The sequence below is a fragment of the Cupriavidus sp. 01L45 genome, assembly GCF_056399885.1.
On the sequence record NZ_JBFTSG010000059.1, the window covers coordinates 1 to 56104 of the forward strand.

General features: G+C 63.1%; 53 protein-coding genes (1 of these 53 cut by a window edge). 19 read left to right on the plus strand and 34 right to left on the minus strand.

All coding sequences use genetic code 11. From position 1 onward, the window contains the following. Positions 1-270: 270 nt before the first annotated feature. Positions 271-1224 (minus strand): TetR/AcrR family transcriptional regulator, encoded by a 954-nt coding sequence (locus AC1DT6_RS32075; protein ID WP_477115245.1) that lies wholly within the window; start codon positions 1222-1224, stop codon positions 271-273. Between the two features lie 322 nt (positions 1225-1546). On the opposite strand from AC1DT6_RS32075, the gene AC1DT6_RS32080 reads away from it, so the two are divergent. Continuing rightward, positions 1547-2476: a LysR family transcriptional regulator gene (locus tag AC1DT6_RS32080; protein WP_477115206.1), complete on the plus strand. Its 930-nt coding sequence runs from the start codon at positions 1547-1549 to the stop codon at positions 2474-2476. 36 nt (positions 2477-2512) lie between these two features. On the opposite strand, the gene AC1DT6_RS32085 is transcribed toward AC1DT6_RS32080, so the two are convergent. After that, positions 2513-3139 (minus strand): LysE family translocator, encoded by a 627-nt coding sequence (locus AC1DT6_RS32085; RefSeq protein ID WP_477115207.1) that lies wholly within the window; start codon positions 3137-3139, stop codon positions 2513-2515. Positions 3140-3373: 234 nt separating this feature from the next. On the opposite strand from AC1DT6_RS32085, the gene AC1DT6_RS32090 reads away from it, so the two are divergent. Continuing rightward, on the plus strand, positions 3374-4342 hold the full coding sequence (locus tag AC1DT6_RS32090) for a Bug family tripartite tricarboxylate transporter substrate binding protein (RefSeq protein ID WP_441630265.1): 969 nt from the start codon (positions 3374-3376) through the stop codon (positions 4340-4342). A gap of 122 nt (positions 4343-4464) precedes the next feature. Further along, the gene (locus tag AC1DT6_RS32095; RefSeq protein WP_447435685.1) at positions 4465-5436 is read left to right on the plus strand and encodes a M14 family metallopeptidase; all 972 of its coding nucleotides are present in this window, start codon (positions 4465-4467) and stop codon (positions 5434-5436) included. Positions 5437-5466: 30 nt separating this feature from the next. On the opposite strand, the gene AC1DT6_RS32100 is transcribed toward AC1DT6_RS32095, so the two are convergent. The 5 genes from AC1DT6_RS32100 to AC1DT6_RS32120 all read right to left on the minus strand — a co-directional run bounded on the left by AC1DT6_RS32100 (position 5467) and on the right by AC1DT6_RS32120 (position 8337). Further along, on the minus strand, positions 5467-5994 hold the full coding sequence (locus AC1DT6_RS32100) for an Sbal_3080 family lipoprotein (RefSeq protein ID WP_441630261.1): 528 nt from the start codon (positions 5992-5994) through the stop codon (positions 5467-5469). 316 nt (positions 5995-6310) lie between these two features. Continuing rightward, positions 6311-6544: a hypothetical protein gene (locus AC1DT6_RS32105; RefSeq protein WP_441630259.1), complete on the minus strand. Its 234-nt coding sequence runs from the start codon at positions 6542-6544 to the stop codon at positions 6311-6313. Positions 6545-6776: 232 nt separating this feature from the next. Further along, complete coding sequence (locus tag AC1DT6_RS32110; RefSeq protein ID WP_441630257.1) at positions 6777-6980, minus strand: hypothetical protein; 204 nt, start codon at positions 6978-6980, stop codon at positions 6777-6779. Positions 6981-7034: 54 nt separating this feature from the next. Further along, positions 7035-7655, minus strand: coding sequence for an OB-fold putative lipoprotein (locus tag AC1DT6_RS32115; protein WP_477115208.1), 621 nt, complete (start codon positions 7653-7655; stop codon positions 7035-7037). A gap of 274 nt (positions 7656-7929) precedes the next feature. Next, entirely contained in the window at positions 7930-8337 is a 408-nt protein-coding gene (locus tag AC1DT6_RS32120) for a hypothetical protein (RefSeq protein WP_035863698.1), read from the minus strand. Positions 8338-8554: 217 nt separating this feature from the next. Between AC1DT6_RS32120 and AC1DT6_RS32125 the strand changes: the two genes are divergently transcribed. Continuing rightward, complete coding sequence (locus AC1DT6_RS32125; RefSeq protein ID WP_477115209.1) at positions 8555-9232, plus strand: methyltransferase family protein; 678 nt, start codon at positions 8555-8557, stop codon at positions 9230-9232. 46 nt (positions 9233-9278) lie between these two features. Here AC1DT6_RS32125 and AC1DT6_RS32130 read toward each other — a convergent pair whose 3' ends face one another. Then, a complete protein-coding gene (locus AC1DT6_RS32130; RefSeq protein ID WP_276290527.1) occupies positions 9279-9731 on the minus strand; it encodes a PA2169 family four-helix-bundle protein in 453 nt (150 codons plus the stop codon). A 580-nt stretch (positions 9732-10311) separates the two neighbouring features. On the opposite strand from AC1DT6_RS32130, the gene AC1DT6_RS32135 reads away from it, so the two are divergent. Continuing rightward, positions 10312-10884, plus strand: coding sequence for a phosphatase PAP2 family protein (locus AC1DT6_RS32135; protein ID WP_477104476.1), 573 nt, complete (start codon positions 10312-10314; stop codon positions 10882-10884). Between the two features lie 96 nt (positions 10885-10980). Here AC1DT6_RS32135 and AC1DT6_RS32140 read toward each other — a convergent pair whose 3' ends face one another. Then, the gene (locus tag AC1DT6_RS32140) at positions 10981-12303 is read right to left on the minus strand and encodes an SGNH/GDSL hydrolase family protein (RefSeq protein ID WP_441630250.1); all 1323 of its coding nucleotides are present in this window, start codon (positions 12301-12303) and stop codon (positions 10981-10983) included. A 1498-nt stretch (positions 12304-13801) separates the two neighbouring features. Beyond that, positions 13802-14989, minus strand: coding sequence for a Fic family protein (locus AC1DT6_RS32145; RefSeq protein ID WP_477115210.1), 1188 nt, complete (start codon positions 14987-14989; stop codon positions 13802-13804). Between the two features lie 591 nt (positions 14990-15580). Between AC1DT6_RS32145 and AC1DT6_RS32150 the strand changes: the two genes are divergently transcribed. From AC1DT6_RS32150 to AC1DT6_RS32165, 4 genes are all read left to right on the plus strand, one after another. Beyond that, positions 15581-18370: a class I SAM-dependent DNA methyltransferase gene (locus AC1DT6_RS32150; RefSeq protein ID WP_477115211.1), complete on the plus strand. Its 2790-nt coding sequence runs from the start codon at positions 15581-15583 to the stop codon at positions 18368-18370. Next, positions 18367-20490, plus strand: a complete 2124-nt coding sequence (locus tag AC1DT6_RS32155) for a DEAD/DEAH box helicase (RefSeq protein ID WP_477115212.1) — start codon at positions 18367-18369, stop codon at positions 20488-20490. Before AC1DT6_RS32150 ends, AC1DT6_RS32155 begins: the two co-directional genes overlap by 4 nt. Further along, positions 20483-21715, plus strand: a complete 1233-nt coding sequence (locus tag AC1DT6_RS32160; protein WP_477115213.1) for a GIY-YIG nuclease family protein — start codon at positions 20483-20485, stop codon at positions 21713-21715. Before AC1DT6_RS32155 ends, AC1DT6_RS32160 begins: the two co-directional genes overlap by 8 nt. Positions 21716-22232: 517 nt before the next feature. Beyond that, positions 22233-22823 carry a recombinase family protein gene (locus AC1DT6_RS32165; RefSeq protein ID WP_477115214.1) on the plus strand — a complete coding sequence of 197 codons (591 nt, stop codon included), beginning with the start codon at positions 22233-22235 and terminating at the stop codon, positions 22821-22823. A 24-nt stretch (positions 22824-22847) separates the two neighbouring features. On the opposite strand, the gene AC1DT6_RS32170 is transcribed toward AC1DT6_RS32165, so the two are convergent. The 7 genes from AC1DT6_RS32170 to AC1DT6_RS32200 all read right to left on the minus strand — a co-directional run bounded on the left by AC1DT6_RS32170 (position 22848) and on the right by AC1DT6_RS32200 (position 31564). Then, complete coding sequence (locus AC1DT6_RS32170; RefSeq protein WP_477115215.1) at positions 22848-24020, minus strand: NUDIX hydrolase; 1173 nt, start codon at positions 24018-24020, stop codon at positions 22848-22850. A gap of 706 nt (positions 24021-24726) precedes the next feature. Beyond that, positions 24727-25152 carry a type II toxin-antitoxin system VapC family toxin gene (locus AC1DT6_RS32175; protein ID WP_477115216.1) on the minus strand — a complete coding sequence of 142 codons (426 nt, stop codon included), beginning with the start codon at positions 25150-25152 and terminating at the stop codon, positions 24727-24729. After that, positions 25149-25685, minus strand: a complete 537-nt coding sequence (locus AC1DT6_RS32180) for a hypothetical protein (protein WP_477115217.1) — start codon at positions 25683-25685, stop codon at positions 25149-25151. The genes AC1DT6_RS32175 and AC1DT6_RS32180 overlap by 4 nt, the downstream gene beginning before the upstream one ends. A gap of 523 nt (positions 25686-26208) precedes the next feature. Next, on the minus strand, positions 26209-26481 hold the full coding sequence (locus AC1DT6_RS32185; RefSeq protein WP_477115218.1) for a hypothetical protein: 273 nt from the start codon (positions 26479-26481) through the stop codon (positions 26209-26211). Between the two features lie 349 nt (positions 26482-26830). After that, positions 26831-28312: a hypothetical protein gene (locus tag AC1DT6_RS32190; RefSeq protein ID WP_477115219.1), complete on the minus strand. Its 1482-nt coding sequence runs from the start codon at positions 28310-28312 to the stop codon at positions 26831-26833. A gap of 78 nt (positions 28313-28390) precedes the next feature. Further along, the gene (locus AC1DT6_RS32195; RefSeq protein WP_477115220.1) at positions 28391-29269 is read right to left on the minus strand and encodes a hypothetical protein; all 879 of its coding nucleotides are present in this window, start codon (positions 29267-29269) and stop codon (positions 28391-28393) included. An 876-nt stretch (positions 29270-30145) separates the two neighbouring features. Beyond that, on the minus strand, positions 30146-31564 hold the full coding sequence (locus AC1DT6_RS32200; RefSeq protein ID WP_477115221.1) for a J domain-containing protein: 1419 nt from the start codon (positions 31562-31564) through the stop codon (positions 30146-30148). Between the two features lie 346 nt (positions 31565-31910). On the opposite strand from AC1DT6_RS32200, the gene AC1DT6_RS32205 reads away from it, so the two are divergent. The 5 genes from AC1DT6_RS32205 (at position 31911) to AC1DT6_RS32225 (ending at position 37815) form a co-directional block, all read left to right on the plus strand. Further along, positions 31911-32807 carry a PIN domain-containing protein gene (locus AC1DT6_RS32205; protein ID WP_477115222.1) on the plus strand — a complete coding sequence of 299 codons (897 nt, stop codon included), beginning with the start codon at positions 31911-31913 and terminating at the stop codon, positions 32805-32807. A gap of 237 nt (positions 32808-33044) precedes the next feature. Then, on the plus strand, positions 33045-34313 hold the full coding sequence (locus AC1DT6_RS32210; RefSeq protein ID WP_477115223.1) for a hypothetical protein: 1269 nt from the start codon (positions 33045-33047) through the stop codon (positions 34311-34313). A 265-nt stretch (positions 34314-34578) separates the two neighbouring features. Then, the gene (locus AC1DT6_RS32215) at positions 34579-35835 is read left to right on the plus strand and encodes a site-specific integrase (protein WP_477115224.1); all 1257 of its coding nucleotides are present in this window, start codon (positions 34579-34581) and stop codon (positions 35833-35835) included. Continuing rightward, entirely contained in the window at positions 35832-36809 is a 978-nt protein-coding gene (locus AC1DT6_RS32220; RefSeq protein ID WP_477115225.1) for a tyrosine-type recombinase/integrase, read from the plus strand. The genes AC1DT6_RS32215 and AC1DT6_RS32220 overlap by 4 nt, the downstream gene beginning before the upstream one ends. Next, positions 36802-37815 (plus strand): tyrosine-type recombinase/integrase, encoded by a 1014-nt coding sequence (locus AC1DT6_RS32225; RefSeq protein WP_477115226.1) that lies wholly within the window; start codon positions 36802-36804, stop codon positions 37813-37815. The genes AC1DT6_RS32220 and AC1DT6_RS32225 overlap by 8 nt, the downstream gene beginning before the upstream one ends. 373 nt (positions 37816-38188) lie before the next feature. Here the strand turns inward: AC1DT6_RS32225 and AC1DT6_RS32230 are convergent, their stop codons facing one another. Continuing rightward, complete coding sequence (locus AC1DT6_RS32230; RefSeq protein ID WP_477115227.1) at positions 38189-38722, minus strand: hypothetical protein; 534 nt, start codon at positions 38720-38722, stop codon at positions 38189-38191. Beyond that, on the minus strand, positions 38722-39000 hold the full coding sequence (locus AC1DT6_RS32235; protein ID WP_477115228.1) for a hypothetical protein: 279 nt from the start codon (positions 38998-39000) through the stop codon (positions 38722-38724). Before AC1DT6_RS32235 ends, AC1DT6_RS32230 begins: the two co-directional genes overlap by 1 nt. Before the next feature lie 783 nt (positions 39001-39783). Between AC1DT6_RS32235 and AC1DT6_RS32240 the strand changes: the two genes are divergently transcribed. Then, complete coding sequence (locus AC1DT6_RS32240; protein WP_477115246.1) at positions 39784-40122, plus strand: lysozyme inhibitor LprI family protein; 339 nt, start codon at positions 39784-39786, stop codon at positions 40120-40122. Here AC1DT6_RS32240 and AC1DT6_RS32245 read toward each other — a convergent pair. From AC1DT6_RS32245 to AC1DT6_RS32280, 8 genes are all read right to left on the minus strand, one after another. Beyond that, complete coding sequence (locus tag AC1DT6_RS32245) at positions 40067-40528, minus strand: hypothetical protein (protein WP_477115229.1); 462 nt, start codon at positions 40526-40528, stop codon at positions 40067-40069. The genes AC1DT6_RS32240 and AC1DT6_RS32245 overlap by 56 nt on opposite strands. After that, positions 40525-41712, minus strand: a complete 1188-nt coding sequence (locus tag AC1DT6_RS32250) for a DUF1376 domain-containing protein (RefSeq protein WP_477115230.1) — start codon at positions 41710-41712, stop codon at positions 40525-40527. The genes AC1DT6_RS32245 and AC1DT6_RS32250 overlap by 4 nt, the downstream gene beginning before the upstream one ends. Continuing rightward, entirely contained in the window at positions 41709-42089 is a 381-nt protein-coding gene (locus AC1DT6_RS32255; protein WP_477115231.1) for a hypothetical protein, read from the minus strand. Before AC1DT6_RS32255 ends, AC1DT6_RS32250 begins: the two co-directional genes overlap by 4 nt. A 296-nt stretch (positions 42090-42385) precedes the next feature. Continuing rightward, positions 42386-43192 (minus strand): Rha family transcriptional regulator, encoded by an 807-nt coding sequence (locus tag AC1DT6_RS32260; protein WP_477115232.1) that lies wholly within the window; start codon positions 43190-43192, stop codon positions 42386-42388. Then, on the minus strand, positions 43189-43440 hold the full coding sequence (locus AC1DT6_RS32265) for a helix-turn-helix transcriptional regulator (RefSeq protein ID WP_477115233.1): 252 nt from the start codon (positions 43438-43440) through the stop codon (positions 43189-43191). The genes AC1DT6_RS32260 and AC1DT6_RS32265 overlap by 4 nt, the downstream gene beginning before the upstream one ends. Positions 43441-44025: 585 nt before the next feature. Continuing rightward, complete coding sequence (locus AC1DT6_RS32270) at positions 44026-45255, minus strand: tyrosine-type recombinase/integrase (protein WP_477115234.1); 1230 nt, start codon at positions 45253-45255, stop codon at positions 44026-44028. Positions 45256-45421: 166 nt separating this feature from the next. Next, complete coding sequence (gene mnmE, locus AC1DT6_RS32275) at positions 45422-46885, minus strand: tRNA uridine-5-carboxymethylaminomethyl(34) synthesis GTPase MnmE (protein ID WP_477115235.1); 1464 nt, start codon at positions 46883-46885, stop codon at positions 45422-45424. Further along, on the minus strand, positions 46882-47757 hold the full coding sequence (locus AC1DT6_RS32280; protein ID WP_477115236.1) for a CHAD domain-containing protein: 876 nt from the start codon (positions 47755-47757) through the stop codon (positions 46882-46884). The genes mnmE and AC1DT6_RS32280 overlap by 4 nt, the downstream gene beginning before the upstream one ends. Before the next feature lie 185 nt (positions 47758-47942). On the opposite strand from AC1DT6_RS32280, the gene AC1DT6_RS32285 reads away from it, so the two are divergent. After that, complete coding sequence (locus tag AC1DT6_RS32285; RefSeq protein ID WP_441630244.1) at positions 47943-48380, plus strand: PaaI family thioesterase; 438 nt, start codon at positions 47943-47945, stop codon at positions 48378-48380. Positions 48381-48418: 38 nt separating this feature from the next. Next, positions 48419-48805, plus strand: coding sequence for a VOC family protein (locus AC1DT6_RS32290; RefSeq protein ID WP_477115237.1), 387 nt, complete (start codon positions 48419-48421; stop codon positions 48803-48805). Positions 48806-48856: 51 nt separating this feature from the next. On the opposite strand, the gene AC1DT6_RS32295 is transcribed toward AC1DT6_RS32290, so the two are convergent. Beyond that, entirely contained in the window at positions 48857-49810 is a 954-nt protein-coding gene (locus tag AC1DT6_RS32295) for a LysR family transcriptional regulator (RefSeq protein ID WP_477115238.1), read from the minus strand. Positions 49811-50064: 254 nt separating this feature from the next. On the opposite strand from AC1DT6_RS32295, the gene AC1DT6_RS32300 reads away from it, so the two are divergent. Beyond that, entirely contained in the window at positions 50065-51186 is a 1122-nt protein-coding gene (locus AC1DT6_RS32300) for a M20 aminoacylase family protein (protein WP_477115247.1), read from the plus strand. Between the two features lie 64 nt (positions 51187-51250). After that, on the plus strand, positions 51251-52570 hold the full coding sequence (locus tag AC1DT6_RS32305; RefSeq protein WP_477115239.1) for an MFS transporter: 1320 nt from the start codon (positions 51251-51253) through the stop codon (positions 52568-52570). Between the two features lie 63 nt (positions 52571-52633). Here the strand turns inward: AC1DT6_RS32305 and AC1DT6_RS32310 are convergent, their stop codons facing one another. From AC1DT6_RS32310 to rpmH, 6 genes are all read right to left on the minus strand, one after another. Next, a complete protein-coding gene (locus AC1DT6_RS32310) occupies positions 52634-52969 on the minus strand; it encodes a type II toxin-antitoxin system RelE/ParE family toxin (protein ID WP_477115240.1) in 336 nt (111 codons plus the stop codon). Beyond that, entirely contained in the window at positions 52966-53202 is a 237-nt protein-coding gene (locus tag AC1DT6_RS32315) for a type II toxin-antitoxin system ParD family antitoxin (RefSeq protein WP_441630234.1), read from the minus strand. The genes AC1DT6_RS32310 and AC1DT6_RS32315 overlap by 4 nt, the downstream gene beginning before the upstream one ends. 220 nt (positions 53203-53422) lie before the next feature. Then, a complete protein-coding gene (gene yidC / locus AC1DT6_RS32320) occupies positions 53423-55093 on the minus strand; it encodes a membrane protein insertase YidC (RefSeq protein WP_477115241.1) in 1671 nt (556 codons plus the stop codon). A 22-nt stretch (positions 55094-55115) separates the two neighbouring features. Next, positions 55116-55403, minus strand: a complete 288-nt coding sequence (gene yidD / locus AC1DT6_RS32325) for a membrane protein insertion efficiency factor YidD (protein WP_441630230.1) — start codon at positions 55401-55403, stop codon at positions 55116-55118. Positions 55404-55416: 13 nt separating this feature from the next. After that, positions 55417-55878 (minus strand): ribonuclease P protein component, encoded by a 462-nt coding sequence (gene rnpA, locus AC1DT6_RS32330; RefSeq protein WP_477115242.1) that lies wholly within the window; start codon positions 55876-55878, stop codon positions 55417-55419. Between the two features lie 118 nt (positions 55879-55996). Then, positions 55997-56104, minus strand: partial view of a 50S ribosomal protein L34 gene (gene rpmH, locus AC1DT6_RS32335; RefSeq protein WP_017229861.1) — the 3' portion only. It continues 27 nt past the right edge of the window; the window shows 108 of its 135 coding nt (coding positions 28-135); its start codon lies beyond the right edge, outside the window — the gene reads right to left on this strand; the stop codon is at positions 55997-55999.

Here is a 56104-nt window from a genome sequence, read left to right on the forward strand (position 1 = left end):
GCCGGGGGCCAAACTCACATCGCCTTAAGGCGATGCTCAAACATGGCCCCCTCTTTTCCGCTCTTTTTGCCTGCCGACGAGAACGCCCCATACGGCCTGGTGCACCTTGACGGCTCGCTTCGCATCGCGCTGGGGTGTGGCCCGCCCTTGAGGGCGCTCCACACGGCTACGCCGAATCGTGGTTCTGGCGATATCGCTTTTTTCTGCAGCTCTTCGCTTACTCGATCCTTCGATCTTCGGACTTTGACGGGGCCGCAGTTGTATGCCGCGCTAGGTCCTGGAGCGCATGCGCATCCAGTCGTCGAGCGGATTGCTGGGAAAGATGATGGGCTGCTCGCGTGCGCCGGGCACCGCCAGGCTGGCGATGGCGGCGCGCGCGGCGCCTTCGCTGCGTGTCGTGCGGCGTGGCTTGCGCGGGGCGGTGGGCAAGGTGTCGGCGCGTTGCGCCTGTTGTGCCTGTCTTGCCTGTTCTGCCGCCAGGGCATTCGACGCGATTTGCCCGGCGCGTTCTTCGGCGTGCTGGGTCTCGCCGATCAGGAACACGTCCTGGAGCGCGGACAGTTGCTGGCCGGCCGGCACGGGGGCCTTCAGCGCGGCCACCACCAGCGCGCTCAATTGGGCGAGCACGTGCGCGTCGCTCTGGTCCTGGCCCTGCGCGAATGCCGGCAGCAGGTCGCCGGGCGCATCGCCGGCCAGCACGCCTGCCAGTGCCTTGAGCGCGAAGTTCAGGCGCCAGCCGAGTTCACGCCGCGGGATCTGGGGCAGCGCGCGGGCGAAGGCGTCGGAGAAGCGGCCGAGTACCGGCGCGTAGTGGCCGAGCAGGTAGGACTGGATAAAGGGAGAGGTATCCGAATACACGCGCCCCAGCAGCCGCAGGAACGACGGGCCGCCCACCTCGGGCTCGCGCGCCATCTGCAGCGCGGGCACGAACAGTGCGCCCATCACGTGTTCGCATCGCAACTGCTCGCCCGGCCAGCGTGTCTCGCAGGCGTCGAGCAGCGCCAGGCGGCGTGCATTGAGCGGATCGAGCCGGCGGCCCAGCACCGCCTGCATCATGATGTCTTTACTGCGGAAGTGGTAGTTGACCGCGGCGAGGTTGACGATGGCGCGCGATGTCACTTGCCGTAGCGAGGTGGCCTCGTAGCCCACCTCGATAAACAGGCGCTCGGTGGCGTCAAGAATGCGCGCCTTGGTGTCTCCTGCCGTGCCTTTTACGGTCTTCATATTGGGCGTGTCTCGTATTGTCATGCGGTGGATCCCCGGCGAAACTCCACGCACCGCGACAGCTTCCTGCTCTGACGGCAAACGGATGCTTGAAACGGCTGTACGGAGCCTAGCGAGCGCGGCGAGTGTTTCACAAGTGCAATATTGGAGTGTTGCCTCTAATCTTCCCGGGATCCGCCTGAGGATCCGCTTGCCGCGCGTGCGTGATCCGGGCCCCGCGCGCGGGGGTGCCAGGCGCGGACAGCTACAATATTCGCAGCGCCGCGCATGCGATGGCGCCTCTCTCCCTACCACTTCTGCACGCGCGTTGGCGCGAGTCCTTATGCATATCCGCTGGCTCGAGGATTTTGTGTGCCTGGCCCAGGCCGGCAGCCTCGCGCGCGCGGCGGAGCTGCGCAACGTCACCCCGCCCGCGTTCGGGCGCCGCATGCAGGCGCTGGAAGTCTGGGCGGGCGCGCCGCTGATCGACCGCAGTGTGTTCCCCGTGCGCCTCACCGACGAGGGACGGCAATTCCTGGAAGCCGCCCAGAGCGCGCTGCGCACGCTGGACGAGACGCGGCTGTCGCTGCGCGCGGCGCATCGCGCCGATGCCAGCACGGTGGTGATTGCCACCGGCAAGACGCTGGCGCGCTCGATGCTGCCGGCGTGGCTGGCCGGCCTGCGCCATGCGTTGCGCAACGACAAGGTGGCGGCGAATTTCCGCACCCGGCTTTCCACCTTTCCCGCGCATGACGCGCTGGCGATGTTCACCGAAGGCGATGCCGATTTCCTGCTCTGCTACAACTCGCCCGAGCAGCCGGTGACGCTGGACAACGCGCGCTACCAGTACCACCTGGTGGGCGAGGAACGCCTGGTCTGCGTGAGCGCCGCGGCGGACGGCGGCGGGCCGCAGTACAAGCTGCTCGCACGTGGCCAGCGCGCGCCGGTGCCGATGATCGCCTACGCCGAGACGCTGACGCTGGGGCGCATGGTCAACGGCGAGATCGCGCGGCGCGGGCTGGCCAGCCGGCTCGATGTGATCGCCGTCAGCGATTTCGCCGAGTCGGTGCATGAAATGGTGCGCCAGCGCATGGGCCTGGCGTGGCTGCCGGCGCGGCTGGTCGCCGACGATCTCCACGCCGGGCGGCTGGTGCGCGCCGGACTGGAAGTGGGCGGCGAGACCGACCTGGCGATGCAGATCCTGCTCTATCGCCCGCGCTCGCCCATGCGGGCGCTGGCGGAGGCGTTCTGGGGCGCGGCGGTGGTGGCCTAGGCGTCCGGCTTCCTCCGGTTGGCCCGCATCAATCCGTCAATGCATCAGCGCAGCCAGCGTCATGGCTACAAGGATCGCCGCCATCGAGACATTGATCAGGCGCGAACTCACCGGATCATGGAGGAAGCGGGACAGCGAAACGCCGGCCAGCAGCCAGCACAAGTGGATGACGGCAATCATCGCGCTCAGCACCGCGATCTTGACGATGGCGTCCAGGCCCTGGTGCCCGGCGATGACGGTGGTGCCCGCCAGCACGGCGCCAATCGCCAGGTAGGCCTTGGGGTTGGCGATGGCCAGCAGGAAGCCGCCGGCGAACGCGGGAGCCGTCAGCGCCCTCCTCTGGTCTCCGAGCGGTGGCGCGGTGGCAATCCTGAACGCCAGGTAGAGGATGTAGGCGGCAGACAGGACGCCGAGCACGCGCGCGCCGTGCGGCACCGACGCGACTAGCGCCACCACGCCCGTCGAAGCCATCAGCAGCACCGCGATGGTGCCGGCGATCAGCCCGCAGGCATAGCCGAGCGAGCGCCGCACGCCATGGGCGGCACCGACGGCCGTGACGCTGATCGTCGAGGGCCCTGGGCTCCCCATGACGACCACCGATGCCAGGACCAGCGCCGCGAGCGGACGCCAGATCCCCGGCATGGAAGCAAGCAGGTTTTCCATCGCGTCTCCGTCAGGCTGGTTCGTTGAACACGACTTTATGGCGGGGCAACGGATGCCGTCTTGAACGATTGTGCGTGGGATGGCGCCGCGATTTTGTCCGCCTCGCATGTCGCATCGGCCACTTGCCAAAACGGCAAGCGCCATTGCCAAAGCCGCATGTTGCTGCAGGCGCGCGCTCTCTAATATCGCCGGATATCTGCATACCTGCATATCCAAAAAGGGGAGAGACCTGCCATGAACAAACTGCTGCGTGCGGCTGCTGCCGCATCCTTCTGTGTGCTTGCCGGCGGCGCCGGCGCCTCGGGCTGGCCCGCCAAGCCGATCTCGCTGGTGGTGGGCTACACCGCCGGCGGCAGCGTCGACCTGGTGGCGCGCACGATCGCGCCGGAGCTGGGCAAGCGCTTGGGCCAGAGCGTGGTCATCGAGAACCTGGGCGGCGCCGGCGGCACCATCGGCGCCTCCAAGGTGGTCAAGGCCGATGCCGACGGCTACACGCTGCTGATGGGGTCGGGCAGCGAGGTCTCGATCGCGCGCCTGACCAATCCCGCCGTGCGCTACGACGGCGAGCGCGACCTGGCGCCGATCACCTTTGTCGGCACCCAGCCGATGGTGCTGGTGGGCAAGTCCGCGCTGCCGGCCAAGAACGCCGACGAGCTGATCGCGCTGGCCAAGGCGCAGCCGGGCAAGCTGGCCTATGCGTCGTCCGGCGTGGGCACGCCGCTGAACCTGGCCGGCGAACTGATCAAGCAGCAGGGCAAGGTCAATATCACCCATGTGCCCTACAAGGGGGCTTCCGCCATGTCGACCGACCTCCTCGGCGGCCAGATCGACCTCGCCGTGATGGTGCTGTCGTCGGCCCTGCCCCATATCCAGGCCGGCCGGGTCAAGGCCTACGGCGTGACCGAAGGGCACCGCGCCCAGGTGGCGCCCAATGTCCCCGCGCTGTCCGAAAGCAGCGCGCTCAAGGGCGTGGACATGGGCGTGTGGTTCGGCCTGATGGCGCCGGCCAATACCCCGCGCGCCGTGGTCGACCGCGTGAACACCGAGATGCAGGCCGTGCTGGCCATGCCCGAAGTGAAGAAGAAGCTGGCAGAAGCCGGCGTGGAAGTCGCGCCGGGCGGCCCGGCCCAGTTCGGCACCTTTATCAAGCGCGAAACGGTGAAGTACAAGAGCATCGTCCAGACCGCCGGCATCCACGAATAAGCGGCGGCAGGCGTACCATTTGCTTGTCGCAAGCGGCGGCGCCGCCACGGTGCCGCCTGTTTTTCTTTGCTGCTCCCGGCCGATCCCACTGGCAACCCAGGCAACCTAGCCGACCCACAGACATGACGACCACTGCCCCCAGCTTCGACGCTTACCCGGTTGAAGTCGAATTCCCCGATATCCGCCCCTATGCCGCCGGCAACTGCGGCGTGCCCTACGTCCACACCTTCGATAGTGGCGTGCCCGGCCCGCACGTGATGGTCAACGCGCTGACCCACGGCAACGAAGTGTGCGGCGCCATCACCGTCAAGGCACTGCTGGATCTCGGCGTGCGTCCGCGCCGCGGCCGCCTGACGCTGGCCTTCGCCAACGTCGACGCGTACCACACCTTCGATGCGGCCCGCCCGGATGCGTCGCGCTACGTGGACCAGGACTTCAACCGCGTGTGGACGGCGGCCGTGCTGGACGACACCACCCGCGATTCATCCGAGCTGCGCCGCGCGCGTGCCATGCGCCCGGTCATCGATACCGTGGACCTGCTGCTGGATCTGCACTCCATGCACGAGAAGAGCCTGCCGCTGATCGTCTCCGGCCCGCTCGACAAGGGCATCGCCCTCGCGCGCGCCGTGGGTGCGCCGGCCAACGTGATCGTGGATGAAGGCCACCCCGAAGGCCGCCGCATGCGTGACTACGAAGGCTTTGGCGACCCGGCCAGCGCCAGGAACGCGCTGCTGATCGAGTGCGGCCAGCATTGGGAAGCCACCGCCGTGGGCGTGGCCAAGGACAGCACCGCGCGCTTCCTGCTCAACGCCGGCGTGATCGATGCCGACGACGTGCCCGCCGGCTGGCTGTGGCTCCTGCACCCGCAGCGGGTGGTACGCGTGACGGAGCCGGTGGTGGCCAGCAGCATGGATTTCCGCTTCGCCGGCGCGTACACCGGGCTGGAAACCTTCGCCGAGGCTGGCACCGTGATCGGCTGGCGCGATGGCGAGCCGGTGGTCACGCCGTACCCGGATTGCGTACTGGTCATGCCTTCGTTGCGGCAACTGCGCCCCGGCGTCACCGTGGTGCGGCTGGGCCAGGTGATCGGCTGACTGGCCGCCGGTCCGCGCACGGGCGGGTGTTCAAGCTGGCGTAGCCGGTGAAGGCGGCGCGGCGGGCGCGCCTGCCGTGCCGGTGGTGGACTGCTTGGGCCGCATGCCGGGCAGCAACTGATCGACCAGTTCCTCGATCTTTGCCTCGGGCACCACCAGGTTGCTCAGATTCAGGCCGCCGGCGCTGCGCAGCGCGTCGTAGTTCGCCTTGCCGGCGCGGTCGCCGCCGATGTAGACGACGATCTCGGCTGAACTGAGGAAATCGCGCCAGTACGACTGCCGTTGCGCGACAAAAGTCGCGGTATAGGGGCACGAGGCAATCGATGCGCCGGGTGACAAGACCTTGAACTCGAAGCCGCGCGCCTGGATGGAATCGCGCAGCGCGTCCATGTAGGCGTTGCCGACCGGGTTGCTGATCACGCAGAACAGCGTACCGTCGGCCGGCTGCGCTGCGGCGATGCGGTCGCCGCGGTCGACCGGGACGACGGACTGGTAGGTGGCGCAGCCGGTGGCCAGCAAGCCCAGGCTGGCGGTGGCGGCTAGCAATGCTTTCTTCATGATGCTCCTGGTTCGCTGCTGCAAGGGTGCCCAGCGCACCCCGGCGCCGGCGGACCTGCCCGGCGGCTGCCGTGGCGGCGCGCCTGGCGGGATGAACCGTGTTGTCGGCAGGCGCGAGCGCCAACTTTAGGCCATCGTGGCGGCGGCAATCGGTGGAACAGAGCGGGGAAAAGGGTCCGGCGGTGGCGTCCGGCTGCATGCGCGAGGTGCCGGACGCAAAAAACGGCCAGCCGTAGCGGCTGGCCAGGAAGGGTACTTCCCCTGGAGACTGGCGGTTCGACCCGGTGCCAGCTTGTCCGGGCGCCGTCATGCAGCCTCAGGCAACAAACGCCTGGCGGCAGCGCAGCGCCATCACCTGCGCCTCGAAGGCACGGGCAGCGCGCTGCGCGAACTGGTCGCGGCGGCGCTGGCGGGGTTGGGAATCCGACCGGCCGGTGGCAACGGGCTCCAGCCCGGCGACCTCCCACGCGCGGCGTGTCACGGCGAGGATGTTGGCGAGTGCCTGGGCTTGCGGCGCGGTGCTACTGCCCCGGAGGAGACTTTCCATCATGATATTCGGCGCCGCCGGCACTGAAGCGAGCTTCAGGCTCCGGCGCAGGCGTTTGTTCGTATCGTGATGGAAAGATATACAGCGCCAGGGCTCCGCATTATCGACGGCGCGCCGATCCTGCTGTGGGATGCGTCCTACAAGGCCCCGGAGGGGCGTCGGCCGCACTGTTTGCGGCGGTTGTCATTCCAGACGGTGTCGGGTTTTGACTCGCTCGGCGCCTTCGTCCGGCGCTTCAGGTCTTTGCCGGGCCGCCGCTCGCCATCGTCCCCACCACCATCAGGCAGATGGCCGCAAGGAAGACACCCACCAGCAGGATCTGCAAGCGTCCCACCGGACGGCCCTTGAGGAAGGCGTTGCTGATAAAGGGCGGGGACACCAGGCCCACCACGGTGACGATCAGGATGGTCAGGGCGAGTACGGAAAGCAGGGTTTGCATGCGAAGTATCGATCCGGAGGCTTGCGGCAAAAAGGGATAAGTCAGTGCTCGCGCTCAGTTTGCGCCGCCGCGCACAAGGCAGCCTTCGAGCACGGGCGAGCCATCCACCTGGCCGGCGCCGGTGCACTCCACGGCCACTTTCTGTCCGCGCCGCACCATGGTGCCGCGCGCTTCCACCTCGCAGGTGCGCCCGGCGGGGCCGCAGATCTGTATCGGCAAGAGCTTGGCGCGTACCACAAGGGCGGGGCTGTTGGAGCGGATATCGAGGAATACCGAGTCGTTCGCCTCGCGCCGCACGCCGCTGGCCACGCCTTCCACGATGAAATACTTGCCGCGGTAGCGGTCGTCGGCCGCGCCAGCGTCTTCCTGGTAGTCATCGACCAGCGTGTCCGCCTGGTATTGCGGCAGGATGTCGGTGGTGCGCTTCGGGTCGATGCTGATCGGGTCCAGCGTACCGTTCTTGGGCACGCCGCGCGCGCCGCTGTTGGGTTCGGACGCGGGGGAGGCCTGGGCCACCGGCTCTGCGGCCGGCTCCATCTGTTGTTCTTCATGGTTGCCGGTGAGCCACAACATGGCAAGCACGGCCAACGCAACAATGGCGATAAGGATTTGCTGGGTACGGTTCAAAACGGGGTTTCCTGCGATAAAAATAGGCCGTCGCGCTGCCAGGCGCATGTTTGTGCATCGACATTCCGGCGCTGCGCGGCCACTTGGCCGGGGTACCCGCCAGCCCGCCTGTGGCAACGCTTTGCGCCGTCAATCCAGGCGTCGCGGCGGGGGCGCCGGAAAAGTTGCCCACAGCTTTGCCCACAGGGTTGTTCGGTCTTCTCCACAGACTTGTCCACAGCCTGAGGGGGGGCCGCGCCGGGTTGCCGGAGGGCATGCGCTTCCAACCCGCGATGTGACTCAATAATGGCTTCCGCGGGGCTCGCGGGTTTGGCGTAAGGGATCAGTGCAAGTGGCGCAGCCCGGCTTCGCCGTCGTCCTCGTCTTCCCAGTCCTCATGCTCGACCGGGACGTCGGGTGCCATGTCGAACACCATCGAGTGGTGCTGCACGGTAAACCAGTCGCGAAACTGCTGCAGCGTCAGCGTTTCGGGCCACAGGCTTTCGTCGAACCACTCGCCCAGCATGAATTCGAAGAAGGCGCGCCAGCGCTGTTCCACCCACAACAGCGCTTCCGGTGAAGTCGCGACATCATCCGGGACCAGGAACACACTCTGGTCCTCGCGCACATGCTCAAGGGTGAGGGTGGCCACCGGATCGGTATCCACGGCCATGATCCACTCGAAGAAGGGCTGCTGCGGCACCAGGATGACGAGCGAGCGATTGAGGGTAAAGCGCGGATGATCGGACATGGCAGGGGCTCGTTCGCTGAAACGGCCCATTGTAGCGGTTGGCCGCGCCGGCATGCGATTCATTGGAGGGGCAAGCGGCCCAGCCCGCTCCGGCCCCGGGCGAGCGCGCCGGCTGGCGCCGCCGGCCTGCCAGTTGCGTGCTAACGTGAAGACATGACAGGCACGCGGTGGCCGGTTCGATTGCCTGCGCCGTTGCCTGATACACGAAGAGGCCAACATGGGATTCAAGGTCGGGTTCACGCTCGCCGTGGAGGCGCTGTTCTTTGCGGTCTTGTTGTTTGGCGCGGCGGGAACGCTGGCCTGGCCCGCCGGCTGGGTGTATCTCATCCTGTTCTTTGGTGGCGGCGCCTGGGCAACGCAGCGTCTGGCGCGGTACGATCCCGCGCTGCTCGCCGAGCGCATGAAAATGCCTTTTCAACCAGGTCAGCCGCTATGGGACAAGCTGCTGCTGCCGGTGGTGGGCGTTGCCTGGTGTGCCTGGCTGGTACTGATGGGCCTGGACGCGGTGCGCTACCGCTGGTCCGCGATGCCGCTCTGGCTGCAGTGCGCGGGCGCCGTGCTGCTGGTGCTGTCGTTTCCCGCGATCGACCGCGTGTTTCACGCAAACACCTTCCTCGCCGCTGTCGTCCGGATCCAGTCCGAGCGCGGGCATCGCGTGGTTTCAACCGGCCCCTACGCCGTGGTTCGCCATCCGCTCTATGCCGTCATGCTGGTTTTCCTGCCGGCCAACGCCTTGCTGCTTGGCTCCTGGTATGGCATGGCGGGATCGCTGGTGCTCGCCGGCGGCATCGTCTTTCGCACGGCAATGGAAGACCGCGAACTACTGCGCGGCCTTGCCGGCTACGCAGCGTACGCGGCCAGGGTGCGGTACCGGCTGATCCCGTTCGTCTGGTGAGCGGCCGGCGCCCGCCGCCGTTCGGCGAGATCCGGGGATCGGTGAATCAGTGAATCTGCATCCCCCGCATGGCATGGATGCGGTCGTGATGCCACTGGATACCCTCGTACTGGCGTTGCACCACCGCACGGATCTCGGGCGGCATGTCCTTCATCAGCGCCGACTGGTATTCCCGCTTGGCGGCTTCCTCGTCGCGTTCGCAAAGCTGCAGCACCGCATCGTCGTTGTGCGGCGCGATGACATGCAGCACCTCCATCCAGCCGCGATGCAGCGTGCCCCCCATGCTGCCGCGATCACGCGGCTCGGCGCCCAGCGCGGTCACCAGCGCCTGCAACTCCATCACCGAGGCGCGGCAGGATTCCGCCGTGCCGGTCAGGATGGCGCGTATCTCGGGGTTATGCACTTCGCGGGCCCCGGTCGTGCAGCTGAGCTCGCCGTCCTTGCCGACCTCGATCAGGTGGTTCAGGGTGGAGACGAGAGGTACTTGCGCGTTGTTCATGACATTCTCCTTGCCTGGGTCCGGGCCGATCATGAAGCCGTGCGCACATCTGCACCTGCGCGGGACGCATCGCCCCGGCGCCTGTCCAGAAGCCAGGCCCCCGATTCCTGCCTTTGCCGCGCGGCATGCTTGCCATGGCTTGCGGGCCGGCTGCCGTGCTGGCCGGCCCGCAGCCGCGGGTAGCGCGGACAGCGCCACCGACATGTTTAGTATAGAAGTTGGGGAGTGCAGGACAACGGCGCTTCGCGCACCGTACAGGACGTGCAAAAACGCAACGCGAAATGTGCCAGACTATGCCCTTGTTCAAGCAGAGGGTTCCGAGTCGCCTGGCTTCGTTTTAGTGTGCGATCTTGTGCGTCAGCAAAAAAAGCGTGACTTGCGCCAATCGGGGTCTCTCCTATGCTTGCCAAGCCCCGGAACAGGTGATTAACGATTGCTATTTCGTGCATGTGGCGAGGACGCGATGAACGCATTTGATAGCAGTATCATTCACTTCCTGCATCAGTTCGCTTTCCGATCGGTTTTTATCGACCGCGCGGCGTTGGCCATGACCCAGTTCTATATGCTCCGCGGCTTGCCGATGATCGCGCTGCTGTGGTGGGTCTGGTTCCGCGATGGCCCGGACAAGCTGCGCGACCAGGAAATCGTTGTGACCACGATTGTCGCCGGTCTTTGCGTGCTGGTCCTGGGCCGGTTCCTGGCGCACTGGGTGCCTTTCCGCATCCGTCCCTTTGCGAACCCTGAACTGGGGTTGCGCTTTCTCGTGTCCTCGGAAGACCGGATCCGAACCTGGAGCGCCTTCCCGAGCGATCATGCGATGCTGTGGTGCGCCGTGGCGACCGGCGTGCTGGTCGCGTCCTGGCGCATCGGCATCTTTGCGCTGGCGTATGCCATCCTGTTTATCTGCATGTCACGTGTCTATGTCGGGCTGCATCATCCGACGGACGTGCTGGGCGGGGCAGCGCTGGGCGTGGCAATGTGCCTGTTGCTGAATCTTACGCGGTGCCGCCACTTTATAGCGGCCCCGGTCCTGCAGTTTTCCCGCCGCCACCAAAGTTCCTTCCATGTGGGCATGTTCCTGCTGAGCTTTGGACTGGTGACCCATTTTGACGAGTTGCTCATGCTGGGCTCCTCGTTGCTGAAATTCATCTGACTGAAGTACACCTGACCCAGCGACGCCATGCGGCGGGAGGAAAGCCAACGCTGCGTTGCGCGGCTATCCGCTTCCTTCCCGCCGCGGGCAGTGCCGTCAGAATGTGTTCAACACCTGTTTCACCGCGGCCGCGACCTTGCCTGCCAGGTAGACATGGCCAGCGGCCGAGGGATGGGCGCCATCGTCGGAGACGTACACGTCGCCATTTCCGTCGCCCTTCGGATGGGCAACATTGCCTGTCCCGGTTTGCCACTGTTCCGCCACGTTATCGATGAAATAGAAGTTGGCGCGCGTGCCGACCGCCGCCTTGATGGCATCCCGCTGCTCAGTGCGGGGAAAGCCCGGCGACCAAGGGCCGATGACAAAGACGATGGTGTTCGGCAGGTTCTTTGCTACAGCGTCGAACACGGCGGTGGCTTCCGCTTGCAGCTCTGCCTTGGAAGAACCCGTGTCATTGATGCCGCCGGCGACGACGAGAACATGCGGATTGAAAGGAAAGACGTCGGTTGCCAACCGGTCGCGGAACTTGAGTTTGGGGGAAGGCGCGGCCAGATAGCCTGTGGCCCCGACCCCGGACTGATACATGTCCTTCCACCCAGCCAGGTATCCGAGCTGGGCCGCGTAGTTGTCAAAGCTATACCCGACTGCGGCCATGCCTTCCGTAAATGAGTCGCCGAGCACCACGGCCCGCACCCTGGGTTCCGCGGGCGGCGCGGAAATGGCGTCGCCAGGTGCAAGGCGCACGCCGCCGAAGCGCATGTTCGGCGTCTCGATGCGGATCCGCCTTGACTTCCTGCTGCCCTGGAAATCGACCCGGGTCAGGTACAGGTTTCCATCGTCCGGATAGGCGACTGGCGTGGTGGAGGCGTACTCCCCGTCTACCAGGAACCGATGGGCGGAGGCATCGACATTACCCTTCACCAGAATCTCGAACGTCGGCGCATCGGTGACGAATTCGATGTAATAGACGTTGGAATCCAGTCCCAGCCCCCCGTAGTTCACCGCGGTATTCTTGACCAGATCCGCGTCCGGATAGAGGAGACCGGCTTGCACGACAGCGCCGATGTAGCGTAGCGCGGCAGTGTTACCGGGGAGTACCAGCGTGCTGCCGGCGATGTTCGACGGCATATTCGCCGTTCCCGGCGTAATGATCGGCGGCGAAGCCATTGTCTTCGGTGCCGCACCGCTTGCTGCGGCCGCCTTGAGCAGCGCCTTGGTGGTTTGTAATTCCGTCTGCGGCGTCGACGGTGTAGTCACCGGCGTGGCTACGGGTGTCGGCGGGGTTGTGCTGCTTCCCCCTGTGCCTGAGCTATTGGTTGCAACCGCGGTGCCACTGTCACCGCCACCGCCACCGCCACCGCATCCGGAGACCAGTCCAACAATCAGAAACATTGAAAACGCAGCCAGCTTTGAGATCATCCCTTGCTCCCTGTTTCATCGCATGTCTCCCCGTTTTTTTGGATAGTTGCATGAGAAGAAGGGGCTGGTCTTTCCCCCAGAGAGCTTAGTGCCGGGCCATCTTCATCCGACAACAGGATGAGACTTTATGACGAGTGGTTGCGTGTAGACGGATATTGACAGATGTTGATGGACGTCCGGGGTGGACTGTTTGCCTGCGGCACACCGTTACCAATACAGAAGCTAGCAATGTGCTACAAGATACTGATTTGAAATAAAATTTCTGTTTGATGTGTCGAATTGTGTACTAACTTGTGTACTAAAAACTCTGAGTGCTCGTGCTTATCCACAGGCCATCCCCCTAACAGAGCGCGGAAGGCGTGAACCTTGCGAGCGTCAGCGGGCTTTCGCGTTGAGGACCACCCTCGAATTTCCTCACCAGTCCACGGTCCTCAGCGCCTGCTTAAACTCGGCTGGCGGATCACCTTCAAATTTCCTCACCTTTCCGCCTCGCTTCCAAGCTCATTGGCCGAAGGACTACCAAACAATGGGTCGAAAAGCCCATAAATAGGGCCTCCCCGCCCGGATTAATTGGAACATGCCCCCAAAGTTGCCCCAAGCATGGCATGGTGACCCAGGCACCCACAGTCGTCACTCTATGCATCCGTGCGCGTTTCCGATGGCAGGCCACATGAACACGCCGGTACGGGATCATGGGTGAGCGAACTGGTCAAGTTGAGGACTTTCTGGACGCGTGCCCGCAGACCAGGTCCTCCCTGACCGATAGGCTTCCCGGCGAGGTCCTCTGCCATATCAAGGGAAGCGACGAGGCGCGCCAGTCGTACCTGCTAGAGGCACTTGACGCCAAGAGGGCTCTCCACCCGAACATGTCAGCCTTCCGGATTTCGAGAGGCATGTTCACGCTCAAAGTACAAGTTGACGATACACAGTACGAAGTCCCCCYCGAAGGCAAGCAATGAACTCGGGCGCAACGTTACCTTCGGGCCAGAGGGGTGGGACTAACTGCCGACGGCTGCAGGCGCCTACTAGCTTCGCTGGAATTTGGGTGCCGTAAGAATGCTCGGACGGACGACGAGCCACGTCATCCAGCCCCAGAAGACGGCATAACGTGGACTGATGCCCTTTCATGCCCACAGGTAACTCTTTGAATGAAGGCAGGACAGGCCATGTCGCCCGGCTTGTGTCAAACACTCGCTTCGTCGCCGGTCTCGGAGTGACTGTCAACGGGTGACACTTTCAAGCCACATCACCTGATATCAGGGCCGGTTGCCCCGGTGTGAATCACCGAGGGTTTGGCCCAAAAGTGTCGAAATTCGACACTCCCAGAGGAAGCTAGCGGTCGTCAGATTCGAGGCTGTGCGTGACAGATCAGGCGTTGAACAAGGGATAGCTTGCTGCAGGCAAGGCGGGGCAAGGAATATTTCATCGATCGCCTATTTCGTACCCCGTTTCCTACCCGGCTTCGGATCCGCTAGCCGTCCGCATACGCTGAAACGGTCTATGCTGCCGCTTGCGCAGCACCGACTTCAGGCCGGCGATCCAATTGATCCGGGATGAACCCGTTCGCCGCCAGCGCTGGGATGAGACCTCGCATCAGATAGCTACTGGCGAACCCAGCGCAGTAGGTCCTTGCCCCAGGTTCGATGGGAACAAGCATCCGCCCCTCCACCAATTTCCGAATTTGGTAGGTGCGCTGGGTAGGGTTCAGGCCCGGCATGACCTCTGCCAAGTCCGCCGATTTGACTTGCCCACTTTTGACCGCCTTACTGAGTACCGCGGCCTCCAACGGGGTCACCAACTGCCGTTCGCGCGCGAAGGCAAGCGCGGGGTCCAAAATGTGTTGCTGGAGATACTTGAAGTCTGTCAGGCGATTGATCTTACGGATTTCGGTTGCGATCCCTTCCAAGACATAAATGCACCAGCTTTCCAAGCCTTCCTTTGTCCCCGTATCGCCCTGCGCCAGCATCGCGTAGTACTGCTCGCGGTTGTTGCAGAACACGGCAGTCGGATTGAGGATACGATCGCCGCTGGACTGTACGTTGAACCCATACTTGATCATCATTGCGTAGGTAAGCAGCCGCACGACGCGCCCGTTACCGTTTGAGAATGGATGGATCCAGCCGAAACGATGGTGGGCCAGCGCGACCTTCATCAAGTCGTACTTCGGGGCGTCCTTGCGGTTGATGAAGCCAACCAACTCCTCCATGTAGGCCTGTACCGAACCGGCGTCCGGCGGCAAGTGCTCGGACTTACTGATCCTAACCGCGCCAGTGCGGAATGCTCCGGGGGTTCTGTCCCCTTCGCGCACAAGCCCATTGACAGCCAAGTTATGGAGTTCGCGAATGAAGGTTGACGTGATCTGAGTGCCGTGTGAGATGGCTTCCTCCGCGTACTTCATCGCTTCCTCGATGTTTGCGATCTCACGCAATTGGTCGCTGGCCGAAGACGTGCCCTCGATCTTGCTTTCGATGTAATCGGCGAGCGTAGTATTGTTCCCTTCGATCCGGGCCGAGCCCAAACTTTCCATAATGTGAAAAATGGATTTCAGTTGATAGAAGATGGCCGGAGGCGTTGTGCCGGACAAACTGAGTCTGCGCAAGTGCTCCAGATCCGTCAGGACGTCAACCAATGGCGAGTCGAAAGCGGGGTTGAGCAAACCAAGGTCGTGGTGATGGAACGAAGCCATGACGAAAAACTATCTCCAAGAGAAGTTCACAACATGTGCACTGGGGTGCAACGGTAAGTTGAGTTTAAGCCAAATATTCTAAGACAATTCAAAGGGTTAGCGAAGTGCTTAGCAAGAGTTTTGTGAAAACGCAGCCAACAAGATGTTCACAGACGTAAATGTGGATCTACAGGGAACGCAGGGCCGATCATGCAATTGTGCTTCATGATTCATATTTTGCATCGGCAGGGAAGTCGCGTAAAAGTATCGCAATCGGACCGCCCCCCTTGTGCCTTCGTGCAAGCGCGGCGTTGCACCTGCCTTCAGGTGCGGTATAACGTCTCGGCACCCGGCACCGCGGAAAGCCTCGCATGGGCAGGTGCGATCACGTCTGATGTATCGTTTGGGACATGACTTGGCACCAGGTTGGTCGTCCGGTGCGCCCTCGGTTGGGAACTGGGTGGTGAGCCTGTCCCTCTCCGGTTCCTTGTCGCTAAGGCGGTGACCTGCCGAAGTGACTGGCGGGGTTCTGAACGCGGCACGTCCATTTTTCTGCTTGGGTCTCTAGCCGGCCTTGGCATAATGGTGGACTAATGCCCATCTGCGACATCCATGAACGCTGTTGAAATCGAAGCCGCCGTTTCTGAACTGGCTGATGCCTCCTTTGACGCCAAGGAATTCCCCTATGCCTTCCTTGCTGCCTTCGGCAATAAGGAGACAACGATCGCCCGCCTACGCAAAGGTGATACCAACAAATCGGATCACGCGGGCGGTGTGCTGCAGCGCAACAACATCCACTTAGCCGTAGCTCCCTCTGGTCAGGTTGGTCAGACGCTAAGTGCCCTGCGCGCGAGCCCGGAAACCGCCAGGGGCAAGGTCAAGTTCGTACTGGCCACTGATGGCCAGACCTTGGAAGCCGAGGAGCTACTCACCGGCGAAACATTAGCGTGCGACTACCCGAAATTCGCGGGCCACTTCGGCTTCTTTCTTCCGCTGGCCGGCATTTCCACGATCAAGGAAATTAAGGACAGCGCCGTCGACATCCGCGCGACTGGCCGCCTAAACAAGCTCTACCTGGAACTGCTGCGCGAAAACGCTGACTGGGCCAAGGAAGAGCGCCGCCACGACATGAATAACTTCATGGCGAGGTTGATCTTCTGTTTCTTCGCCGAGGACACAGGCATCTTCGGGGGCTCCAGTCTTTTCACGAAGACGGTCGACCAGATGAGCGAAACGACGTCGGCCAACACGCACGAGGTGATACGCACGATCTTCCAGGCGATGAATGTGCCGACCAAGGGCAACGCTCGCGACGCAGCCAAGATGCCGGCCTGGGCCGACCGGTTCCCTTACGTCAACGGCGGCCTGTTTGGCGGTAGCATCGAGGTGCCCCGCTTCACGCGCATCGCCCGCACCTACCTGCTTCACGCCGGTCAACTCAGCTGGCACGAAATCAACCCGGACATCTTCGGCTCAATGATCCAGGCGGTCGCGGACGACGAAGAGCGTGGCGCCTTGGGTATGCACTACACCAGCGTGCCGAACATTCTGAAGGTGCTCAACCCGCTATTCCTCAACGACCTGCGTGACCAACTACAAGCTGCTGGCGACAATAAGGCGAAGCTGCTGAATCTGCGCAAGCGCATGGCACGCATCCGCGTGTTCGACCCGGCCTGCGGCTCGGGCAACTTCCTCGTCATCGCCTACAAGCAGATGCGCGAGATCGAGGCGGAAATCAATCGACGACGGGAAGAACCAGGCCTGAAATCAGTTATCCCGCTGACGAATTTCCGTGGCATCGAACTGCGTGACTTCCCGGCCGAGATTGCACGTCTGGCGCTCATCATCGCGGAATACCAGTGCGACGTGCTGTACCGGGGTCAGATGGAAGCGGTGCAAGAGTTCCTGCCCTTGGACGCTGAGAACTGGATTACTTGCGGTAACGCTCTCCGCCTCGATTGGTTGGCACTGTGCCCTCCGACTGGCACCGGCGTGAAGCTCGTGGCGGACGACCTATTCCAAACGCCGCTGGCGCAACCCGAAATCGACTTCGAGAACGAGGGGGGGGAAATTTACGTCTGCGGCAACCCTCCTTACTACGGAAGTAGAAAGCAAGAAGAAATACAAAAACACGACATCCAAGATTTGTGTGGCCATTTTATTAAAAAATGGAAATCGCTCGATTATGTGGCTGGTTGGTTTCTTTGCGCAAAGCGATACATGGAGACCACAAATGCAGAATGCGCATTCGTGGCAACAAGCTCTATATGCGAAGGCTTGCAAGTCGGCATCTTATGGCCGCACATACTGAACAGCAACATAAGTTTGAAATTTGGCGTTCGCCCATTCAAATGGGCGAACTTGGCCGCAAAAAATGCTGGCGTTACGGTGGTGATTGTCGGGCTCACCAATAAGATTGGTCAACAGAAGGTTTTATTCTCAGAGGGAGGGACAATCCAACGCGTCGATGCTCTATCCCCGTATCTTGCCCCTAGCAAGACAGTGTTTGTAGACGCGATCCCGGAGCCTATATCGGCTCTTCCGAAGATGGTAACTGGCAGCATGCCGCGTGATGGCGGCAATTTGATTCTGAGTACCCCAGAAGCGGCTAGCCTCCTTAAGTCGCACCCTGAATCTAATCAATTCATCCGTCAATACATCGGCTCGGACGAGCTAATTAATGGTGGGCGACGACATTGCCTTTGGATTGGAGACAATGAAGTTAGGCAGGCGCGAAGCATGCCCGAGATTAACAGCAGACTCATTGAAGTTAGCAGGTTTCGCAGTGAAAGCACACTAGACTCCACTCGGGAGTATGCCGATAAGCCTCATCGCTTTGTTTACCTTGCTGGCAAGGCAAAATACCGAACCATTGCCGTAGGAACGGTATCCTCGGAGAGACGCCAATTTCTCCCAGTGGATATGTTTGATAGCAAATCCATCATTAGCAACCTGGCACTTGCGCTCTACGATTCGCCAGCTTGGTGCCTATCGTTAATATCATCTCGCCTACATTTGGTATGGATCGCTGCTGTTTGCGGCAAACTGGAAACTCGGTATCGCTACTCAAACACTCTGGGTTGGAACACCTTCCCAGTCCCAACACTAACCGAACAGAACAAGGTCGACTTGACCCGTCGTGCCGAGGACATTTTGCTGGCCCGTGAAGCCCATTTCCCGGCTACGATCGCCGATCTGTACGATCCGGATACCATGCCAGAGAACCTTCGTCGCGCCCACGAGCAAAACGACGAAACACTGGAACGCATCTATATCGGCCGCCGGTTCCGTAACGACACCGAGCGACTGGAAAAGCTGTTTGACCTTTATACGAAGATGACGGTGGCCGAACCGAAGCAGACCAAGAGAACGAACACGCGAGCACGGAAGACCGCGTCATGAATACGCCCGAGATCAACCCCACCAACCAATACACTCTCCCCGCCGTCTCAATCAAGACGGCTCGCACCGGCGTTTCGAGCAACGCTAACTCATTGGGCATGCGCCCGATGCAGGAGCGCGCCTACGCCAGGCGCGGCGAACAATACCTTTTGATCAAATCGCCGCCCGCGTCGGGCAAGTCCCGCGCCCTGATGTTCATCGCGCTGGACAAGCTGCACAACCAGGGCATCAAGCAGGCGCTGATCGTTGTGCCGGAGCGCTCGATCGGTGGCAGCTTCGCCGACGAGCCGCTGACCAAGTATGGGTTCTGGGCCGACTGGATGATCAAGCCGCAATGGAACCTGTGCAACACGCCCAGCGCCGATGACGTCAAGTTCGCGCACTCCAAGGTCAAGGCCGTGGGCGAGTTCCTCGCGAGCGACGATAAGGTCCTCGTCTGCACGCACGCGACTTTCCGTTTCGCCGTCCAAGACTTGGGCATCGAGGCCTTCGACAACCGTCTGATCGCGGTCGACGAGTTCCACCACGTCAGCAGCAACACAGAAAGCAACATCCTGGGTAGCCAGCTGGCCGACCTTATCGGACGCGACAAGACGCATCTGGTCGCGATGACCGGCTCCTACTTCCGTGGCGACGCCGAAGCGGTGCTGTCTCCCGGCGATGAGGCACGGTTCGAGACGGTGACCTACACCTATTACGAGCAGCTCAACGGCTATGAATATCTCAAATCGCTCGAAATCGGCTATTTTTTCTACACTGGCCGGTATCTGGACGCGATCATGAAGGTGCTCGACCCGTCGCTCAAAACGATTGTGCACATCCCGAACGTTAATTCGCGGGAGAGCCTGAAAGACAAGCACAAGGAAGTCGAAGAAATCATGGCTAACCTCGGCCACTGGGAAGGCATCGACCCTGTGACCGGTTTCCATCGGATCAAACGGTCGGACGGGCGCATTATCAAAGTGGCCGACTTGGTGGACGACGGCGATCAGCGTTCGACCGTCCTGTCGGCGTTGAAGGCACCTGCCCAGAAGAATAACCGTGATCACGTCGACGTCATCATCGCGCTGGGCATGGCCAAGGAAGGATTCGACTGGATCTGGTGCGAGCACGCTCTGACCGTGGGTTACCGGAACAGTTTGACCGAAATCGTACAGATCATCGGCCGCGCCACCCGCGACGCGCCAGGCAAGGAAATCGCTCGCTTCACCAACCTGATCGCCGAGCCGGATGCCTCCGAGGAAATGGTCGCCGACGCCATCAACGACACGTTGAAGGCGATCGCCGCGAGCCTACTTATGGAGCAGGTGCTGACGCCCCGGTTCGAGTTCACTCCCAAGAACAAGGGCAAGATTGAAGGCTTCGACTACGGCCCCGACGGCTACCAGGAGGGCCAACTCAACATCGGCGTGAACCCCGACGACGGACGCGTCCACGTCGAGATCAAGGGCTTGGTCGAACCCAAGTCCGAAGAAGCGGCCCGCATATGCAAGGAAGACATCAATGAGGTGCTGACGGCGTTCGTCCAGGACCGCAAGACCTTGGAACGTGGTCTGTTCGACCACGATGGCACCATCCCCGAGGAACTGACGATCATGCAAATGGGCAAGATCGTCCGGGAGCGCTACCCTCACCTCGAAGAGGACGACCAAGAGGCCGTCCGCCAATACGCGGTCGCCGCGCTGGCATTCACCCAGCAGACCAAGCAGCTCGATCTGCCTGAAGAAGGGGACGGGGGCGGAGGCGACGACGTTACGCCGCGTGCCAACTTGGCGCTGATCCAAGGCATCAAGCAAATCGCCATGAACGTGCGCGACCTCGACATCGACCTGATCGACCGGATCAACCCATTCGACGCGGCTTACGCGATCCTGGCCAAGGCGATGGACGAGAAGACGCTCCGCCAAGTGCAGTCGGTCATCGCAGCCCGGAAGGTCAGCATCCCGATCGAGGAAGCCCGCGAACTCGCGAAGCGCGCTCTGATCTTCAAGCAAGAGCGCGGTCGCCTGCCCGACCTTAGTTCGCCCGACCCGTGGGAGAAACGTATGGCCGAAGGCATCGCAGCGCTTGCCAGTTTCAGGAAAGCCGAAATGAAGAAGGAAGCCAACGGCCGTGAGTAAGAAAGCCAAATCCGCATCGCCCGACCTGTCTGACGACGACCTGCTCGGACAGTTGGGTGTCGAGGTCGAAGTCGAGGTCGTGGGTGGCCATACCGCGCAAGAAGAACGGATCATCGCCGGCTTCGAAGAGATCCAACGCTTCGTCGAGCAGCACGGTCAACCACCTCGTCACGGCGAGGGACTGGATATCTTCGAGCGCCTCTACGCCGTCCGTCTGGATCGCCTGCGTCGCCTGCCCGAAGCCCGCTCGCTGCTGGCTGGGCTGGACACGCAGGATTTGCTGGCGCAACCGACGGGAGAGGCCAATGTCGATCCAGATTCGCTTGGCGACGACGACCTGCTCACCGAACTCGGCATCGACGCCACCGAAGCTCTGGCGGAGAATGACATCACGGTGCTTAGGCACGTAAAATCGCGCGCCGAAAAAGCCATTGCCGAGGACATCGCCAACCGCACGTCCTGCGAGGACTTTGAGCAATTCAAGCCCCTCTTCGAAGAAGCCAAGAACGGTTTGAAGAGCGGCACCTGGGAGTCGCTGCCCTTCGCAAAAGATTCGGAAATCAAGCTGGAAAACATCCAGCATGGCAACTTCTTCATCATCAATGGCCAGATCGCTTACATCGCCGAGAAGGGCGATGAAATCAAGACGTCGGTGGCCGACCGTCAAGACGCCCGGTTGCGCGTCATATACGACAACGCGACCGAAAACCACCTGCTGATGCGCTCCTTCCAGAAGGCGCTTTACCGCGACGAAGTACCGCGGCGCCTGCGCAAGATCGATGTCGGTCCACTGTTCAGCGGCGAGTGGGAAGACAGCGACGTGCAGAGTGGCACCATTTACGTGCTGCGCAGTCTGTCCGACGAACCGCTCATCGCGCAGCACCGTCAGGTCATCCACAAGATCGGCGTGACTGGCGGCAGGGTCGAGACCCGTATCGCCGACGCCGAGAACGACCCGACCTACCTGTGCGCCCCGGTCGAGGTCGTGGCCACGTACAAGCTCGCCGGCGTCAACCGGACGAAGGTCGAAGGACTGTTCCACAAAATTTTCGCCAACGCTCAATTCGACATGGCTTTGCCGCCGCGGTACGGCAAGCCGGTGCGTCCGCAGGAGTGGTTCCTAGTGCCACTGTCTGTCATTGACGAAGCCGTGCAAGGCATTTTGGACGGCTCGATTGCAGGCAAGGTCTACGACCGTGCGACGGGGAAGTTGGTGAACCGGTAGTCGGTGGTCTCGCCGGCGGCCGGGACTGTGGCCCTTCGGATAAAGCCGGCGACACTTCGGCCCGCCCTCATAGAGAGAGTCGGTTAGCAGCGACCCGCCGACACCGGAGGATGGGGCGTGACGGTGACTATTGGCATTTCGTCGAAGCAGTCTGGTGACACGCAGTGCGTCCCTCGTTGCGGTACTGGCAGCAAAGCGTGAGCGCGCACGCTCCCTGCTCGATATAGGCGAACCTAAGGGATCCGGCGGCACTGAGAGTGCGCTTGCCCTCGCCAAAGGTAAGGCAGCGGCAGGGGCTTCGAATCGCGGAGCATGCAATGCGGCCCCAGACCTGTACATCTCAATAGTTGCCGGCCGTGGCGACCGTGGTTTGCGCGCTCGCTTCCACGCCAGCGAATTGTCCGAAAACGACCGTCTACGTACTCCGGCCGTCGGTATGTACAAAAATTAGTCTTTACATGTTTCGTACAGGCGGCATACTGCGTACACCCAAACCGTACACATCAGGAACGCAGCCATGTCCCGAACCTTCGCCTACGCCCGGGTCTCCACATCGGACCAGACAACCGACAACCAGGTGCTCGAGATACAGGTGGCCGGCTTCGCGGTCGAGCCGCACCGCATCGTCGTCGAGAACATTTCCGGATCGGTCGCCGCCGGCGAGCGCCCCGGGTTCGCCAAGCTGCTGCACAAGCTGGAGGCGGGTGATGTGCTGATCGTCACGAAGCTCGATCGCCTGGGGCGGAATGCGATGGACGTGCGCGCTACGGTGGAGCGCCTGGCCACAATGGGCGTGCGGATCCACTGCCTGGCGCTCGGTGGCGTCGACCTGACCAGCGCGGCCGGCAAGATGACCATGGGCGTGCTAAACGCGGTTGCGGAATTCGAGCGTGACCTGCTGATCGAGCGCACGCAGGCTGGGCTCGCTCGCGCCAAGTCAGAGGGAAAGGCTCTGGGCCGGCCGGCGGCGCTCTCTGAAGCGGAGCAGGCCGAGGCGCTGGCGAAGCTCGCCGCCGGCGTCTCGATCGCCCAGCTCGCACGCGACTATGGCACGACCAGGCAGAGCATCATGCGCGCCCGGGCCCGGGCAGCGAGCCGCCCGAGCTGAGGTAGGGCTGGGGCAGCCTAGCCGCTATTCCTGCATGAAAACGTCGTTCTCGAAGCCTAGCAGCGCGCGCGCCATCAGATCGGCGATATCCGACAGCTTGGCCTGGGCATCGGCGCCGTCGCCATCCCCCGGCACCGCCTGCAGCACGGCGTAGACCTTGTGCGCCAGGATAGCGAAGGCCTGGGCGCCGGCGAGCACCGGGTCGCGCAGTTGGTCCTCGACGACCATACCTTCGAGCTGGCCAGCCAGGAACCGCCCCAGCCCGCCGCCCTCGTTCCACTCGCCCATCGATTCATATGCAGGATCGTGGCCAGCGAAGATCCGGCCCATGCGGCCGCATTCCGCCCCATCGGCGGCCGAGGCCTCCCAAGGCGTCGACTGCCCCTGGCAGACCGCCACGTAGCGATCGGCAATACCGGCGATGAAGTCGCGCACGAGGGCGCCCACGGCCTGCAGGTCGCCCAAGTAGGGCCGCGGCCCGGACGCCCGCCCGAGCGCGATCTGCCAGCCAGAAAATGCCGGCTTGCTGGTGGTATCAGAGCCCAGCGCGAAGGCCGCCTTGGCAACTACCGTCTGATCAACGTCTCGGTTCACATAGGTATGCAGCTGCGCCAGCGGTACCAGTGCGACAGCCTGCGTTTCCCAGCCCATGGCCGCTGGTAAGCCGCCAACGCGGCGCGCGCTGTAGTACCTGGTCATGGTTTGAGTCCGCTCGACGTCGCCGATGAATCCGGTGATCTGCACCTTCAAGCCGGATTCCTCGAAGGCCTCCCGGATGGCCGTGGCTTGCAAGGAGAGGCCCTCGTCGGCGTGCCCCTTGGGAAAGGTGGCGCGGTAGCCAGCAAAGCCATTGGACGGGTGCACAACCCAGACGCGACCGTCCTGCTCCACCACAACAACTCCGGCGGCCGGCTTCTTGCCGCTGGAGACCAGAGGCGGCTCGGCCAGGTCGTGCATCAAGCCATCCACGTAGTCCCAGCCCTCATTCGTCTTGGGGTGGTCCCTCCAGGGCGCAAACGGCACGCCATGCAACTCGGCCGGCGTGGCGCTGTCAGGTGTCCACATAGCGATTGCATCCGGGTCGGTCCAGGTTTCCGGCACGCTCGGCGTAGACGGCTCGTTGAGCTTGACCGGCTTTCCGTCGTCGTCCAGGCGCGGGTGCAGAACTGAATTAGGTCTTGTAGAGCGCATATTCATGGGTGCTATACTATAGCACAAGTGATCTATAGCTCTCATTTAAACGGGTGATAGAGTCTAACACCCTCGACGCAGGTCAGCACCGCCAGCGCGGATCAGCCGACAGGTTGACCATGCGGCATCCAAGCTGAACCTTGCCCCACTAACCTGGCAGCCGATCAGCGACAGTTCGGATTCGGTCGATTCCATCGGTCATTGTTCCCGCCTGGGCCGGTAGAGCAACCACCGCCCGGTCCAGTGGAAAGGCCGCCGCCGGGGCCGGTGGACATCCCACCACCAGGGCCAGTGGAGAGCCCGCCGCCGGGGCCGGTCGAAAGCCCACCGCCAGGGCCGGTAGACATCCCACCACCGGGGCCAGTCGAAAGGCCACCACCGGGGCCAGTGGACATCCCACCGCCAGGGCCGGTAGACATCCCACCACCGGGGCCGGTCGAAAGGCCACCACCAGGGCCGGTGGAGCAAGGCCCACCGGGGCCAGTCGAGCCCACGCAGTTAGCAAAAGCAGTTACCGAGGCGAACAACAGACTGAAAAACAACAGTAGTTTGGCTCGTGGGGTCATGTCTATTTCCTTGGGCGTCAGGCGGGCACGTGCACCAGCTCGGACCGTCGTCCCTGGGCCACCTCGGGCTCGGCGACGGTGATCTCGGTTTGCTTGCTGACGCCCATGGCGCGGCTTTTTCGGTGTGGTTGGAGTGGGGCCGTCGGTCAGACGGCGATGATGCACTGCTGGGTCAGGTGCTGCTGGTACTTGGGGATCTCGGGGTCGCGGGTCACCAGCACCAGATGGCCGGACATGGCCTGGGCGATCAGCATGCGGTCGAAGGGGTCGCTGTTAGTGGCGCCGACGGCCGCGGCCGTCGGCAGCCGGGTGAGGGCGACCGCGTCCGCTACGGTCACCGGCAGGAGCTGGCAGCCGGCGGCTTCCGCCAGCCCAACGACCTCATCGGGTGGATAGTTGAAGTCGCCCCGCTGCAAGGCGTGCTTGATGGCGATCTCCCATACGGTGGCGGCGCTGACGAAGTATTCGTGCTCCGGGTTGTCCAGCAGCGCGGCCGCGAGGGGAGGCAGTTTGCTGCTGTCCTCGGCGTACATGGCCCACAGGAGGATATGCGTGTCGAGCAGTAGCTTCAATTCCCATCCCCCTCGAACATGCGCTGGATCTCCGGATTGGCTGAGTCGATGTCGGCGGGCACTGGCCGCTTGCCGGCTCCGATGCCGATCAGCCGGGGCCGGCTGGCGTGCGACGGCGGAGACATAGGGTGAGCTTTCTGCAGCGTCGTGTAGAACGAGGGCGGGCCCAGCACCTCGGCGAAGGCGTGTTGGACCCTTTCGAACGCAGCAACCATCTCGCGCTGTGCGTCGCTGGCGATGTCGCGCTGTATGTTGGTGACCACGCTCCCCTGATGCACGCGCCGCTTGAGCCTGGCGCGCGCTTCGGCGCGCGGATCGCTCGCCGCCATGGCGTGCTTCCAAAGGCGTTCCAGCCGGCGCAGGCGCTCGCGCAGCTCGTGCACCTGGTCATGCATGTCATCGACCGACACCAGCTTGGCGGCGGGCCGGCCGGTGCGGTCACGGATCACCACCACGGACTCGCTGCCGGCGCTCACGGCGTCAACCAGTTGGTCGAGTTGCTGCTGGGCTTGCTGCAGGTCAAGGGTGGACATGGCAGGCTCCTGAAGTTGGCGCATTGACCTCATTGTGCTTCGTAGCAGGCAACGAGCGCAAAGAGTCCCAAGGCGCCTAGCATTACCTCTGTTGATTCGCAGGCTGGACACAGGGTGATGCCTTCAGCGACCACCCGCGCTTTCCATTCGTCTGGATCTATCATGTGGCTTCTCCCGCGTTATCGAAAAGCCCACCACCGGCAAGAAGCGCTAGCCTGCTTGCCGAGCACGCAGGCGGTAGCGCGCGAATAGCGCCCCCAGCACGCGACAAAGTGCCGCAAATGGCGCTTTTGTAGGTTATTGAAGGGATTCCGAGTGACTGCTACGGCCCTCGAAAGTCCGGATTCTTCTCCCACAGCTACAACTGCCGAAAGTTTTCTCTAAATGCGTGGAGATTGCCTACGCCGGGGAACTGGTACCGGAATGTGAGTTGCAGTCGAACTGGCCGAACTGCAGGAAGCCCACGCGGATCTGGCGGTGCCGGGCTACTTATGCCTCCAGTCGGAAGCCCGTATTAGTCAACTTAGTCCTTCTGGTCACGCTGCAACGCCAGCAGATTGGCATCGATGATCGCGCAGAGTTTATCGAAGTCGATATCGCCGGTGATCTTTGCCTCGCCATCGAGCAGAGCCATCTTGACCACGCGCCCCTCGCGCTGAATGGTGACCTCATTCTCATTTGGCATGGGCCGATCTTGCTTAGTCAACTGCTCGAACAACCAAGCCACGTCCTCCCGCGCTTGCTGCGGCCGGCGCATCTCCATTGCCTTTTTCAACGCCTTATCTGACCTGGCCATTGCCCTTACCCCCTATCTCCTCGATCCGGACTGGCCGCCGCCATAATACTCTGCGATATTGCCTCATCTAGTGCTAGTACCGGCCATGCGGCGACACCTTGGCCACCGTCAACGTGTCACACATCTTGACTCCATCTGGGCCGATGTAGGCGCCAGGCGTCCCCGCCGAGCGCTCCAAGCCACTGTGTGAAACACGCCTGTCTGCGCGAATCACCGTCAATGTCGTCACGTGGCAGCCCATTTTTGGTACTTGCCACCCCCTATTATGGAGCCCATACGTCGCCAGTGTGAAGGCGTCATACTCTGACAGTGCAGAGACGGGCGCCTCAAGCTGCCCCATCTAGCGCAATCACACGGCGCCCTTGGGACTCAACTCCGCCAGGTATGGCGCGACGGCCATCTGCGCCCGATCGATGAAGCCGGTGCCGCGCTCGTACATCACCGTGGTCTTGAACGAGTTGTATGGCAGGAATTCATGGGCCACGTGGGTGACGTAGTAGAGCGTCCGGGCTTTGCCGCGGCGAATGGCCAGGTAGCTCCCGGCCTTGATCCGCTCGTTGCCGCGCACGCGCATGGAGCCGGACTCAAACACCACGTTGTCCTTGTTCTGCTCGGCCAGAATGCGGCGTCGGTTGGTCAGCCACCCTAGCAGCTTTTCATTTTCTGTCTGGGTTTCCGAGGCGCTGGTGGCGTCGCTATTGCGCAGCGTGTCCGGCCCCATGTGCGACTCCACCTCCATCTTCCGATAGCCGTAGCGCCCATTACTGCAGTTGACGTAGTCGGAGAGCAGGTAGTCGGAAACGAACCCAGACTCTGCCAGCTCGCGCATTGACTGGTTCTGGATGAGCTGCCAAACGCCATTGGTGACCCAATAGAAGTTCGCTACGCCGGCGTCCGTTCGTGTTTCCGAGATCGACTCCACTTCGATGGAGCCGATCTCCACCACGTCGGCCCCGGTGCCGCTCTGGATCTCGGTTCCATTTGCAGCGAGGAATGGGTTCGGGCGTACCACCAGCGCCACACCGTCCGATCGCTCATCCAGGTACATCTCATTGAAGGGGCCAACGTCCAGGATGTGGCTAAGGAACTGATACACCGAAACCTCGTTCATAGTGGCGACGGTGCCCGGGTCTACCGTGCCGGGGATGGACACTTCTGGCGTGAGCTTGTGTACGACCGACGAGCCGACGCCAGAGCCATCGGCATACAGTGTGAGCGCGGCGATGTACCTGTTCACCACCTTGTCCAGAACGAGATTCACGAACTCGACTGCTGTCATCATTTTGGCGTCGCCCATGCCGGCGTACTTATGGAAGAACTTCAGCTCCCCAATGATGTTGTCGCCGACCACCGAGTTGTTGAGGTAATAGATGCGGAAGATCTGCAGAATCTTCCCGAAGTCGTGGCCGGACACCTGGATCATGCGACTCGGCGCGCCGCCCTCCATCGAGCGCGAGCGCGTGATGGACGACACGAAGCCACGCATGACCACCGGGAGCTGGTACCTGCGGCCACCTGAGGCACCGGCATAGTCCGGATCGGCCGGGTTGTGGGCCAAGCGGAACTCAACCATGTCCATGGGCTCGATGAGCGCATAGAGCGACTCGCCCACCTTGGGCACAATGCGATCGACCAGCGGGATCGACCAGGCACCCGCAGGCTCCCGGACGGATTTCCCGACGCGGACCGGCGTGCCGTCCGACAGGTACGGCGTCAGGTCCAACGAGGCCAGATCCCGGTACCGGGAAGCCGTAGCCACCCCGCCAGACACCTCCTCACGGCGCGCGGACTTGATCAGGCGGATCTCGATCTTTGGCTCGAATACCTTCATTCAGATGCTCCTATTGGCCACAGCGCGGCCATTTGCAAGAAAAAAAAGACTCGGCGCGATGCGCCAGGTGCGCGCTCATCAGGTGCCACCGCGAACCACAGTGACTTTCACAGGCCCCTCGTCGCCCGAATCCAGCCCCCAAGCCTTGCGCTCGCCGTCCTGGAGGGTTTTGACGGCCTCCGCGACAGTTTTTGCGGTGCGGGCCTCCATCAGATCCTTCGATTTGATCGCGGTATAGGCGAGATTGCGCACGGCGCCCCATTCCCGACGATGGCGAGTCAGCAGCTCGGCACGCGCGTCGATAGCAGCAGCCGAGGTGATCTGGTGGGCTTCCTCAGGGGATGCGTCGGCTGGAATGATGGGGCGCGACAACCCGGCAAAAATGGGGCCCGGAGCGACAACCTGCGGCGTCTCTGCGTGGCTGGTGTCGGCATCACGCTCCATAGTCCTTACGGTCTCCTTATCAGCTTTCGCGTGGGCCTTGGCAATGAGGGTCGGCATGTCCAGTCTCTGGCGCCAGCCGAAGCGCTGAGCGTGCTTCGCTACAGCCTGCTTTGAAATTCCAAGCAAAACGGCGACGTCCGAGAACGTCATCTGAGGCTCTGCCTCCCAGCGCGCCCGCGCCAATACCCACTGCTGGGCCTCTTTCCTTACTTCCGCCACGACCATAGCTCCTGATTGACCTTGCTCCATGCCGAGCATGGCGTCACGACAACCGACAACCGCCTTTGAGGTTGTCCCTTGCAAATAGTCGTGACTCAACCCTTTCCCCACCAAAACACAGGGGAAGGAGCGATCACGGTGCAGGTTCAATACGAAGAAAGCCCCGACTACCCAGGCGTGCGCCTTTTCCGCTGCGAGGCCCTCAAGGCGAATCTGACGCCGACGGCCTGTGCTCGAAACAGCGCCGCCAAGGCGACAATTCAATGCAACGCATGCGCTATCGGGGAAATCCACACGTCTGAGTGTCTGCCACAGCCTGTGGCGAAGCGAGAATGGAGGAGGCTCCCGTACCGGGGAGTCGAGCCTGCAAGGCGTTGCGTGCGATGCAGCTCCGCAACATTCCGCCTCCTCGGCGGGACGCTGTGTGTGAGCTGCTACAACCGCGAGCGCGAGTTGCGAGTTGGTGCCAACTCCAAGGGGGTGCAACCCAAGAAGGCCGCGGAGCTCCTACATCGGGCTGTTTGCTTGGTCGAACTAAAGGGGGATGCGCTGCTGCTCGAGCTGGAGTACTGCACAGGCCGAAACGAGGCTAAGGAGGTCATCAAGCGCCGGTGGCCAGGTGCTCGCTTGGCGGACTACGAAATCCAGCCCGCCAGAACGGCAATCCCTGTGCGGGTGACGCCGGCGGCGGAAGAGCCTCGAGGAAGCGCATGACCAGTATCGCGCAACGCTCATGCCCGCCAGCAAGCTGCTGAGCGCCGCGCTCTTCTTAGAGCATTGCACCACCGACCATCAGGTCGGTGCGCCGCGTTTGTGGTCGGCGCGGCCGCTTTGCCGACCATCTGCTAGGCCATCGATCTGGCGCCGCGCGCTGAGGCCTTGCGTAAATCGGGGTAGGCCAATGCGGCATGCATTGGCTGCGGTCTCGCGAATGGTGGGACTGGCCCAGCAGGTCGCCGGAAGGAGGCGCTGGCCATCGCCGGTTCTGTTCCGCTTGGCTGCTGGGCGGCCGACCCTGGGCAAGACGAGGCCATTTGCTCGCCCGACTCAAGGTGCAACGGAATGGAGCCTTGGAGTCCACTGGCGCCGGCCATTGACCTCGCGCTCGGCAGCCGGCCACTCAGCCGTGGGGGCGCTGCGCGCCGGTGGGCGCCTTGGCTCTCGCGGTGGTTAGAACTCGTCCTCCGCCAGGTCGTAGGTCCGCATGTTCCCGTTGTGGACCTTGTAGAGCGTCATGGTGACGTTGCTGTATCGCGTGCCATCAGTGCCCTCCGTCTCCTCGAGCGCGAACTGCTCCGAGCGCGCGCGTGAGCCGTGGTTCAGATCCTGGTAGCGCACGTCGTAGGCGCCGGCTGTGACTTTCTCCGTGGTGAAGCGCCCATGGGCGGGGATGAAGAAGAAGCGGACCGGGCGAGCGACGGGGCCATCGAGCGAGACGAGCTTGACGTAGACGTCCGAGTCGTTCTGGCTGTTGTCGACGGTGACGGTCGAGAGGCCGCTCGCGTTGGCGCGGGGGAACCCCTTCAAATGCGAGGCCGCCGCGGGCCAGGGCTGGCCATTGGGCGCCGTCGCCGGCCTAACCCAGGCGGGCTTGGCCGGGGCCGCGGCGGGCGCGACTGAGGGCCCGATGTACTCCCACGGTGGACTGGCGGCTTGCGGCTGCGCGGGCGCCGGGGCAGGCAGGGGCTCAGCCAGGTAGGGCTTGGGGCCGCGCGGGGGCTCGTAGGCGCTTGTCGGGGCGTACTCGACCCCATACCACACGCCCGCGGCCAGGAGGGCTGCCGCTGCCACCTGGATGAAGAAGGGGCGGCGCGCCAAGCGCCAGGCGTCTTTTAGCCGCATGCCCCCGCTGCCACCGAGCGCGTCCAGGAGTTTTTGGATATGGGCGCGCAGCTGTGCGCCCTCGTCCTCCACCTCATAGCCGAGGGCCTTCTTGTCGCGGACCGCCTTCGAGTTGGCCGGGATCTTCCTCGCCAGGCCCATGGCGTCGACGGCGACGGCGTGGGCCATCTCGGGGCGGCCTGTGGCGGCGAAGAACCACGCCTGGTGGGCGGCCAGTCGTGCGTTGGACAGCGCCGGGCGCTTGCCGCCGAGCATGTTCCCCCAGAGCGCCTGGACTGAGTAGACGGGGCCCCATGGGATACCCCACCACCCCAGGAGCCAGGTGACCGCCGACGCCTTCAAGGCCTTCTTCTCGGCGCAGGCGCTGCAGAAGATCCCCTGGATCGCCGAGCGGGTAGTGACGAAGATGAAGCTCTTCGCCTCAAGGAAGATGGCGTAGCGGGGCTGGGCTGAGACCTTCCCGCAGCAGGAGCAGACGATTGGTTCTGGCTCCTCGCGCGCCGCGGCGGCGGGCTCCTCGCGCGGCTCGACCGACTTGGTGTCGTATTCAGCCCGCGCCGCCGGATCGTTGAGCGCAGCGTAGGCCTCGTTGAGGAGCTGGAACTGCCTGGTCGCGTCCGGCGAGGCGTTGCGGTCCGGGTGCAGCTCCATCGCCCGCCGGCGGTAGGCCGCCTTGATCGCCGCGGCGTCCGCGTCGATGCCCAGGCCGAGGATGGCGTAGTAACCCTTTGGATCCCTGTTGCTCATTTTTCTTTGTTCTCTATTTGCTCCCCAAGGCGCAAAGCCACCTGGCTCTTGCGGCCAATCGCACCCATCGGAGTCAGACTAGCACGCCCGAAGGCGGCTTACGCCTTGTCGGCCCGTGCCGTTTTTTTTGGGGGACGGCCGCGATAGCCTCGCGCCCTTCTATTTTGACTGATCCGCGCGGCGCCAGGCCAAGGCCGTGGAGGGGAATCGGCGGGGTGCGGCTGGCGGACGATGGCGCGCCAGGATGCAGGCGCGCCGCACACTCTCGCGGGGGAGGCACGGAGCGCCCGCGCCAACGGTCACCACGGACCGGCCGCCTTTTGTTGTCATCTTTCGCGTTCCGCCGATGGTGTGGCTCAACTGGTTCCGACTCATCGACGGCCAGAGGAAGGTCCCCATCGAGGTCGCCATGGGCCTGCAGGCCATGGGCGAGCGCGCGCGCTGGGTGAAGGCGAGCGGCGCGGGGCCCAACGCCCTCGACTTCCACATCGCCTTCGAGCCTGGGCGCATGGTCCAGGCCGGCGAGCGCGGCCCGGTCGTCGTCCTCTCGAAGGACAAGGGGTTCGACCCCCTTCTCGCCTGGCTCTCGGCCGAGACGGGAATCCGGGCGAGCCGCGCGTCCTCAATTGAGGATGCCTTCCCCGGCGCCTCCCCTGCCGAGGGAGCGTCGATCGCCATAGACCGCGGGACCACCCAGGCGATCCACACGGCTGCGAGCGGCGCGACGCGGGACAGGGATGGAGGCGGCGTGCCAGCGGCGCCCCCGCTTCCGGCCTTCCCGAGCGCCCCGGCCCTGGCCCCTGAGGCCCCTGCCGTCGCACCCGCGAGCCAGGCGGTCAGTGCGATCGTCGCGGTGCAGGCCAACGGCGCCTCGCGCGAGCGGCCAGGGGCGGCCACCGCCGACGCCGCGCGCCCAGCAGCGCCCGCGCCCGTCGCGAGGCCCGCCGGGGCGCCAAAGGCCAGCACGCCCACAGCCGCGTGGGCGGAGCAGGCCAAGCCCCAGCCCAGGCCCACTGCCAAGGCGGCCTCCGGCGCCGAGCCGGACGCCGAGAAGACGAAGGAGATCCTCGGGCGGTCGAGCAAGGTCGCCCGTCCCCGCCGGCGGAGCACCCTGGCCACGCACATCAAGTCGATGCTCCGCCCGCGCGAGTTGCGCGACGCCGAGGTCGAGGCGATCATCGCCAAACTCGTTTCCAAGCGCTGGATCGTCGACAATAAGGGCGCCATCACCTACAACTTTTGACCGCGTGCGCGGCAAGCCGAGGCTCGGGCGCCGGCACAGCGCACGACCGCTGTCGGCCATGAAGGGACATTCGACAGGACAGGGAAGATCCTCGACAATCGGATTGATTTAGTGGATAAATTCTCAGTTTTTGTTTTCGTTGCCTCACTGATAATGACGCAAAACTGTTTTGCACTTACCGTTGGCGAGCTGACCCCGAAACGCATATCAGCAAACAGCTTTTAAGGAGGGACCACCATGAACGCGATCGACGGTCTGAAACGGCTTAGGCTTCAAGAAGAAAAGAAGTTCATCAACAATGAGTTCACCGAGGCGCTGGCGCAGCAGCTAATCGGCAGCCTCGTTGAATGGGCCAATAAGAAGATTTTTGAGCCTCGGGGCGGCGAACTGACGTTCGAAATGACTTTAGGCCCGCCCAACGCCGGCGTATTCGTCTCCCCAAGCCGCCCGCTTCACCCTCGCATGGAGTTCCGCACATCTCTCATCTCGGAAATCTACGCTGATGCGTTCACATTTCCCATCGTCTGCCGCCGTCTCGCGATGGAAACCGATACCTTGAACAACTTCAATAAGATGGAGATGTTTCTCGATTGCCGGGTTCGGTTCACTGATCCCCTGCCGCATTTGCATGCGTCGAACGTGACTGAGCTGTTTAGACCTACATGCGAGACTTTCGTCAGGCTCATCCCGGAAAATAAGGGCGACGCGCGGCGACTTCAACCTGACGACGTTCGGTGCAGGTTCATCATGTTTGAGTTGATGCTCGTGTGGACGTTTTTTCATGAGTTGGGTCACGTTGTGCAGGGGCACCATCTGCTGCACTCGGAGGGAGCCTCAAGGATCCATGACGATGCTTTCTGGGAGATGGAGGAGGTCGCTGTGGCTCAGAGCGACTCTGCCAAGATGAACCCTGCATCCCAAGATGCTAATAAGGCCGTGCCGCCCGATCTTCCGGCACAGGCACGAGAGCTTCTGGCCGATGCGGAGGCGACTGACCTAACGTTGAAATACCTTGTAGAGCAGCGCAGACTTAACTTCAACGTCTGGTACCTTCTGCTCTGCTCCATGGGATGCATGTTCCAGCGATTCTATTCCAACTACCCAGACAATCTAAATCTGTCGCCTAAGCGCCATCCTCATCCGTTAATCCGCGACGAGGCTAGCCAAGTGCTGGGTAACAATTGGGTGGCCGACTACCTTGTCACCAGCGAGAGCATTAAGAGCCGAGAGGAAGCGGGTATGCCATTGGCCTATCTCAACGTTCGAGCCTCGCTCATGACGGGCTTATTCCGTTCGCATCGCGTCGAGAAACGCGAAGGTCCCGAGGGGCTGCCCTCGTACATGGACCTATCATTTCGCGATATGGGCGAGCAGCGACGCTCGTACCTCAAGGCGCTGCTGCCGGAGATTGAGTGGCAGTTGCCGATCATCGTGAAGGAGCATTTGATCGAGCTGCACTCGCTCGACTATTGGTTCCAACACATAAAAGCGTCAGCTAATGATTAGAGCTCTGCTGACGCGCGAGCCGGCCTCCGGCGTAGCTGGAGTCCCTCATTACTGTCCCGCTGTGGTCCGCACGGACGGCCGCTATGGGGCGCTATGCAAATCTGTGCATAGCGACCCCTATGCGCAGATCGAAGCTATGCGCAGATTCTTCCTGGCTACAAGGTGGATGTAGGACGGACGCCGCTTCTGGCAAGGTCGATCGGGGTAGATCTGGACATAGTTTTGGCCGCGGATTGTAGTGGTGGTCCCACTGTAGGAGACCACCATGGCGAACATCCGATCACATCGACCCACCGAACGATTCGACTGGGTCGGCAGGGGACCGCTTTCCCCGCATGTTGATGCGTTCAAGCAGTATTTGACTGAGCGTGGCTATGCGACAGCCACGTTGGCCCATTGCATGGGCGCTGTTGCCCACTTTGCTCAATGGTTGCATAGTCGCCGCTTGCGCATATCAAGCATCAATGAGGCCGTCGTTACGGAGTTCCTTGACGTTCATCTTAGTCAATGCCACTGCACCGGCCCCGTTGAACGAGATCGACGCAATCTGAGTGCTGCCTTGGGTCATCTGCTGGTCGTATTACGCTATCAAGGGGTTGTCGCCCCATCCGTGTCACGCAGAACTCCGGTAGATGAGGAGTTGCTCCGTTACAGCGAGTACATGAACCATGTGCGTGGGCTGGCACCAAAGACCCGGCAGATAGCTCTACGCATCGTAGGGCGGCTACTGCTTTCTCGCTTTAGCGACGGAGTCATCGATATCATGGCCGTCAGGCCATACCATGTACGGCGCTTCTTCGCGCAACAGGCCAAGCTATACAGCAAACCGGCAAGCGCTGGTACGGTGGTCGCAGCACTGCGCGGGTACTTTCGTTATCGTGCTTCGCTTGGTGACCTAGTACACGGACTGATAGGCGCGCTTTCCTATCCCGCTAACTGGCAGTTGGCATCGCTTCCCAAGACCCTAAGCGCCGAGGAAGTCGAGCAACTGATCGGTTCGCTTGGTAAGCCAGGACGTTCTCTGCGCCGCGCCGACGCTATCGTACGCTGCGCCCTCGATCTCGGCCTTCGCAGCGGTGAAGTCGCGCAGCTAAGCCTCGACGACATCGACTGGCGCGCCGGCACTGTAACGCTGCGCCATACTAAGGGCCGCCGCGACGACGTGTTGCCACTACCGGCGACGACCGCAATGGCAATCGCCGCCTATCTGAAGTACGAGCGACCTAAGACGCACAATCGAATGGTCTTCATGCGTCTTGTCGCGCCACGCGATCAGCCGGTCGGTGCGGACTGCGTACGCAAGACTGTCCGTCAGGCCTTCAAGAGAGCCGGTTTACCGTACACGCGCTCCCACTTGCTTCGGCACACGATGGCTAATCGGCTATTGGCGGGCGGTTCTTCCCTTAAGGAGGTGGCCGACGTCCTGCGCCACCGCTCGCTGAACACCACGCTAATCTACGCCAAACTCGACAGCCGGAAGCTCGTTGAGGTCGCCTTGCCTTGGCCGGGGAGCGCAGCATGAGCACAGCCACGTCTCTACAACGGCTCGTTGAGCGCTACCTTAGCGAGCGTAGCCAACTTGGCTTTTCCATAAGCACATCAGCTTACGCACTACGCAGCTTCGCGTGCCACGTTCGGGCCGTTGGTCACCGCGGACCGTTGACCGTGGAAGTTATGTCCGACTGGGCGCGGCGCGACAGGCAAGCCAGCCAAGACCCGCTTACTTGGGCGCGCAGACTGAAGCGGTTGCGTTCGTTCATGCGTTGGCTGCAGCAATTTGAGCCGCGCACCGAAGTGCCTGACGATACGATCTTTGGTCGGCTACCGGAGCGGCAGACTCCACACATCTTCAGTGAACGCGAGATTACCGATTTGCTGGCCGCTGCGCGGCGGCTGGATCCGGCTCGTGGACTGCGGAGTGCCGTCTACGAAACGCTGTTCGGGCTCCTCGCGAGTACAGGTCTGCGGATTTCCGAAGCGTTGGCAATGCGCAACTCGGACGTTAACCTGAAGCGGGGTGTACTCACCATTGAGCGGACCAAGTTTGCCAAATCGCGTCAGGTACCCATGCACGCGAGCACGGTTGAAGCGTTGCGTCGCTATCGCAGGAAGTGCGACTTCGCCGGCATATCTGCCCACATCGATGCTCCGTTCTTCGTCGGTACACGTGGGCATAGACTTGGCATGCCACTGAGCAGACGTCACGTCGACCGCGTCTTCGCCTCCCTGCGCAAGCAACTGGGCTGGCGTAACCGTGGCACTCATCATGCTCCGCGCATCCACGATCTGAGGCACACCTTCGTAGTTCGCCGCATTATGTTGTGGCAAGCGCAGGGCATCGACATCGATCAGTCCATGCTGTCGCTATCGACTTACGTCGGACACGCGATGATCACCAACACCTACTGGTACCTCTCGGCGGTGCCGCAATTGATGTCGTTGGCAGCAAAGCGCTTTGAGTCATTCGCATCCCAGGCGGAGGCACCAAATGCGTAATGTTGCCGCACCGAAACCACCGTCGTTTGCCGCGCTGGTCCAGCAGTTCTTCACCGAATATCTCGTCGCGCAACGCGCGCTCAGTCCGCGCACAGTGGCCTGCTACCGCGATGCTCTGATGCTGTTCCTGGATTTCGCCAGCCGCAAACTAGGCAAGGCCCCAACATCCTTACGGCTGGCCGACATCCAACCTGAGACTATTCTGGCGTTCCTGGACCATCTGGAGCACGTTCGGCACAACGCAATTCGTAGCCGCAACCTAAGGCTTACTGCTTTACGTGCATTCCTGAAGTTCGCCGGTCGGCGCGACGTGACCTCGCTTCACGTCGTCGAACGAGCTTTGGCGGTCCCGATGAAGCGCTTCGAACGTCCAATGCTTCAGTTCCTCACGCGCGACGAGATGGTTGCCGTTCTGGGGAAACCGGGCGATACGTGGTCCTCGCAGCGCGACCATTTGCTCTTGGTGTTGCTCTACAACACCGGTGCACGGGTCTCAGAGATTATCGGCGTGCGGGTGATGGATATCGTGCTTGACGGTGCTGCCTGCGTCCACCTTCGCGGCAAGGGCCGCAAGCAGCGATCAGTACCTTTATGGAAGACCACCGTGCAAGAAATCCGCAGGTGGCTACGACTGAATCCAACACTCCATGACCAGGCAGCGTTACTGCCCAATCGCGATGGGCAAGCGATGTCCCGATCCAACGTCGCACAGCGTCTGTCACTCGCTGTAACACGGGCGTCCGACCAAGAACCCAGCCTGCTCAAGAAGCGCGTTTCTCCCCACACATTGCGACATACCGTGGCCATGCATCTCCTGCAGTCGGGGGTGCCATTCAATGTCATCGCACTCTGGCTTGGCCACGAGAGCACCACCACCACACATCGGTATGTCGAAGCTGACCTAGCAATGAAAGAGAAGGCACTCGCACGACTGGCCCCTCCAGGTAACGCCATGCGCCGATTCAAGGCATCAGACTCACTCATGCGGTTCCTACGGGCGCTATAACTATGCCCAGATGGTATCGGTCCGCATCCTTGCGGATCTGGGCTGGTACCAAGAAATCCACGGCATGTGCGCATAGTTTCAATCTGCACATAGGGGTCGGGAAGAGCCAGCGAGCAACCGGTGAAGAGCAGTCCAACAAATTCGCGCTTCAACTCAGGGCAGTCTCGCTATTTGCGGTTCTAATGTGGGTGAGCACATTAACTGCTAAGTCGTTGACTCTTCGGAAAATGCAGTCTCACGAATTCCGGTTCCTCACGGGGGGAGGCAAAGCTCCAAGGGGATTGCCCGGCGATGCTGACGGCGCGTGCCAGCTGCAAGAGGACATCGAGAGAAGCGGCGCCGGCATGGGCCAGCTAACCGCGGGTGATGCGTATCAGCGCTCAGGCGGCGCCGGAGGGACGCCAGCCGTGACAGCGGCGAACAGAGGTTGAGAGGGGGTCCACGAACGGGAAAGCATCAAGAAGCCGCCGCCGCTTTGCTCGACGGCAAATCGGTGACGCTCGCCGATGGCGGCACACAGCTTGGCCTCGAGCTGGACCACGACCTCGTTCAAACCTTGGATGGCAGTGGCGCGCTCGGCATGGGCAAGGGCCGTTTCCGCTCCGCGCAGGGCGTCCTCCGCAACGCGGCGTGTCTGCTCCGCGGCGGCAATTTCGCATTGGAGGCCGGCCGCCAACGCCTCTAGATCGTCGATGTCGGCCTTCGCGATTGCCAGGCGCGCGGCGCCGACGTCCTCCGGTAGTTCGCCAGAACGCAGACCCGCGAAGGCCGCATCCCGCCGTGCGCAGGCAGTTGCGATGCGCTGGTGGACCTCGGCGTGGCGCGCCGAAATGGTGTCGGCGGCCCGGATGGCCTCCGAAAGTTGGGCGCGTGCGTGCGCCACCCGAACAGCGTGCTGCTCAATCATTATTGAGAATCCTCGATGGAAAATGCTGCCAGAAATGCCTGTACTCGTTCGGCCGACTCAGCGGCGATGCAGGCTGCGTCGTGTTGAATCGATGCCTCGGCCGCCTCCCGGGCAGCACGGGCAGACGCCGCCGCTGCTTGGGCAGCGACGGCCCGTTTCTGCGCCAGATCGGCCCGTAGGCGATCCAATTCAGCGCGGTGGGGCGTCGTGTCCAGGCCACCGACCAAAGCGGCGCGCAAGCACTCTTCGGCGGCCTTGATCTGCAACTCATTGCACATGGCAAGCCCTCAACGACTTCAGCAGATGATCTGCCTTGTCACATAGCTGTTCCATCGTGCTCCTCTCCCTGGCAGCGACCACGCGAGGTGCCTGCCGTCCGTGCCACCACTCTGGAACGGGAGCGCCGCGGGATGAGCCCGCATCTCTGCCCCCCGATTTCGTCTTCATTGCGCCTCCTTGGCGAGTTGATCGGCACTCAGAATTGCGTCACGACCAAGCACAGCGGAAGTCCACGTGCTGGTACTTCACGAGCGCAGCCAAGCGCCTGCAAAATCGCTTGACTATAGTTCGCTCGCTCGGATACGTTGCCTTCAGGTCACATCGAATCGGGATATCTAATGTTGCGCAACTGGACTTGGCTTGCGGCCATACCCATGTTCATTTCAATCACGATGGGATGCACAAAATCAGAGCCCGCTGCCGCTCCACCCGATGAGGCTGGGAATACAGGGCAGGTAGAGATGAGATACGCCCCCAGGTATTACGGATCGCGCTGCTATCCTGTTTTTGGTCGATATGACGGCGGCGATGCTGAAAAGATTGAGGGAGACTTGGGCCGGCGAGTAGATCGCTATGACCCGTTCCAAGGTGGTCTTATCGTGACCTTCAAGGACGGTGGCCGGATTGTCGCGTGGGACCGAGAGATCGACTGCAAAGATCCGCCATTTGATCCTATGGCTAAAGCAATGCCCACGCCCGCTACTGCCACGGCACCCGTTGCGGATCTGGCACCCGCAAACGATCAAGGCGATGCGGGTACCGAACCAACGAACCAGAGCCAAATGTCGCCAGCCAAAGAGCAAGCCACGTGGTCTCCCAGCTTCGACTGCAGAAGAGCAAGAACTCAGGTCGAGCACATGATTTGCGCAAATCAAGATCTATCCGCGGCCGACCGTCGAATGGTCGAACTCTACAAGGAGGCCATGGCGGCTACCACGGACAAACGGGCGTTCAAGCGCGAGCAGGACAACTGGAGGTCATTGCAGCGCGACACATGCCGCGATGTTGCATGCGTGCGAGAAGCGTATGCAAAGCGCACGGAGGGAATGGAGGTTCTTCCGGCACTTACACCCCACCATTTGTTCGTAGTTCGAGCGGGCACCGCAGGAGCGACCCAATGAATGCCCGAGCAGCCTGCGCAGCGCGCAGGCTCAAGGCGCAATCCCGGAAGAAAACCAAATTTGCCGGGATGGCGTGAAGTGGTTCGAGGACCGCGTGATTCAGGGCGGCGACCGGAGGCTCTTCTCCCAGGAGCGCCGCAACCTCCCCGATCAGCGCCACCAACTCGGCCCGCAGCAACGTTTCCGCCTGCGGGCGCGCCCCTTGCGCGCCGGCCGGATCCGTCTCCGCAGCCAGTGCTCTGTCAACGCACTGCAGCACGGCGACGATTGCTGGCTCGTAGCCGGCGCTCGCGGAGAGGAACTCGCGCACGGCATCAAGCGGCCCGGAGACGCTCGTCTGATCGCCGTCAAGCCAAAGGCTCGCGCCGGTTTCTCGTGCCCGGCGAAGCACTGCCGCCGCGCTCATGCGGCCGCCTGCCCCGGCAGCACGCCGTAGAGGAACCGATGTACCCGCTCGTACTCGCTCAGGTTCATGCGCTCTGCCTTGCTGACCGCGCGATCAATCACATGCATGTCTCCCGCGGCTTTAATGACGCGCAGCTGGAACCAGAACCACGGCTCATCGTCGCGCTGCTGTGCCAGGCGGAGCTCATCCGCTTTGGCGCGCACGCCCTCTGTCGTCTCGTCCCAGTCCGGCGCGGTGGTGGCGCCCTGCTTGCGCTCGGCGATGGCCTCGTCAATGAACGACTCGAGGAATGCTGGGTTCACCGGGGACTGGTCCCCGTCGGCCGCCCGTCGCGCGCACGCAAGGACGTGAGCCCGGAGCAACACGGGCAAGCCGATCTGGCGGTCCGCAATCCGGGGAAACGCCTCGCGCGCACGCGGGGACAGGCCCAGGCTTTTGCTCCGATTGGCTTCCAGCCGCACTAGGTGTTCTTCGATTTCATCGGCGGAAAGCGGCGGCGATGCCGAGTTATCCACAGGGTCCACCACGTTCGAGCTACCAACGCCGCCGCTATAGCTTTTGTTTTTAATTTCTCTCTTTCTCTCTCCCTCTCTCTTGCGATCGCCTGATGATTCGGGGGGCGAATCGGGCGGCGATGTTTTATCTTGTCGGGGGGCGATACGATTTCTATCGGGGAGCGATCCCGATACGATTGATACAACCTGCTTTTTTTTGAGTGACTTTGATTGGGGGGCGATTGAGCGCAGGAGCGCGGCGGCCTCAACGACGCGCCTCGAAATGCCGTCGATGTCGACCTCAATGCCCCAGCGCTTGGCATTGCCGGTCGATCCGGAAAGTCTATTCAGCAGCTTCTCGATCCAGGCCTCGAGCGATTTCTCCGCAACTACCGGGTGATATAGGCGCTCGTCCGAGCATTTCACCCAGCCGCGCAATGCGTGCTCTTTCACACGCTTCCAAGCCTTCGACTGCGATAGGTGAGCGAGCATTCGGTCATTGTCCGGCAGGCTTGCCGCGGGCACTTGATGCCAGCTCTCAAGCCACAGCGCGATTGCGGCGGCCCGCTCGTCGCCCGTGCCAAGGATCCACGTCTCCGAGCCGAGCAGCCGCTTTATCTCAAGCTGCATGAACGGGAAATCCCGCAGATCGCAGTCGGGCGGCGTGAGTGGTGGGTGTTCGGAATTCATGCTTCCCCCGCAACCGCCGGAAGCGCACGATCTGCCGCAGCAAGAACTTCCACATCAGCTTGCTGCCAGGCTTGGGCGTCGGCTTCAGACAGATCGCCAGCTTCGAAGGCGCAGCGCGCCGCGGCCAGGATGCGATGAAGCCCGCGAGCATCGATCTCATCCGCCCGGGCAAGCGTCTCGGCCAAGGTCAGGCTCTCGACGCGGCCGCCCTGATCGATAAAATTGATCGTTGCTGCCTGACTGGTATCAAGACCGATGCCGTCGCCGATCCAACGGAGTTGTGCATGGTCTGCACGTTTCGCAGCAAAGCGAGCGCCTCTGGGGCTGAAAATGAAAGCGGATTGCCTTTGCGCAGGGTGAGCGGAAGGGTGTGTCATGGTGTGCCTCATTTGCGGTGCGTGAACCGCCACCCCCAACGCCAATTGAGGGTGGTGGCTGAAACGGAAGTTGGCGTACCGATGAGGCACCGGCGAGCCTTTCGGCTCCTCCCGCCCAGCCACCATAGAAGGCATAACCAGGCGCGAACAAAAAAGCCGCACACGTTGTTGCGGCTTGCTCGCCGCCTCATTCGGGACGCCAATCCCGGTGCCGTTTGTCTTCGGCACGGTCGGAGTATAGCTCGGAGCCCGTGGATTGCAAGTGGCCCCAGCGCACGCGATGTGACGCTTCAAAATCATTGCTCGTCTCCTAGCAGACGAGCCGACACGATGCGGCGGAGCTCCGGGAAGCGATCCACGTACCAGTGCGGCTGCGTCTCGCGCGGAGACTCTGGGCTGATTAGATTCTTGCCAAAGGCCAGGCCGCGTTCAGTGATGCACCAGAAGCGCTTCTCGCCGTTGCGAGAGCCTTTGGATGTGCTCTTGCGCGTGCGCTCTGTCAATATGCCTGCATCTCGCAGCATCGCGTTGTACTTGGCAGCACCGATCTTAATGCCGTGGGTCCTCAGCAGTTCAGTGAGCGATGACGTGGGCAGCGACGAGCCATTCTCGGCGTCAGTCGGTGCATCAAGGGCATAGGCGGGCAGGAAGCTGGGATCCAGGCCATTCTGTTTGGCAATTGTCCCAAGCATGGTTAGTTGAGACGACGGCGCGGGACGCAGCAGACGAGTAAAGCATTCCATGATGGCAAGCTCGCCCGTCAGCTTGGCGGCCGAAGGAGTGCGCTGAAGTTGCTCTTGCTCCTCCAGATCCTGCCAGCGGTCGATGATCCTGGCCCGCAGTTCCACGCTGTACCCGGACACCACAACCATCGTGTCGCGGTAGTTCAGGCGGAACTCGGCGTAGGTCTGGCGGTTCTGCGGGTGGATGTAGGGGGTCTCGTTTCCAGAAACGACACCCTTATCCACCAGCGCGCGGACGGTCTTGAGCACGTTGTCGTGCGTGCTACCCGTCAGTTCCGCGATTTCGCGCGACGACATGGTGACGGCCCCAGCCCGGCTCGCGGATACCAGCGCGGCCGCGGTCCGAAGAGCGGCGCTCATACTGCCTCCTCGGCGCGGTAGTTAACCGGGTCGACCAGCCAGGCATGAACCGCCGCATTCTGGTAGACGGTGCAGCGTGTGCCCAGTCGGATCGGCGCAGGCGCCTTCCCGTCCCGTACAAGCTGCCGCCATTTCTCGCGGCTCAACCCGATAAAGGGCGAGAGTTGCGCGAACCGGGAAACACCGTCCTTGGGAAGGACGGTCACTTGCGCCACCTCAATGGTGGCAACTTCGATTTTTTTTGCCATTGGCTCTTCGATCTCGAAGTGCCGTCGTCGGCTTGCGAGGGTGGAAATCCGTCCGCGAGTGTAACTAGGTGCCCACAAGCGGACAGAAATGTCTATATTTTCCTTGCTCGCGCCAGCATAGCCCGCTAACCTTGGGCCGTGCGGTAATTTGCGTATGACGCAGAATTCTTGGGAACCCAAGGGTTAAGCGCCGCGAGGATCGGATTCCTCCTAATTCGCAAATACTGCCTGCCAGTGCCTTCGACGGCATTTGGTACAAAGCGCGCATTGCTCCCTCGACAAGATTGATGCGCGCTGCCTCTGAGGCCACCAAGTTCCGCGCTCCAATGCAGACTTGGTGGCTTCGTCTTTTTGCCCACAAGTAATGTATGGGCGATCAGTGGCAATCATTATCCTCGTTTCTGCGGTACCGCCTTGGGAACTTTCTCATTGCCTTGGGACCGTGCGTCAGAGAAATCTGTCTATTTTTCTAATAATTTCCGTGATTTCTAACCGGAATTTCAATTGGAGAAATTGTTGCTGACGGGCAACAATAGGCATTGTGTCAGCATATGGCAACGCGGATCTGAGATTTTGTGGTAGCTGCTATGCAGCCTTGCCAGATTGCGCGAGGACGACCTTGCGACCTTCTTCGATCTGCGCCTCTACGAAGGATGCCCAAGTTTGAAGGATGCGCTTCCGCTCATTGGCGTATTCGGCCCGGTTATACACGCCCTTAATGCCTTTGACCTCGTGGGCCAGTGCCTTCTCGATGGCGTCGGACGGAAGCCCCATTTCGTGCAGGTGGGTGGATGCTGTGCGCCGGAAATCGTGCAACACGAAGTGCTCCATATCCAATCCAAGCGACTTCACGGCAGTGTTGAGGGTGGGCTTTGCAATCGGGGCTTCAAGTCGCCCGCGGGATGATGGGAACACGTAGACGTTGCCGCCAATGGTGCGCAACTCGCGCAGCATCTCCACGGCCTGGGCGGACAGATACACCCAATGCTCCTTCCTCATCTTCATGGCATCTGCCGGAATACGCCAGATCGCCGCGTCCAAGTCGAATTGTTCCCACTTCGCTTCGATCAGTTCGGACTTGCGGACCATGGTTAGCACCAGCAGATGCAGGGCCAGCTTGAGCGGTCGCCTGATGTTGAAGGCGTAGACGGTGCGGAGCATCGTCCCGATCTCATCTGGGGAAAGCACACGGGTGCGACTCTCCGTTGTGGCAATGAAGCGCGCGGCTACCGATTGGGCCGGGTTGGAGATGGCCACTTGGCGGGCGATTGCGTACTCGTAGAGTCGCTTGACCACGTTCCGGGTGGTCAGAGCCATCTTGGGCGCACCACGCCCTTTGATCTTGTCGCAGATCGCCAGCACGTCGCCAGGCGTCACGTCCGCCAGGCGCTTGTTGCCGATGGCCGGCAGCACGTCTTTCTCCAATGCTCGCCGCGTCGTGCGGCTGTAGCTCTCAGACTTCCCCTCGATCTCAGCAGTCATCCAGATGGCGGCGAAGTCGGCCACGGTGTCACTCAGCTTCTCGGTCCCCCGGTCCTTGCGAGCGTCAGCAACCGGTGAAACCCCTCTCGCCACGATTTCCGCATACCTGCGTGCCCGCTCGCGCGCCGCCATTAGGCCTGTCGCCGGGTAGTCGCCAACGGTGATCAGCGGTTGCTGCTTGCCGTGCAGCGAGTATCGGTAGCGCCAGATCTTCGAGCCGGACGGCATGACCTCCAGCACTAGGCCACCGCCGTCAGAGACAAAGTAGCGGGCGGCCTTTGGCTTCAGCGCCTTGACGCGGGTGTCGGTAAGTGGGGTGGCGAGACGGGGCATTGTTAGTACACAAGGTTAAGTACACAGGTGGCGTGTGTACTGAACTGTGTACTAAAAATAGGCGGGTGTCTATGGGCAACGATGGCAAGTCATTGTCATAGATTCCTTGAATTTATTGGGATTGCTGGGAGTACGTGGGCGTCGATAGCTAACGCTTGGCATCCCATTACTTGCCAATACAAAACCGCGTAAAAATCGTCCCCAGCAAGTCATCGCTGCTGAACTCGCCGGTGATGCTGTTCAGATGGTCCTGCGCCAGCCGAAGCTCTTCAGCAAACAGGTCCAGCGCCTGCGCCTCTTGCGCCGCGCGCTCCTCGGCCAGGTCTAAATGCGATTGCGCATTGCGCAGCGCGGTCAGGTGCCGCTCGCGGGCGAGGAAAGCCCCTTCGTTGCCCGATTGCCATCCCACCAGCCGCAGCAACTGGTCGCRCAGCAGGTCGATGCCGGCGCCGGTACGCGCCGAGATCCATACCTCGGCCGGGTTCGGGCCGATGGCCGCCACTACGTGCGGGCGGTCGGCGCCGAAGTGGCGCTCGCCCACCGTCGGCGCCAGGTCGATCTTGTTGACCACGCGCAGGATCGGCGAGCCCGGCGGCAGGTGGCCGGAGAGGCGGTCGTCGATGGCGTCGTCGATTTCGGACAAGCCGTGTTCCGCGTAATCGGCCGCATCCACCAGGTGCAGCACCAGGTCGGCGCGGCCTACCGCTTCCCAGGTGCGTTCGATGCCGATGCGCTCGACCTCGTCGCTGGCGTCTTCACGCAGGCCGGCGGTGTCGATGATATGCAGCGGGATGCCTTCGATCTGGATGGTCTCGCGCACGCGGTCGCGCGTGGTGCCGGGAATCGGCGTGACGATGGCCAGCTCCGCGCCGGCCAGCGCGTTGAGCAGCGACGACTTGCCCACATTGGGCTGCCCCGCCAGCACTACCGACAAGCCCTCGCGTAGCAGCGATCCCTGCCTGGCCTGCGCCAGCACACCGCTCAGCGCTTCGCGGATATTGGCCAGCTGGCCGCGCGCGTTGGAGGCTTCGAGGAAATCGATCTCTTCTTCGGGGAAATCCAGCGTGGCCTCTACCAGCATGCGCAAGTGGATTACCTGCTCCACCAGCGCGTGGATGGCCTGCGAGAACACGCCCTCCATGGAGCGCGCGGCCGAGCGCGCGGCGGCTTCGGTGCTGGCTTCGATCAGGTCGGCCACGGCTTCCGCCTGGGCCAGGTCGAGCTTGTCGTTGAGAAAGGCGCGGCGCGTGAACTCGCCGGGCTCGGCCAGGCGCAGGCCAATCCCGCGGCCCGCATCCAGGCAGCGCGCCAGCAGCATCTGCATCACCACCGGGCCGCCGTGGCCCTGCAGCTCCAGCACCTCTTCGCCGGTGTAGGAGTGCGGCGCCGGGAAGTACAGCGCCAGGCCGTGGTCGATCGCCTTGCCGTGGGCATCGAGGAACGGCAGGTAGGTGGCATGGCGCGGTTTGAGCGCCTGGCCGCACACGGCCAGCGCGATCGCGCTCACATCGGGGCCGGACACGCGCACCACGCCGATGCCGCCGCGTCCGGGCGCGGTTGCGATGGCGGCTATGGGAGTGGCGTTGGCGGCGGAAGCGGTACGAGGCTGGGAGGAGGTGATGGCGGTCATGGCGATATTGTCGCAGATCGATCCTGCGCGGGTGCCGCACCCGGCGCACTTGCCGCTTGCGCAGTGTCGGCTGCGCCGGGCGCTTCCGCGACGGGCGCGTACAGGCACTCCACCATCAGCCGGCGCGCCACGGCGCCGTCGAGCAAGCTGCCCAGCCTGCCCTGCCGCTTCACCAGCTTGCGGTGCAGGCGCCGGGCATAGCGTTCGGCCAGTACCGGCTTCAGGGCTTCGATGACATAGCGCAGCCGCTTGCCGGCAAGCCGGAAGCGGTGCACGCGTGCCAGCTCCTCCGAGCGGGCGGCGCGCATCAGCGCCCTCACCCGCTTGCGCCCGCGGCGTATCCGCCGGCGCGCGAAGTCCGCCAGGTGATCCCGCGCGGCGGCGCCCGCGCCACGCGGGCCGGCGCGGTTCAGGTGTGTGAGATCGCGGTGCAGCACGGGTAGCGGCCAGTGCTGGTATTCGGCGAGCTGTGCCACCATCGTCGCGCGTGCGTAGTGGCGGCGCGTGAGGGCGGTATCGTGCAGCGCCGCCAGCACCGGATCCTCCGGCTGGCTGTCCAGCGCGGGCCGCAAGGTCTCGGCGATGAACACGTCCCAGTCGCGCACATCGTTCGCAGCCTGCGCCAGCTGGCGCAGGCAATCGTTCCAGCGCGCGCGGACCGGCCTGGGCAGGGCGGGCCCGAATGCCCAGCAGATGGCGCGAAGCTGCCGCGTCGCCACCCGCAGCGCATGGACGTCGTCGGGATGGTCGCGCCGGTGCAGCGCATCGAGTTGATCGGCAACGGCAACCAGTCCCGCATCGGCCAGCGCCATGAAAGCATCGATGACGCGCATGCGCGGGTGCAACTGGATGGGAAGGTTGGCGGCACGCATGGCGTATCTACCAGATCTGGCGGAGGCCAGGTTCAGAACATCTCTATCCAGTGTAGGCGATTGTGCCGGTTGCGCCGCACTCCATTGACAGCCTGCCGGCTTCGGGTTGGAATGGCTGTTGGCAAGGCCATCCGGCCACCCCGAGCTTGCCGTACCCGGCCACCGCCCAGTGCGAGGAGAAGCGCATGTCCACCGAACAAGAGCGTCTTTTGCTGCGGGACACCATCGAGGCCGGCTTTCGCCAGGCTGCTTTTGTCACCGACATCGGCATACACCTGGTGGATTGCGGGCCGGGCTGGTGCGAGAGCGAGTTGCTGGTCACGCCGCGCCACCTGCAGCACGGCGGCGTCGTGCATGCCGGCGTGCAGGCGACCATGGCTGACCATACCGCCGGCGCGGCCGCCACCACCATGCTCGACACCGGGCGTCATGTGGTGACGGCCGAGTTCAAGATCAACCTGCTCCGGGCCGCCCGCAGCGAGCGCCTGACCTGCCGCGCGGACGTGCTGAAATCCGGACGCGCCATCATCGTGGTCGAAGCCGATGTCTTCGCCAGCGTGCACGGCGAGGCGGTGCTGGTCAGCCGTTTCAACGCCACCATGAGCGTGCTCGACCTGGCCTGATTCAGAAAACCAACCCAAAACCAGAGAGAAGCGACAGGATGATCGATCACACAGGCGTCGTAGTTAGCGACTTCGCCAGGAGCCGGGCCTTCTACACCGCAGCGCTGGGTTCGCTCGGCTTCATCAAGAATATGGAGTTTCCCGCCAGCGTGACCGGCCATGCGGATGTCGCCGGCTTCGGCCCGGCCGACAAGCCCGAGTTCTGGATCAGCAACGGCACGCCCAACCAGCCGCCGCTGCACATCGCCTTTCGCGCGAACACGCGTGCGGAGGTGGATGCCTATTACAAGGCGGCGCTGGCGGCCGGCGGACGCGACAATGGCGCACCGGGCTTGCGGCCGCACTATCACCCGAACTACTACGGGGCGTTCGTGCTGGATCCGGACGGTCACAATATCGAGGCGGTTTGCCACGCGCCTGAGTGAGCCCGGGAGAGCCTGCATGTGCCTGCATGTGCCTGCGTGAGGGGCCGGCGCTCAGAACAACAATTTGAGCAAATCGAACAACTCGCGATCCGGCGGCGCGGCGGAACGGGCGCGCCGCCGGATCACTGCCAGCAGGCAATCCACGAAGCACTGCGCGGCCGCGCCGCGCATCGCGCTGCGGCGCGCGATGATGCCGAGCTGGCTGGTTTCGAAGCGTTCCGCTACCGGCACCGCCTGCACCCAGCCGCGCAGCGCTTCGGTGACCATCAGCGGGCGCGGGCAATAGGTGATCATGCCCGCATGCCGCACCATTTCCAGCAGCAGCGAGGTCGAATGGGCGCAATGCAGATGGCGCGGCTCGATGTCGGCGCCGTGCTGCCAGAACAGGTTCTGCATCATGGCGGGATAGCTGGCGGGTGTGTAGTTCACCACCCAGTCCTGGTCGAGCAATTGATGCAGCGCGGTCTTGCCGGCGCAGGGATGGCCGCGGCTGGCCACGACGCAGGAGTCATAGGCAAGCAGTAGCTCGCAGTCGAACTCCTGTCCGGACATGGCCGGCGTGAACGGCCCCACGACAAAATCGAGCAGGCCCTCGCGCAAGCGCGGCAACGCCACTGCGGTCAAGCCTTCGAACACCTCAAGCTGCACTCCCGGCATGCGCTCGCGAAAATGCAGCATCGCCTCCGACAGGAAGGTCAGCATGACCCAGGGCGTGACCCCGATCGACAGCCGGCCGCCCACCTCGCCGCGCAGTTCCGCCAGTTCCGCATTGGCGCGCTCGAGCTGGCCGACTACCAGGCGCGCGTGGCCCAGCAGTCTTTGCCCCGTCTCCGTGAAGCCAACGCCACCCGCGGTGCGCAGCAGCAGCGGCAATCGCTGTTCCGCCTCCAGCTCGCGCAACGCCTTGGTCACGGCCGCCTGGGAAAGGGCCAGCAGGCGTGCGGCGGCACGGATGCTGCCGGCGTCGGCAACGGCAACCAGGGCTTGTAGTTGATGCAGTTTCACAGGTGGGGGAATCGGGTGGACCGGCGTGGACTGGAGGCGGGCTGCGCTCTAGCGACAACCAACGGTTGTCAGGATAACAAGATTGCGGCTTCCCGCGACGGGTGGACGCTGCCTATGATCGGTTCCCTGTCCCACGGGGGCGCCGCCAGCATGGCGTCAGCCGCCCGGTACCCACAAGGAGACCTGTCATGCCGCAAGCCCCCGTATCCGCAACGTCCCCGGTTTTGCCCGGCATCCGCGCCATCGAAGCCGAGATGGTCGCGTTGCGTCACCGCATCCACGCGCATCCCGAACTCGGCTTCGAGGAATTCGTCACCAGCGACCTGGTGGCGGAATGCCTGCAGGCCTGGGGCTACGCGGTGCATCGCGGCCTGGGCGGCACCGGCGTGGTCGGCACGCTGCGCCACGGCGAAGGCCGCGCGCTTGGCTTGCGCGCCGACATGGATGCGCTGCCGATCCAGGAAGCCACCGGCCTGCCTTACGCCAGCAAGCTCGACGGCAAGATGCACGCCTGCGGGCACGACGGCCATACCGCCACGCTGCTCGCCGCCGCCAGGTACCTGGCCGAGCACAAGCCCTTCAAAGGCACGCTGCACCTGATCTTCCAGCCCGCCGAGGAAGGCATGGGCGGCGCCCGCGAAATGCTCAACGACGGCCTGTTCGAGCGCTTTCCGTGCGATGCCGTGTTCGCCTTGCACAACATGCCGGGCCATCCGGTCGGCAAGTTCGGCTTCCTGCCCGGCCCTTTCATGGCCTCGTCCGATACCGTCACCATCCGCGTGAACGGACGCGGCGGCCACGGCGCGGTGCCGCACAAGGCCATCGATCCGGTGGTGGTCTGCGCCTCCATGGTGATGGCGCTGCAGAGCGTGGTGGCCCGCAACGTGAACCCGCTCGACATGGCCATCGTCACGGTCGGCGCCATCCAGGCGGGCAAGGCGCCTAACGTGATCCCCGACAGCGCCGAGATGCGCCTGTCCGTGCGTGCCCTCAAGGCCGAGGTGCGCGACCTGCTCCAGACCCGCATCACCGCGCTGGCCCACGCCCAGGCCGAGAGCTTCGGCGCGCGCGCCGAAGTCGATTACGACACCCGCTACCCGGTGCTGGTCAACCACTCCGCCGAGACGGAACTGGCCCGCGAGGTGGCGCGCGAATGGCTGGGCGAGGAAGGGCTGATCGACAACATGGTCCCGCTCACCGGCAGCGAGGACTTCGCCTTCCTGCTGGAGCAGCGCCCGGGCTGCTACCTGATCATCGGCAACGGCGATGGCGAGGGCGGCTGCATGGTGCACAACCCCGGCTACGACTTCAACGACGCCTGCCTGCCGCTCGGCGCGACCTACTGGGTCAAGCTGGCCGAACGCTTCCTGGCCTGAGCCCCACCGCGCACGGGCATGACCGGGCGGATGCCCGGCAATAACGATTCAAGGAGACCTGACCATGTCCACCACCGCCGCACCGGCGCAGCCGCTTGCCGCCGCGCCCGCATTGCCGGCGCCCACGCGCCGCGCTATCGCCGCCATCACCATCGGCAACGGGCTCGAGTTCTACGATTTCACCGTTTACAGCTTCTTTGCCGTGATGATCGGACGGCTGTATTTTCCGGTGGAAGGCGCGCTTGGGCAGCTGATGCTGTCGCTGGCCACCTTCGGCGTGGGCTTTGTGGCGCGGCCTCTGGGCGGCGTGCTGATCGGGCTGTACGCCGACCGCGTCGGCCGCAAGCCAGCCATGACCCTGACGCTGTGGATGATGGGGCTGGGCTCGGCGCTGTTTGTGGTGGCGCCCACCTATGCGCAGGCGGGCCTGTTCGCGCCGGCGCTGATCGTGCTGGCGCGGCTGGTGCAAGGCTTTGCCATCGGCGGCGAGATGGGCGCGTCCACTGCCCTGTTGATGGAATACGCCGACGACAACTCGCGCGGCTACTTCGGTAGCTGGCAATTGTTCAGCCAGGGCGTGAGCGTGTTGCTGGGCTCGCTGGTTGGCCTGCTGCTGACGAATACGTTGGCGCCCGCAGCGCTGGAAAGCTGGGGCTGGCGCCTGCCCTTCCTGCTTGGCATCCTGGTGATCCCGGTTGGCCTCTACATCCGGCGGCATCTGGACGAGACAGCCGATCCCGCAACCGTGGGCGCCCACGGCACCGCCGGCGAGCGCGCGGGCCTGGCCGAAGTATTCGTCGGCCATGGCCGCGCGGTGATGGCCGGGGTGCTGATCACCATCGGCGGCACCTCCGCCACCTACATCGTGCTGCACTACATGACGAGCTACGCCGTGACCGTGCTGAAGATGCCGCTGTCGCTCGGCATGGGCGCCGGCTGCCTGGCAGCGCTGGTGCAGGTGTCGCTGTCCGCCTGTGCCGGCCGCCTGTCGGACCGCGTGGGGCGCAAGCCGGCCATCCTGTGGTCGCGCCTGGCGATGCTGCTGCTGATCTATCCGGCCTTCCTGCTGATCAATGCGCACCCCACGCTGGAGGTGCTGCTGCTCGCGGTGGCCGTGCTGGCGCTGACGCTGGTCTTCAATGTGGTGCCTTCGGTCGTACTGCTGACGGAGTTGTTTCCCCGCAGGATTCGCGCTACCGGCCTGTCGGTGGTCTACTGCATCGGCGTGCTGGTGTTCGGCGGGTTTGCGCAGTTCCTGGCAACGTGGCTGATCGACCTGACCGGCAGCCGCAACGCGCCGGCTTTATATGTGATCGGCTGCGGCATTGTCTCGCTGGTGGGTCTGGCGATGGTGCGGGAAACGGCGGGCAAGCGGCTGGATTGACGAGACGGTCCGACGGTCGCGACGGTCACTTACGTCTTGCGCCTGGCCGTGCCTGCGAAAGCGTCAACGGGGAACCTCGTCGCTGTCACGCAGCCAGGCGGGGATGTCTCGCATGCCGTGCAGGACGCGCCAGACATCGATGTGGTCATCGCGCTCAACGTAGAACACGATGTGCGGGTAGCGCGCCAGAGGCCAGGTGCGTAGGCCCGGAAGATCAAGCTCGTGTACGTAGCGGGGCGAGCCGGCGGCCGGATGCTTGCCAATGTGCACGTAGGCCTGCTCCAGCGCGTCAATGGAGCCAAGTGCTGCCTGCTCGGCGTCTTCATTCAGATAGTAGCTGACCGCTTCCTCGACATCACGCCTGGCAAGCGCTCTTGGGATGACAGGTTTGGCCCTCATTCCCGCGCGTTGCGCACCCGCGCTCGCAGGGCGTCGAAGTAGTCGCTATCGGCCGGCGCCGTCGGCGCCGAATCGGCACCCGCCAATAACAGGCCGCGAAGGTGCTGGCGATCCTGATCCTTGCGGATCAGCTCGCGCACGTACTCGCTACTGGTGCCGTAGCCGCGCCGGTTGACTTGCTCGTCGACAAAGGCCTTGAGCGTTTCGGGCAGGGAAATATTCATGGTGCTCATGGTTTCATGCTAGCGAGTTTGGCAAAATTTGGCAAACCTTCTGCATGGAGCCTTGCTGCCAAGGCAACACCACCTGACAAAGCACCCCTCGGAAAAGCAAAATCCCCCGCAAGCCGATACCTGCGGGGGATTCCAGTCAGGCCGCCATTGATGCTTCGGGCGGCCCCTTTGGTGCACGTGCCGGGCCGGCGGGTTTGCCACCCGCGGCCCGGTTTCAACTTCAGCTCTTAACCGCCACGGCAGCCTTCGCCTTGCTCTTGCCGAGCATCCGGTTGATCTGCCATTGCTGGGCGATCGACAGGACGTTGTTCACAACCCAGTACAGCACCAGGCCGGCCGGGAAGAAGAAGAACATGAACGAGAACACCAGCGGCATGATCATCATGACCTTGGCCTGCACCGGGTCCGGCGGGGTCGGGTTCAGCTTGGTCTGCACGAACATCGATACCGCCATCATCACCGGCAGGATGTAGAACGGATCCGGTACCGACAGGTCATGGATCCAGCCCAGCCACGGCGCGCCGCGCATTTCCACCGACGACAGCAGCACCCAGTACAGCGCGATGAACACCGGGATCTGGATCACGATGGGCAGGCAGCCGCCGAGCGGGTTGACCTTCTCGGTGCGGTACAGCGCCATCATCTCCTGGTTCATCTTCTGCGGATCGCCCTTCAGGCGTTCACGCATCGCGGTCATGCGGGGCTGCAGGTCCTTCATCTTGCCCATGGACTTGTAGCTGGCCGCCGACAGCGGGAAGAACACCAGCTTGATCAGCACCGTCAGCGCGATGATCGACCAGCCCCAGTTGTTCAGGAAGCCGTGCAGCTTTTCCAGCAGCCAGAACAGCGGTTTGGCCAGGATGGTCAGCCAGCCATAGTCCTTCACCAGTTCCAGGCCCGGGGTGATCTTCTCGAGCATGCGCTCTTCCTGCGGGCCGGCGAACAGGCGCGCATCGGTGGTCACCGTGGCACCCGGGGCGATCGCGCCCAGCGGCTGCTGCACGCCCACGCGGAACAGGTTGTTGTCGATCTTCTCGACGTAGAAGCTGTGCTCCTTGCCGGCTTGCGGGATCCAGGCCGAGGCAAAGTAATGCTGCACCATCGCAACCCAGCCGCTCGAACCCGCCGCGGGGACCGAAGCCTTGCCCTTGGCGATGTCGTCGAAGTTGATCTTGTGATACTTGTCCGTATCGGTGTAGATCGCCGGGCCGGTGAAGGTGCTGTAGAACTGCGATTGCTCGACCTTGCTGCCGTCGCGCGTCAGTTCCATGTACAGCGTCGGCGAGACCGGCTTGCCGCTGTCGTTGGTCACGGCAAATTGCGTGTCGACAACGTAGCTGCCCTTATGGAAGGTATAGGTCTTGGCCAGCTTGACCCCGTCCTTCTCCGCCGTCAGCGTCACCGCCACCTTGTCCGAGCCGGCCAGGTCGCGCGGACCGGCCGAAGCGGTGAAGATGGTGGTGTGGTTGGGCAGGTCGCCACCGATCAGGCCGGAACGGGCCATGTAGGTACGGGTCTGGTCGCGCTCGAACAGCACGACGGGCTGGCCGTCCTTCTCATGGTGGTTCAACAGTTCCAGGCGCGTGAGGATGCCGCCGGCGGTGTCGATCTGGGCACGCATCACGTCGGTGCTCACCACGATCTTCTCGCCGCCCGGCTGGGCCGCGGCTGCCGGTGCGGTCACCGGGGCGCCTGCGGCGGTGCCGGCCGTCGCATTGGCCTTGGGCACGTCGCCTTGCGGAGCGGAAGCGCCGCCGGCGGTTGCCGGAGCCTGCTGCGTCGCGCTCGGGAAGAACATCGACTGGTGACCGTTGGCGCGCTGCCAGTTGTCGTAGAGCAGCACGAGGGCCATCGAGAAGATGACCCAGAGTATGGTGCGTTTGATATCCATGTCTCGCTGTGGTCGGAGGAAATCAGGGGCGGGGTAGCCGGATCGTGACTGGCGGGTGGCCAGCCGCGGCGGAAGCCCGGTCTTGCTTGGTTGCCGATGCCGGTGGCACCGGATCATACCCGCCATCCGTGAACGGATGACAGCGGCACAGCCGGCAAGCGGCCATCCAGCTGCCGCGACCGGCGCCGTGGCACAGGATCGCTTCGCGGGCGTAATCGGAACAGGTAGGCAGGAAGCGGCACTGCGAGCCAAAAAACGGGCTCAGGGCGATCTTGTAGATACGCAGCAGGGCAAGCAGGATTCGCTTCATGGCAGCGGGCTGGTCAGGCTGGAGCGCCCGAGGGCGGGACTTCAGTGGGCGCAGCCTCGGCGGACTTCGGCGGCGACACCCCGGAAGGGGCAGCAGGGCGCGGGGCAAGCGGACGGACCGCTACCTCGAACAAGCCGGTCAGCTCCGCCAGGCACGCCCGGCGTATGGCGCTGCGGCTGGCAAATTCCGCACGCGGAAACTTTGCCTGCAGGCGCAGCAACACATCGCGGCCCGCGAGTTGGTCCTGCCGAAGGCGGAACAGTTCCCGCACCATGCGCTTCACCAGGTTGCGCTCGGCGGCACGCGCCGCGAACTTCTTGCCGACGACGACACCCAGGCRGGCTTGCGGCAGGTTGTTCTCGCCCACATACAGCACGAAATGCTGGCTGCGGCGGCGCGGGCGCAAAGCAAAAACGGATGAAAACTCATCCGTCTTTGTGAGCCTCGCGGCTTTAGGGTAGGCAAAAGTAGACACGCTGGGCGAAGCTAGCGAAAAAGCTGTGCTTGGCGGCAGGCTACCGGCCGTCCAAAAGGCGAGGCGGTTGGCCAGGGCGGCGCAAACTGCAGCGCCACCGTGGCCGGTCGCCAGGCCCTTAGACTGCCAGGCGCTTGCGGCCCTTGGCGCGACGCGCGTTGATGACGGAACGGCCGCCGCGGGTCTTCATGCGCACGCGGAAACCATGGGTACGCTTGCGGCGGGT

Bases quoted from the DNA above. Each gene is read 5' to 3' on its own strand.
- AC1DT6_RS32075 (WP_477115245.1), bottom strand. From the start codon at position 1,224: ATGAAGACCGTAAAAGGCACGGCAGGAGACACCAAGGCGCGCATTCTT.
- AC1DT6_RS32080 (WP_477115206.1), top strand. From the start codon at position 1,547: ATGCATATCCGCTGGCTCGAGGATTTTGTGTGCCTGGCCCAGGCCGGC.
- AC1DT6_RS32085 (WP_477115207.1), bottom strand. From the start codon at position 3,139: ATGGAAAACCTGCTTGCTTCCATGCCGGGGATCTGGCGTCCGCTCGCG.
- AC1DT6_RS32090 (WP_441630265.1), top strand. From the start codon at position 3,374: ATGAACAAACTGCTGCGTGCGGCTGCTGCCGCATCCTTCTGTGTGCTT.
- AC1DT6_RS32095 (WP_447435685.1), top strand. From the start codon at position 4,465: ATGACGACCACTGCCCCCAGCTTCGACGCTTACCCGGTTGAAGTCGAA.
- AC1DT6_RS32100 (WP_441630261.1), bottom strand. From the start codon at position 5,994: ATGAAGAAAGCATTGCTAGCCGCCACCGCCAGCCTGGGCTTGCTGGCC.
- AC1DT6_RS32105 (WP_441630259.1), bottom strand. From the start codon at position 6,544: ATGATGGAAAGTCTCCTCCGGGGCAGTAGCACCGCGCCGCAAGCCCAG.
- AC1DT6_RS32110 (WP_441630257.1), bottom strand. From the start codon at position 6,980: ATGCAAACCCTGCTTTCCGTACTCGCCCTGACCATCCTGATCGTCACC.
- AC1DT6_RS32115 (WP_477115208.1), bottom strand. From the start codon at position 7,655: ATGCGCCTGGCAGCGCGACGGCCTATTTTTATCGCAGGAAACCCCGTT.
- AC1DT6_RS32120 (WP_035863698.1), bottom strand. From the start codon at position 8,337: ATGTCCGATCATCCGCGCTTTACCCTCAATCGCTCGCTCGTCATCCTG.
- AC1DT6_RS32125 (WP_477115209.1), top strand. From the start codon at position 8,555: ATGGGATTCAAGGTCGGGTTCACGCTCGCCGTGGAGGCGCTGTTCTTT.
- AC1DT6_RS32130 (WP_276290527.1), bottom strand. From the start codon at position 9,731: ATGAACAACGCGCAAGTACCTCTCGTCTCCACCCTGAACCACCTGATC.
- AC1DT6_RS32135 (WP_477104476.1), top strand. From the start codon at position 10,312: ATGATCGCGCTGCTGTGGTGGGTCTGGTTCCGCGATGGCCCGGACAAG.
- AC1DT6_RS32140 (WP_441630250.1), bottom strand. From the start codon at position 12,303: ATGATCTCAAAGCTGGCTGCGTTTTCAATGTTTCTGATTGTTGGACTG.
- AC1DT6_RS32145 (WP_477115210.1), bottom strand. From the start codon at position 14,989: ATGGCTTCGTTCCATCACCACGACCTTGGTTTGCTCAACCCCGCTTTC.
- AC1DT6_RS32150 (WP_477115211.1), top strand. From the start codon at position 15,581: ATGAACGCTGTTGAAATCGAAGCCGCCGTTTCTGAACTGGCTGATGCC.
- AC1DT6_RS32155 (WP_477115212.1), top strand. From the start codon at position 18,367: ATGAATACGCCCGAGATCAACCCCACCAACCAATACACTCTCCCCGCC.
- AC1DT6_RS32165 (WP_477115214.1), top strand. From the start codon at position 22,233: ATGTCCCGAACCTTCGCCTACGCCCGGGTCTCCACATCGGACCAGACA.
- AC1DT6_RS32170 (WP_477115215.1), bottom strand. From the start codon at position 24,020: ATGAATATGCGCTCTACAAGACCTAATTCAGTTCTGCACCCGCGCCTG.
- AC1DT6_RS32180 (WP_477115217.1), bottom strand. From the start codon at position 25,685: ATGTCCACCCTTGACCTGCAGCAAGCCCAGCAGCAACTCGACCAACTG.
- AC1DT6_RS32185 (WP_477115218.1), bottom strand. From the start codon at position 26,481: ATGGCCAGGTCAGATAAGGCGTTGAAAAAGGCAATGGAGATGCGCCGG.
- AC1DT6_RS32190 (WP_477115219.1), bottom strand. From the start codon at position 28,312: ATGAAGGTATTCGAGCCAAAGATCGAGATCCGCCTGATCAAGTCCGCG.
- AC1DT6_RS32200 (WP_477115221.1), bottom strand. From the start codon at position 31,564: ATGAGCAACAGGGATCCAAAGGGTTACTACGCCATCCTCGGCCTGGGC.
- AC1DT6_RS32205 (WP_477115222.1), top strand. From the start codon at position 31,911: ATGGTGTGGCTCAACTGGTTCCGACTCATCGACGGCCAGAGGAAGGTC.
- AC1DT6_RS32210 (WP_477115223.1), top strand. From the start codon at position 33,045: ATGAACGCGATCGACGGTCTGAAACGGCTTAGGCTTCAAGAAGAAAAG.
- AC1DT6_RS32215 (WP_477115224.1), top strand. From the start codon at position 34,579: ATGGCGAACATCCGATCACATCGACCCACCGAACGATTCGACTGGGTC.
- AC1DT6_RS32220 (WP_477115225.1), top strand. From the start codon at position 35,832: ATGAGCACAGCCACGTCTCTACAACGGCTCGTTGAGCGCTACCTTAGC.
- AC1DT6_RS32225 (WP_477115226.1), top strand. From the start codon at position 36,802: ATGCGTAATGTTGCCGCACCGAAACCACCGTCGTTTGCCGCGCTGGTC.
- AC1DT6_RS32230 (WP_477115227.1), bottom strand. From the start codon at position 38,722: ATGATTGAGCAGCACGCTGTTCGGGTGGCGCACGCACGCGCCCAACTT.
- AC1DT6_RS32235 (WP_477115228.1), bottom strand. From the start codon at position 39,000: ATGTGCAATGAGTTGCAGATCAAGGCCGCCGAAGAGTGCTTGCGCGCC.
- AC1DT6_RS32240 (WP_477115246.1), top strand. From the start codon at position 39,784: ATGTCGCCAGCCAAAGAGCAAGCCACGTGGTCTCCCAGCTTCGACTGC.
- AC1DT6_RS32245 (WP_477115229.1), bottom strand. From the start codon at position 40,528: ATGAGCGCGGCGGCAGTGCTTCGCCGGGCACGAGAAACCGGCGCGAGC.
- AC1DT6_RS32250 (WP_477115230.1), bottom strand. From the start codon at position 41,712: ATGAATTCCGAACACCCACCACTCACGCCGCCCGACTGCGATCTGCGG.
- AC1DT6_RS32255 (WP_477115231.1), bottom strand. From the start codon at position 42,089: ATGACACACCCTTCCGCTCACCCTGCGCAAAGGCAATCCGCTTTCATT.
- AC1DT6_RS32260 (WP_477115232.1), bottom strand. From the start codon at position 43,192: ATGAGCGCCGCTCTTCGGACCGCGGCCGCGCTGGTATCCGCGAGCCGG.
- AC1DT6_RS32265 (WP_477115233.1), bottom strand. From the start codon at position 43,440: ATGGCAAAAAAAATCGAAGTTGCCACCATTGAGGTGGCGCAAGTGACC.
- AC1DT6_RS32270 (WP_477115234.1), bottom strand. From the start codon at position 45,255: ATGCCCCGTCTCGCCACCCCACTTACCGACACCCGCGTCAAGGCGCTG.
- AC1DT6_RS32280 (WP_477115236.1), bottom strand. From the start codon at position 47,757: ATGCGTGCCGCCAACCTTCCCATCCAGTTGCACCCGCGCATGCGCGTC.
- AC1DT6_RS32285 (WP_441630244.1), top strand. From the start codon at position 47,943: ATGTCCACCGAACAAGAGCGTCTTTTGCTGCGGGACACCATCGAGGCC.
- AC1DT6_RS32290 (WP_477115237.1), top strand. From the start codon at position 48,419: ATGATCGATCACACAGGCGTCGTAGTTAGCGACTTCGCCAGGAGCCGG.
- AC1DT6_RS32300 (WP_477115247.1), top strand. From the start codon at position 50,065: ATGGTCGCGTTGCGTCACCGCATCCACGCGCATCCCGAACTCGGCTTC.
- AC1DT6_RS32305 (WP_477115239.1), top strand. From the start codon at position 51,251: ATGTCCACCACCGCCGCACCGGCGCAGCCGCTTGCCGCCGCGCCCGCA.
- AC1DT6_RS32310 (WP_477115240.1), bottom strand. From the start codon at position 52,969: ATGAGGGCCAAACCTGTCATCCCAAGAGCGCTTGCCAGGCGTGATGTC.
- AC1DT6_RS32315 (WP_441630234.1), bottom strand. From the start codon at position 53,202: ATGAGCACCATGAATATTTCCCTGCCCGAAACGCTCAAGGCCTTTGTC.
- yidC (WP_477115241.1), bottom strand. From the start codon at position 55,093: ATGGATATCAAACGCACCATACTCTGGGTCATCTTCTCGATGGCCCTC.
- yidD (WP_441630230.1), bottom strand. From the start codon at position 55,403: ATGAAGCGAATCCTGCTTGCCCTGCTGCGTATCTACAAGATCGCCCTG.